This window comes from Microbispora bryophytorum (genome assembly GCF_043197435.1).
Classification (GTDB): domain Bacteria; phylum Actinomycetota; class Actinomycetes; order Streptosporangiales; family Streptosporangiaceae; genus Microbispora; species Microbispora bryophytorum.
The window spans coordinates 661,986-719,656 of record NZ_JBICTF010000003.1; the positions used below are offsets into that span (position 1 = coordinate 661,986).

Consider the following 57,671-nt stretch of genomic DNA (forward strand, 5'->3'; position numbering starts at 1 on the left):
GGAGGACCTCGGGCGAGGCGGGGGCGGCCGGTGCCTGGAGATCGCACGGCGTCAGACGGCGCAGCCGATACCACCCGCCGAGGTGGTTGACCACCGCGCGTACGGGATCGGGCCAGCCGGGCATGGCCGGGTCCACGGTGTGCACCTGGAGCGCCGGGAGCAGGTCGGTGAGGGGCAGGTGATCCCAACGGCCGACGGCGAGGCGGGCGAGCCGCTCGCAGAGCCAGTCAACGCCGGTCGCCCGTATCGCGCGGCCGATCCCGACGGATGCCCACCAGCCGCCGGGCAGGCGCGGGTCGGCCAGCATCTCGGCCACCTGCTGAGGACGGCTCCAGCGCAGGGCCGGGACCAGGTCGCTCAGGCAGATCGTTGACTCGGCGTCCATCGGTATGACCGCACCCTCCCGAGAGTGACGCATGTTGCTAATGGTGCAGCTTACGCCGCAAACCAGCAATTGGTGTCAATAGGGTAAAGTTCCCAGGGTCCGGCCGGGCGCCGACCTGCGCGACCGCCGCCATGCCCGCCTCACACCCCTTGCGGAGGGCTTCCTCGGGGGTGCTCCCGGCCATCGAGGCGACCAGGAACCCCGCGGCGAACGCGTCTCCCGCGCCCGTCGAGTCGACCACATCCACCGGGGGCGCGGCCGCTCTGGCGACTATACGGCCATCGCGGGCCAGCAGGGCACCGCCGGCCCCCAGCTTGACCACCGCCGTGCCGTAGTGGGCGCTGAGCGTGCGGGCCGAGGCCTCGGGATCCGCGGCGTCCGCGAGCAGCAGCGCCTCGTCCAGGTTGGGGATCACGACGCTCGCCGGGGCGGTCTCGCGGAGGAACCGCTCGGTGCCGAAGGCGCGCAGCGGCCCGCAGGAGGCCGGATCGACGCTGATGGGGATATCGCGCTCGGCGGCCTCGCGCATGGCGAGCCGCGCGAGCTCCAGCCCCGGCTCGGCGAACATCGTGTACGCCGACAGGTGCAGGTGCCCGACCCCGTCGAGCAGATCGGGTGTCCAGTCGCCGACTCCGATGTGACCGCTCGCCCCGCGGTTGGTGAGCATGGACCGCTCCCCGGTGGAGTCGACCATGGCGATCACGACGGCCGAGGGCCGTTCCGGGTCGATCCTCAGGTGCGGCCGGACCCCGGCCTTGGCCAGCTGGGCCACGTGCCACTCGCCGGTGTCGTACCCCGCCCGCGCGAGCAGGCGGGTGTCGGCGCCGAGCCGGGCGGCCCAGGAGGCGGTGTTCGCCCCCGAGCCGCCCGGGCGCAACGCGATGTCGGCGGGCGTGTCGGTGCCGGTGGCCGCGGGACCGTCGTGCAGCGCGACGACGTCGGTGACCACGTCGCCGATCACCAGCAGACCGCTCATCCGGCCGCCCAGGCGGCCGCGATCTCCCCGGCCAGGCGGGTGTTGCCGCGTACGGCCGCGAGGTTGGCCTCCAGCGACGCGCCACCCGTGCCCTCGACGAGGTATTCCAGCAGGAACGGGGTGATGGCCTGCCCGGTGACCCCGCGCTCCTCGGCGGCGCGAAGGCCCTCCGCGAGCACCCGGTCGTGCAGGTCGGGGTCGAGCTGGAGATTGGCCGGGAGCGGGTTCGCCACGATCAGCGCGGTGTCCAGCCCGCCTAGCGCGTCCTGCGCCCGCATGATGCCGGCGGCCTCCCGCGGCGTCTCGACGCGCCAGTCAACCGGCTCGCCGGAGCTGTGCAGGTAGAAGCCGGGGAACTCGTCGGTCCGGTAGCCGACGACGGTGACCTGCTTGGTCTCCAGCCGCTGGAGCGTCGCGGGCACGTCGAGGATCGACTTCACGCCGGCGCACACGACCGTGATCCTGGTGCGGCTGAGGGTGTCGATGTCGGCCGACTCGTCCTGCACCGTGGTCCAGCCGCGGTGGACGCCGCCGAGCCCCCCGGTGGCGAACACCCGCACGCCCGCGCGGGCGGCCAGGAACGAGGTGCCCGAGACGGTCGTGGCGCCGCTCAGCCCGAGCGCGGCGGCCGGGGCGAGGTCGCGGAAGCCGAGCTTGCGCAGGCCCTGCTCGGTCGCGATGCGCTCCAGCTCTTCCTTGTCCAGGCCCACCCGGGGGACGCCGTCCAGCACCGCCACCGTCGCCGGCACGGCCCCCGCCTGCCGGACGATGTCCTCCAGTTCGAGAGCGACCTGGAGGTTGCGGGGCTGGGGGAGCCCGTGGGAGATGATGGTGGACTCCAGGGCGACGACCGGACGGCCGGTGGCCAGCGCCTCGGCGACCTCATCGGAAACGCGCATGTCTCTCCTGTTTCCCGCTCACCGTCGGGGCGCTCACATCCGCCTGGGCGTGCCGAAGGTGCGCCATCAGCGCTTCCCTCGTCGCTCGGGGTCGCTTGGGGTCGCTCGTCCCATGCTCCCCGCTCGCTCCTCAGTCCAGCTCGGCGGCGCGCTCCTCCGGATCGCTCGACTACTTTCGTACCAGCGGAAGATTGTCCGCTTCGGCATATTCTGCCCGAGTCTTGCGGGGCATCTTGCGATAAGTTGCGGGCGTCCGCCCAGGCCCGCCCGCCGTCATTCCTCCCGTCACCCCTCCGAGACCCTCCCACGCCCGCCGCCGCGACCCGTGTCCGGCCCGCACACGACTGCGACACCGACGCTACGTACGACCCGGGAGAACGCGCCATGCCACGCTCGCACTACGACGTCGTCATCGCCGGCGCCGGGCACAACGGCCTCGTCGCCGCGGCCTACCTCGCCCGGGCGGGGCGCAGCGTGCTGGTCCTGGAACGCCTCGGCCACGTGGGCGGCCTCGCGGTGTCGGCTCACGCGTTCCCCGGCGTGGACGCGCGGCTGTCGCGCTACTCCTACCTGGTCAGCCTGCTGCCCACGAAGATCGTGAAGGATCTCGGGCTACGTCTCGACCTGCGCCGCCGCCGCTTCGCCTCCTACACCCCGGCCGGCGACACCGGCCTGCTCGTGGACAACGAGGACGCCGCGCGCACCGCCGCGTCCTTCGAGGCGGTGACCGGGGGACGGCACGACCTGGCGGCCTGGGAGCGGTTCTACGGGATGACCGCCCACGTGGCCCGGCAGGTCGCGCCGACGCTGCTCGAACCGCTGCGCGGCCGTACGGCCCTGCGCGAGGTCGTGGGGGACGACGAGGCGTGGCGCGACCTGTTCGAACGGCCGATCGGCGAGGTCGTGGACGAGCGGTTCGCCGACGACACGGTCCGCGGGGTCGTCCTCACCGACGCCCTGATCGGCACCTTCGCCGACACGGCCACGGACCTGCTGGCCAACCGGTGTTTCCTCTACCACGTGATCGGCGACGGCACGGGCGACTGGAACGTCCCGGTCGGAGGCATGGGCGCGGTGACGGCCGAGCTCGCCGAGGCCGCGCGGCGGCACGGCGCCGAGATCCGCACCGGCGCCGAGGTCCTGGCCGTCGACCCGGACACGGGAGAGGTCACGTTCGACGACGGCGCGCAGCACGCGGTGACCGCGGGGAAGGTGCTGGCCAACCTGCCGCCCGCCGTGCTCGCCCGGCTGCTCGGAGAGACGCCCGAGCGACCCGAGGGCGCCCAGCTCAAAATCAACATGGTGCTGTCGCGACTGCCCCGGCTGCGGGACCCCGCCGTGGACCCCGCCGAGGCGTTCAGCGGCACCTTCCACATCAACGAGAGCCGCGACCAGCTCGCCGCGGCGTACGCGCAGGCCGCCGCGGGGAAGGTGCCGGACCTGCCGCCCGCCGAGGTCTACTGCCACTCGCTCACCGACCCCTCGATCCTCGGCCCGCGGCTGCGGGAGGCGGGGGCGCACACGATGACGCTGTTCGGCCTGCACATGCCGGCGCGCCTTTTCACGGACCCGTCGGCAAAGCGGGAGGCGCTGGCCCGCACGCTCGCCTCGATCGATTCCGTGCTCGCCGAGCCCATCGAGGACTGCCTGCTGCGCGCGCCCTCGGGCGAGCCCTGCCTGGAGGCCAAGACCCCCCTCGACCTGGAGCGGGAGGCGGGCCTGCCCGGCGGCCACATCTTCCACCACGACCTGTCCTGGCCGTACGGCGAGGAGGGCGGTCACGGGGCGCGGCCTGCTCAGTGGGGCGTGGAGACGGCGCACGAGCGGGTGCTGCTGTGTGGCGCGGGCGCCCGGCGCGGCGGCGGCGTCAGCGGCATCCCCGGTCACAACGCCGCCATGGCCGTTCTCGGCCGCGCCTGAGGGCCACGCCTGGCCGCGCCTGGCCGCACCTGATGGGGCACGCCTGAGGGCATGTCCCTGCCGCGCGTGGCTCGACGAGAGCGTCAGAACTGGCAGAGCCGCGCCCTCATCGCTCTCGCACGCATCCTGAAACTTCACAGGTGTAGCCGGCATCAGCCGGGACGTCCGGCCGGGCCGCGCGGCGACGTACGGAGACGCGGTGGACCTCGACCTGTTCGATATGCGGCGCCGGGTGTGGGGGCAGCGCGTCGTCGAGAAGTGGCCGGTGCGCTACCGCGAGGCGCTGGAGCCGGGCCACGACTGGCGGAACCGAACTTCGCCCGTGCGGGGACGCGCCGAGTCTGATTTACCGATGTTGTCGGTCCCGGTGGTCCATCGCGGCTCCTTGGTCCGCCGCATCCCAGAGCCAAACCCGGTCGCAGCGGTCGATCAATGAGGGTGCCGTTTCTTGACGGCACCCCGTGTTCCAGCGGTCCATCGCCGCGGCGTACTGCTCGGGGGTCGGCCCGGCGACGGGATGGTCCAGGCCGGTGATCGCGGTGAGGGCCCGCTCGGCGGCCGGGCATGCAACCCGGGGACCGGTCCCGGCCGCCAGCAGCTCGGGCCGCGCCCAGCATCTGTTGATCCCAAGCACCCCGCCGGCGACCCCCTCCAAGTCGCCCCATAATGCCAGCGTGGAACTGCGAATCGATCCGGACAGGAACATCCGAACCGGCGTCTGCGACTGTTGCCAGACCCCCTACGATCGCGTAAACGGGTTCATCAACAACGACGACGGCGCCTATGCGATCTACTACGCATCCTGTTACCACCACAACGGAATCCACGAAGCCTGGATCGACGTCATCATCGACGACGCCTGGGCGCCGGACGAACCCGTCAGCCGCCCTGGCCCAAACCGCGTCACCTTCGGATGTCGCGTCGGTCCCGTCGAAGGGCAGCCCGCCCCAGCCTGCTCTCTGGTGAAAGGCGCCGCGGTCGCACCCGATGAACCGTTCTACGGCCGCAAGCTGACTCGCGAGGAAGCCCTCGCTCATCCCTGGCTATCCGACTATTGGGAGACCATCGATCACATCCTGGAGAACGACACCACAGTCCGCCGGCATCTCTACGGCTAGTGCGGTGACCGCAACGTTCACCGGGTCGGGTGATTACGCGACATGAGTAGCTAATCGTCCCCAGCAGCCCTGCAACGGGTGACCTCGGGGTCAAGAAGCACAAGGCCAGCCAATCGGCGAATGTCGGCGCGGATCGACCGCCGCAGCAACCATCTCAGCGCTGGCTCCAGCAACTTCTCGGAGGTCACGCGCGGGGTGACGCGCACGTGGAAGGTGAAGCGGCACTGGTCCTCGCCGAGCGGCTCGACCAACCTGCCGCCCTCGGCGTCGATCCCCGAGGTGGTGCGCCAGGCAAACGAACGACCCGGCTCAACCTGGATGACCTCGCCGCCGTTGCGATAGGTCCGGCCCACGAACCGCATCACCTCAGCAGTGGTCGTGCCCACCTGGACGATGCCTTCGGGGCGCGGCGCCATCGTCTTGACGCCCTTCCGCCAGTGTGGATCCTGGCCGTAGTCAGCGACGATCGCCCACACCAGCGCGGCCGAGCAGGCGATCTCCCTGTCCTCTCGAAGCTCGATCATCCGGCAATGCTAGAAGGCTGGTCGAGCTACAGCTGAACCCGGTGAACGTTTGCGGTCACCGCACCAGCTGTAGCCGAGGAGCCATAGATAAAGCCTTTGGTGGGGGCGCTCCGGCTCCGGGGTGATCGCCAAGGCCAGCGCATGATTTCTGGCCGTAGGCGGGCTTGATCCGCAACTCACACTCCCCATCGAGATCGGACCACAGCCACTGAAACGAGTCTGTGATCTCAAGCTCACGAGGGTCTGATGCTTCAAACAGCCCCCAGAGATCTTCAACCAACTGGGGCAGCGGTGTCCGGCCCGAGGCGTACAGGTCGAGGCGTTCGACCATGCGGCCGATCAGCGCTCGCTGGTAATCCTCCACGAGGTCACATTCTTGATCGTCATGCAATTAGCGCGCGATCAGCCAGGGTAACTACTCTTTGCGAGCCCTGGATAAAAACCACAACCGACTGCAGGGCGCCAGAATTGAAACATGGTACACGGAATATCGAGTTGGCGAAGGCAACTCTTTCTGGGTGTTCATTCATTGAGCCCTGAAATCTGACGAGAAGGAAGTTCCAAAAAAGGTGACGAGAGGCATCATGCCCGCTCTCGTCACCCTCCCTTCGGACTCCCACGCAACGGAAACCGGATAACTTATGAATCTTTTCCCGGCCGAAAACCAAAAACGTCTTCTGGTGGCGCACGGGCTCGACAGTTGGTTCGGCGCCCAATGGGTCAGCATCAAGGATGGTCGCGAGGTGGCCCAGCGTCTGCACTTTCCGGCGGAGACGATAGAGACCTGCGACTTCCAAACCGCTATGAGGTCATACGATCCTGTGGGCTCTGCGCAGCGGGTTTGGATCACGTCACATGCACCCGGCTGGTCCCATGTCCTTCTCCTCAGTGGCGGGCAGTCGTCGTCCGCGGAGGAGCTCAGCCGCCATGGCCAGCGCGTGTTTGAACTTTCATACGTCGGCGAAATCGAGGAACTTGATGAGCCGATCTACACCCACGACGGCGAGTACAGAAGCATCTTTGACGAGACCGAGTATGAGGCCTATCGGACGAACCTATCAAACGACAACACGATGCCGGTATCGGACCTGGAGCAATTTCTGATCATTATAGGAAGAATCACAGGGCGTTTCCTCGACCAGGACTGGGTTTCATCGCAGGGGCTCTTGTGTGTTATTCCATGATGCTGGCGTAATGACTAGTGAACGGATCCAAGTGGGGCGATTAGGCTGGTAAGAATCGGCCAGTCCAGGCCGGCGACCACTGTGCGCTCCCGCTGGGTGCCCGCCCGCATTGGCCACTTCGGTACTCATGCCACGCCCTTCGTCCTTGCATAGTGGCAAGTTGCGAAAGACCCGTCGGATTTCGTTTCGGCGGGGCTTTCCGGGGGCGAACCCCTGATCGCGGGTGTCCGTGATACTGAGTCAACCCACGGCGCTGCCGTACTGCCATGACCGCGCTGACAGGGACCCTGAGGCGTTCGATGTGCGTTGCGATGCCGTCGTTCGGTTGATTGCGATCGGCGGGGCCTGGCGCACTGACTCCACCAGGTCACGAATCGCAGCCGCCATCTCCTCGAAGCCGACGTCCCTGATGATGATCAGGTCGGAGCACCAGAAGTACCTTCCGCCAAGGGACTCTCCGGTGCGTGTCCTTATCCATGATCTTCTGGACCACATCCAAGGTCATGAAGGTCGCGTATCGCCGGGAGCCGTCGGGAAAGGTGATCGTAGCGTCCACCTGATCGGCCGTGTCCGGCTCATAGCCTTCCCAAGCGGAATGGTCATCTGGAACAGAGGGTCTGCGATCGTGTAGAAGGTCCCATCGAAATTGATCACCGCCCCGCCTCTCTCCGATCCTCTGGTAGACCGTAACAAGATCGAACTGACACGCGGGTGAAGCAAATGCCACCCGACCCCGGGCTCCTCCAGACCGATGCCCAGGGGGGCGCACAATCGAGCTGTGGTTCTCCAGGACTCCCCGCTTCTCAAGGCCGCCCGCCTGTTCCCCGCCAATGTCCGAGCCGAGGAAACCGGCATCGAGGTGGCCGACGTTCTGGAATACCTGAGCGCGGTCATCGGGGCTCCCCTCGGCGATGCTCTCCTGCGCGGCGATCGCCTGGCACAGCTCCGCCAGGTCGTCGGCGTCGACCGTTCGGTGCGCGCCCGCCTCCTCCACGGCCACAGGGAAGGGCCGCTCACGCGTCGCCCACAACCGCCCGGCGTCGCTCCGCATGATCCGCCACCCGGCGAACACCGGAGGGGCGACGGCGACAGCCCTATCGTGTGTCATGGGTCAGGACCACCATCCTGATCAAGGACCCGTCGGCGATGTAGGGCATCGCTGGCGGGTCCGCTTCATGCAGGCGGTAGTTCTGGCATCCCACCTGCATGACCGACTTGGACGATTCCAAGATTGGTACACAATGCGAGCATGCGGTGACACTGAGTGTGTCAGGTGTGGCGCTCTGCAGGACGGTCACCGAGCAGTTCGGGATCTCATAAGGACTGAGGCCGCCGAGGCTTACGTCAACTGCCGGAGACGAAGGCCAGAATGTCGTCTGCCGCATCCCGTAGGTCCGTGAAGTGCCGGTGCGCGCCATCGACCGCGACGGGCACGTTGACGTTCCACACGGTCATCCCGGCCCGGAGTCCGGCCTGTACGCCGGAAGGAGCGTCCTCTACGACAAGACACTGTGCAGGTACGGCGCCGACCCCTCGGCGGCCAGCAGATAGGGGGCAGGGGACGGCTTGCCGTGCTAGACCGCCGCCGCGTCCACAATCACCGCTGGTACGGGCAGCCGGGTGCGGGCGAAGCGTCCGCGAACCCGATGAGCGTAGTTGGAGGTCACCAGCGCCCATGAGCCCGGCGGCAGGCCGTCCAACAGCTCCGATGCGCCGTCGAAAGCCTTGTAGACGCCAGACCGCACGTCCTGGTCCTCCAGCTCGTGCAGCACGGCCAGGCATGCGTGCGGATCCCGGTCCGGCGCGACGACGGCGAAGGTCTCCATCGGGCGCGTCCGCAGCGCGACGCGGTAGACCTCCTCGGGATCCAAGCCGAACCGCATCGCCCACGCTGCCCAGACTCGCCGCTGGTTGTCCAGGGCATCGATCAGAGTGCCGTCAACGTCGAAGAAGACGTATCTCCTGGCCGTCGGAGTTCTCTGAATCGTCACATCACATCATGCCTTGGGTGACGAGTCGGCCGCCGAGGAGACCTGTCCGAGTGGGCAGGACCAGCTGTCGGCGGTCGAGGCAGTCCAGGGCCCGTTCCCAGGGGAAGAGGTGGAGGTGGCGGCTGCCGGTTCCCGGCTCGTGCGGCGGATGGACGTCCGGGCCGAAGAGCACGTCGGCTCCCCAGGACCGGAGCTTGTCGATGTGCTCCTGGAAGGTGGGGTGACGTGGTGTGTCACCGTAAGAGCGCTATCAGACAATCGCCGGCCGCTTCAGAAAGCGCGCTCGGTGTCGTACGGCGTGTCGGCGTGGGGGCGTGGACGCCGAGGTCCGGCGGGGCTGTTGCCGCCCGGACGTCCGCGATCGGCCCCGGATCCGCAGGTGACGACCACTAGGGTGGTGGGTTAACGCGACGGGAACGGCGGATGACCAGATCCCGCTCGCTCCATCAGCGCCGAGCCCGTCCAGGAGACGCGACAGGATGACCAGCCCGAAGGCCACCGTCGACGTGGTGGTGCTCACCATGAACGACCGGCCCGAGCCGTTCGAACGGGCGATGGAATCCCTCCTGGCGCAGCGGGACGTCGATCTGCGTGTGGTCATCGTCGGCAACGGCGTACAGCCTGATCACGTGCCCCCCGGGGTCCGTACGGTGGTCCTGCCCGTCAACGAGGGCATTCCCGCCGGGCGGAACGCCGGCTCTGACGCCCTCGCCGGGGCGGACGCCGGCGAGTTCGTCTTCTTCCTCGACAACGACGCGGTCCTGCCTGCCACCGACACCCTCGCCCGGCTCATCGCCGTCGCCCGCCGTCACCCGGGGGCGGCCTACATCCAGCCGCGCATCGCCGACCCCGGCACCGGGGTCACGCTGCGCCGGTGGGTGCCCCGCCTGCGCGCCGGGACGGCCACCCGGCCGGGCACCATCACCGTCATGGCCGAAGGCGTCGTCCTCATCCGCCGCGCCGACTACGAGGAGGCCGGGGGCTGGCCGGGCCACTTCTTCCTCTTCCACGAGGGCATCGACCTGAGCTGGCGGCTCTGGGACCTCGGACGCACCGGTTACTACGCGCCGGACGTCGTCATCCACCATCCCGCCACCGACCCCGCGAGGCACGCACCCTTCTACCGCCTCGTCGCGCGCAACCGCGTGTGGCTCGCCTACCGCCGGCTGCCCGCCCCGCTCATTCCCGTCTATCTGGCCGTCTGGATCGTGGTCAGCGTCGCCCGGATTCGCTCCCGGGCGAACCTCGCCGTCTGGTTCCGGGGGCTGCGTGAGGGCCTGAAGGGCGGGCACGGGCAGCGCCGTCCCATGTCCTGGGCCACCGTGGCGCGGCTCACCCGCGCGGGGCGCCCCCCGATCGTCTGACCGGCGGGCCCCGCCCTCGGGCCGTCACCCCGCCCCATGGGACGGAGTAGGACGAGCTGTCGAACTCCCCTGCGCTCCGCCCGGGGCCTGACCCGTTCGGCCCCCGGTCCTGGGCTGGGTCGTGGAGCTGCGGCCGTATGCCGCCGCGCAGGGTGAGGGCCGGGCAGGCCGACCCGTCCGTGACGGCGGCGGCGTGGACGTCGAGTCCCGCGACTGCCCTCGTGTAGACAATTTTGATGGAGTGAGCGATACGGTCTGTCCGAAACCAGGGATTTACTGAGTTCCGATAGATACCCTTTTGAAACCTTTGACTACTGACATCCACTCTCGTAGTGATTAGAGTCATTTTGCTGTCGATCTTCGGCGATGCGGCTTACGTCCGCTTCGCTGCCCCTCAAGGAGGGTTTGTGAGAGTGAAACCTCTCGTAGCGGCCGCTGCCGCCCTGTTAACCGCGGCGGCGCTGCAGATCCCCGGAGCCGGCCCGGCGTTCGCCGACCCGCCGCCCCCTCCGGGCCCGTCCGACAACTCCGCCCACGGCGGACCGATCCTGGATGACGTGCACAACGTCCCGACGACCGCCGTCAAGAGCAACGTCACGTTCGTGGACAACGTCAAAGGCGTGAGCGGCTATTCAGGGCTCAACTTCATCGGCTACGACAAGTACGGCTACGACTTCATGTTCGCCAACGGCACCGGCGGCCTCGCCGTCTGGTCGCTGAAGGATCCCGAGCACCCGGCGCTGGTCTCCACCGTCACGGCGGCCCAGCTCCGTCAGCCGGGGGACACCCAGGACAGGTTCTGGGAAGGCGAGAACATGACCGTCGACCCGAAGCGCAAGCTGGTCTTCCTCAGCAGGGACCCGCGGGGCTTCGGCGGCACCGTCTCGACCGGCCAGTCGGGCGTCTACATCGTCGACGTGAAGGACCCTTGGAAGCCGAAGGTCGTCGTCTTCCAGCCGGTCCCGGCCGGACACACGGCCACCTGCATCAACGACTGCTCCTACCTGTGGTCGGTCGGACCGGCCAACACCGGAACCCCGGGCCAGGACCCGTCCTGGAAGGGCGTGCCGATCCGGGTGACCGACATCCGTGACCCCAAGCACCCGAAGACCTTGGACCTGGCGCTCGACCTCGGCCGATTCGACGGCGTCACCGACTACGTGCACAGTGTCGACGTCGACAAGAACGGCGTCGCCTGGGTCTCCGGCGAGGGCGGCGTCCGCGGTTACTGGACCAAGGGCAACCACTACGACCCGGTGCGGAAGACCAAGCGGGTGGCGACGGCGTACGACCCGATCCCGTACGCGGGCGGCACGGCCGTGCCGACCAATCCGCAGGGCACCGACTTCTTCGACTACTTCGACCACAACGCGTACCACAACACCGAGAAGCTCGGCTCCTTCGACAAGGGCGAGCTGGTCTACGTGACCAACGAGAACATCACCACCTGCTCCAAGGCGGGCGAGTTCAAGATCGTCTCGCTGAAGGGCAGCTACGACGGCGAGGGCTGGAAGTCCACGCCGGAGAAGCCGGTCCGGCTCAACCTGGTCAGCCACTGGTCGCCGTGGGGCAAGGAGGGGTCGGCCACCAGCGGCAGCTGCTCCGCCCACTGGTTCACGGTGAACGGCAACATCGTGGCCATCGGCTGGTACGGCCAGGGCACCCGGTTCCTCGACGTGTCCGACCCGGCCAACCCGACCCAGGTCGGCTACTTCCGCGTGCCGTCGGGCACGGACGTGACCGGCGGCTCGGCGTCGGCCGCCTACTGGCACAACGGCCTGGTCTACGTCGCGGACTACAACCGGGGCGTCGACGTGCTGCGGTTCGACGGCAAGCTCGCGGGCGCGCCGGACGACAAGATCTGCTGGAACTCCTGCGACAAGTAACCGTCGGAGCCGGAGCCGGCCCGGGGCGGGAAGTCCCCGCTCGGGCCGGCTTCGCCGCTGATGGGAGGGAAGGTTGACGGTGCGACGCCGACATGTCACGCGGGGGACGACCGCCGCCGTGCCCGCCGCCGTGCCCTGTGCGATGCCGCCCCGGGCCCGGCTGGTCGCGCGGCTCGTGGCGATCGTGTTCCTGGCGGCCGGCGGCCTGGTCGTGGGCCTCTTCTCCGAAACGGCCCCGGCGTACGCGCACGCCTACCTCCAGGAGAGCTCGCCGGTCGACGGCCAGGTGCTGGCCTCGCCCCCGGCCGAGGTCCGGCTCCGCTTCGACGAGGCGGTGAGCCTGGGCGGGCGGTCCATCCAGTTGCTCGATCCCACGGGCAAGGAGCTGGCGATCGGCGCCGGGGAGTACGCGGACGGCAAGACCGACACGGCGCGGGCGAGCCTGCCCCGGGAGCTGGCGGAGGGGACCTACGTGGTGTCCTGGCGGATCACGTCCGTGGACTCGCATGTGGTGTCGGGCGCGTTCAGCTTCAGCGTCGGCCACCCGAGCGCGACGGCCGCCCCGGTGGAGCAGGACACCGACCCCGTGGTCCCCGTCGTCGCCGCGGTCGGCCGCGCCATGGCGTACCTCGGAGTGGCCCTCGCCCTCGGCGGCGGGATGTTCGTGGCCGCGCTCTGGCCCGCCGGCCGCGACGACCGGCGCGGCCGGCGGGTCGTCTGGTCGGGGTTCGCCGCGCTGGCCGCCGGCACCGCCGTGGTGCTGCTCGTCCAGGGGCCGTACGCCGACGGCAGGTCGCTGACCACGGTGTTCGACCCCGGCCTACTGGGCGCGACGCTGTCCACCCGGCTGGGCTACGCGCTGCTGGCCCGGCTGGTGCTCGTGGTCGTCCTCGGCGTGGTCTTCCTGATCGCGGTGGGCCGCCCCTCGCCCGCCGCCGGTCCCGAGCCGGCCGGTCCTATTTCGGCCGGTCCCGAGCCGGCCGGCGCCGCCCGGAGGATCGTGCTGCCCGCGGTCGCCGCCGCCGGCGCCGTCGCCATGACGCTGACCTGGACGCTAGCGGACCACGCGCAGAGCGGAACGCAGATCTGGCTGGCCGTCCCGGCGACCAGCCTGCACCTGCTCGCCATGGCGCTGTGGCTGGGCGGCCTGGTCGCACTTGCGGTCTGCGTGCTCGCCCCGGCCGCCAAGCGGGGCCCCGCGCTGCTTTCTCTGGAGCCCGCGCTCCCCAGGTTCTCTCAGCTCGCGCTGCTCTGCTTCGCGGTGATCGCGGGCACCGGCCTGTACCTGTCATGGCGGCAGGTGGGGACGTGGGGCGCACTCGGCGGAACCGACTTCGGGCGGCTGCTGCTCGGCAAGCTCGCCGTCGTGCTCGGCGTGCTGGCGCTCGCCTCCGGAGCGCGGCGGTTCGTACAGCGGCGCGACCGTGCCCGCCGTGCCGCTGCTGCCCCCGCTGCCCCTGCTGCCCCCCGGGACCCCGGCGCCGCGCTGCGCGGGCTGCGCCGCTCGGTCGCCGGTGAGGTCGTGCTCGGGCTCGTCGTCGTGTCCATCACCGCCGTCCTGGTCGGGACGGCCCCGGCCCGCACCAGCTACGCGCCGCCGGTGGACGCCACGGTCCCGTTCCCCGCCGCCGCGACCGCGTCCGGCCCGTACGGCGGACTGCGCGGCGGGTCGATCCAGGTGAAGATCGAACCGGCGAGACCGGGCGGCAACACGGCCGACATCTACCTGACCGGGCGGGACGGCACGCTGGTCCCGGTGCCCGAGATCTCCGGTGCGCTCGAATCGCGGGACCGCGCCGTACCGGCTCTGCCCGTCACGGTGACGGCAGCCGAACCCGGCCACTACGTCGCGGGCTCGATGTCCATCCCCTACCCCGGGGAGTGGGCGCTGCGGCTGGACATCCGCGTTTCCGACTTCGACGAGACACGCGTACGTGTCCCGTTCACCGCACATTGAAAGGCTGGTGACACATATGCGAGGCGCTGACCGCAAGGCCCCCGGGCCGCGGGCGGCCCTGGCCGCCGCCGGCGCGATCGCCGCCGGTGTCCTGACGGGGTGCTCCGGCGGGACGCCGGAGCCGGCGACCAAGCCGCCCTACACCGTCGAAACCATTCGCTCCGGCTTCGTCAGCGCCGCCGACCTGGGCAAGGGCGCGGCCGCGTTCGAGGACAACGATCACGCCTCGCACACCATCTACACACCCCCGAACAGCATTCCCACCTGCCCGTACGTCCAGCGTTCCGACGACGTCAAGGTTCCGGTGGAACCGGCGATCGAGCCGGTGGGCGGGAACCCGACCGGCCGGTTCATCGTCGCCCCGCCGAAGGTGGGGCCGCAGACCCTCCCGGTCGTCACCCAGGGCGCGGTGGTCTTCGAGAGCACCACGCTCGCCGGTAACGCGGTGGACGCCGTGACGGCCGAGTCGGCCAAGTGCCCGGCGACGTTCACCATCCTCGGCGGGCCGCCGTCCATCGTGGGCGACTACAAGACCAGCAGCCGGCCGCTGGAACTGAACGGGTGGCGGGGGTTCGCCCAGCACCTCGTGCACACCCCGCCGGCGGGCCTGGGCTCGGACACCTATGACGACCTGATCACGGTCGTGGTACAGAAGGCGAACGCGGTCCTCTACGTCGGCTACACCCAGATCAAGAAGGTGGGCGAGCGGTCCGACACCGAGGAGAAGGTCAAGGACCTGATGACGACGACGCTCGCCCGCCTTGGCTAGCACGTCCCGGCAGATCACGATGAACGAAGCGGTGGGAGTCCCGCCGATAGGAGGATCGTTGAGCGGCAGAGCACTTCCGACGGGTGTGGCGCCCGCCACGACTGGCGCCGGTCCCGCGCACCCGGTCACCCGCGGCGCGGCGGCCGTGCCGGCAGGCTTCAATGCGGCCGGAGCGGCGGACGGCGGGGCGTCCGGTGCGCCCCGGGGAGTGCGCACGTTGCGCCGCGCGGCACGCGGGCTGGTCGTCGCGGCGCTGGCGGCCTGCCTGGTCGCCGTCCTACCGGCGGCGGCGTTCGCGCACGTGAAGGTGACCGCGGACGCGGCCGTCCAGGGCGGCTACGCCGCGCTGACGTTCCGGATCCCCAACGAGCACGACGACGTGAGCACCACCAAGATCGAGGTTCGGCTCCCGAGCGACTTCCCGCTGGCCTCGGTCTCGGTGAAGCCGCACCCCGGCTGGTCGTACGAGATCGAGAAGACCACCCTGGCCACCCCGATCGAGTCGCACGGCGCGAAGATCGGTGAGGTCCCCTCCAAGATCACCTGGACCGCGTCGGGCGAGGACTCGGCGATCAAGCCGGGCGAGTACGACGAGTTCTCGGTGAGCGCCGGGCCGCTGCCGGAAACCGACCAGTTGGCGTTCAAGACGCTCCAGTACTACAGCGACGGCGAAGTGGTGCGTTGGATCCAGGAGCAGGGCACCGGCGATGAGGAGCCGGAGCGGCCCGCGCCGGTGCTCGAACTCACGGCCAAGGGGGCCGTCGCGTCGGCCCCGGCCACAGCCGCCCGAGCGGCGACCGCGGCCGGGACCGGGTCGGACGCGGGGGTCTCGTGGGCGATCGGACTGTCCGCGGCCTCGCTGGTGATCTGCCTGGGGTGCGCCGTGGCGCTGGCTCTGCGGTGGCGCCGGACGGGATAGGCGGACGGCCTGGCCGGCCCTCGCCCCCGGCACGCAGGAGCCGGTCGCAGGTCGAGGCCGCGGAGTGCGGCGGCACGGACGGAGGCACGGACGGTGGCGGGTCCTCGCGGCAGAAGCTGGACGGACGGCGTTCGGCCGCCTCCTCACCGGGTACGTGATGGGCCTTCCGACCGACGAGACGAGAGGACTCCCATGGACACCGAGGGCTTCATCGCCCTGCTCAACGAGGACCTGGAGAGTGAGTACCGCTCGATCGTGCAGTACGTGCAGCACACGGCGACGATCAAGGGCGCGGAGTATCTGTCGATCATCGAGGAGCTCAAGCAGCACCTCGGCCAGGAACTCACCCACGCGAGCACGCTCGCCGAGCAGATCGACTTCCTCGGCGGCGTGCCGAGCGTCCGCGTTCCCGAGGTGCCGGTGGCGACCGACGGCGCCGACGCCCTCCGGCTCGACCTGGAGCTGGAGCAGGAGCAGTTGCGCCGCTACCGCGAGCGCGTGGAACAGGCCCAGGAGCTCGGCTTGGGCGACGTGGCCGAGGCGCTGCGCCCGCTGCTGCAGCAGACCCAGGACCACGTCATGGACCTGCAGACCGCCCTGGGGAAGTGACGGACGGCCGCAGGCGGGTGAGGCGGCACGTCGCGGCCCGTCACGGACCGCGACCTGCCGCAACGGCTGGCCGGTCCTTCGTCATGGAGGAACGGGCACGCCCACCGCGCGAAGACGCTCACCGAGCGCCTTCGCCTGCGCGTCGAGGAGCGGGCTGGCCGCCACGCCTCTGCCCAGCAGCCCCCGGACGACGAAGTTCAGCGCGTGCAGGTTCGGCAGCGCGAACCGATCGATCGGGAGGTCGCCGACCTCTGGCAGCAGTTCCCTGAGCCGGTCCACGGTCAGGAACGCCGCGAGCCACGGATACCGCGCGGGGTCGCGTACCCAGACGCCGAGGTTGGCGTCGCCGCCCTTGTCGCCCGAGCGGGCGCCGGCGACCGTGCCGAGCGGCGCGATCCGCCCGGCCGCGAGATCCCCGGCGTACGGCGGGATCGCGGCGCCGGCCGCGTCGCCGGGCGGCGGCCCGCCCGCCTGCTCGCCCAGGATCGGACCGGACGGCGGCGCGTGCGGCACCTCGACGCGGACTCCGTCCACGGTCACCACCGGGAGCACGGCCCGCGCGTCGACCGACGAGGGCCAGTAGACCCCGTAGGGGGAGGCGTCGCCGGGCGGCGTCAGGCCGTAGAAGCCGGGGTAGCTCGCCAGGCCGGTCTCCACGACGGCGGAGGAGAACGCCCGCCCCGCCCTGCGCGGATCGGGGTCCATGACCGTGATCCGCAGCAGCGCGGTCCCGGCGTCGTCCCCGCCGTTCACCTCCGCATCGCCGCCACCCGCGCCGAGCGGGGTCAGTTCCACGTGGACCCGCTCGAACGAATCGCGGGGGACGCGGGCCCAGATCGCCTCCTGGGCGATCCTGGCCTTGGCCGCGATGCCGAGGCCGGTCAGCACGAGCGTCATCGTGTTGCGGTGGCCGCCGAGGTAGGTGACGGCGACCTTCAGCGTCTCCGGCGGGGGCTCGCCGCGCACGCCCGTGATCCTGACCCGGTCGGGGCCCTCCTGCTCCAGCCTGATGGTGTCGAACCGGGCGGTCACGTCCGGCCCGAGGTAGCGGGGCGAGGCGATCTCGTACAGCAGTTGCGCGGTCACGGTCCCGGTCGAGACCAGCCCGCCGGTGCCGGGGTGCTTGGTGATCACGCTCGACCCGTCGGCGTACAGCTCGGCGATGGGGAAGCCGCAGTGGGCGAGGTCGGGCACCTCCTCGAAGAAGGCGTAGTTGCCGCCGGTCGCCTGGCAGCCGCACTCGATCACATGCCCGGCGACGACGGAACCGGCCAGCGGGTCGAGGTCGCTCGGATCCCAGCCGAACCACCACATGCCGGGCCCGGTGACCAAGGCGGCGTCGGTGACCCGCCCGGTCACGACGACGTCCGCGCCGTGCTCCAGCGCCACGGCGATCGGCCGGCCGCCCAGGTAGGCGTTGGCGGTGAGCGGGGCCGCCCGCAGGGTCTCGCCGGTGTCCGCGTGGACCGGCGGTTCGGCGAGCGGCATGAGGTCGTCGCCGGTGACGTGGGCGACGGACGCGCGCAGCCCGAGCCGGTCGGCCAAGGCCGAGACCGCCTCCGCGCACCCGGCCGGGTCGAGGCCGCCCGCGTTGGCGACGACCTTGATGCCCCGGTCGAGGCAGGTGCCGAGGACCTGCTCCATCTGCGTGAGGAACGTACGCGCGTAGCCGGGACGGCCCTTGAGCCGGTTGCCGGCGAGGATCGACATGGTGAGCTCGGCCAGCCAGTCGCCCGTCAGCACGTCGATGGGCCCGCCCTCGACCATCTCCTCGGCGGCCGACAGCCGGTCACCGTAGAAGCCGCCGCAGTTCGCGACCCGCATCGGTCCCGGCCGTCCGGCCCCCGCCGTCATCGCCCGGCGTTCCTGCGAACGGTGTCCGCCGCCGGGGCCTCAGCGGGAACCCAGGCGGCGGGCCGTTTCTCCGCGAAGGCCCGGATGCCCTCCTGCCCCTCCTCCGAGGTGAAGCGCTCGGCCGACAGCGCGGCCATCGCGCGGAACGCCTCCTCGACCGGCAGCAGCGGCACCTCCCGCACGAGCCGCTTGGTGATCGACAGCGCCTCGGGGCCGCCGCGCAGCAGCATGCCGGTGTAGTGCGCCACGGTCGCGTCGAGGTCCTCCTCAGGGACGGCCCGGGTCAGCAGGCCGATCTCCATGGCGCGTTCGGCGGTGAAGACCTCGCCGGTGAGGAAATACTCGGCCGCGGCCCGGGGCTCCAGGCGGCGCAGGCAGGTGACCGCGATCATGGCGGGGACCACCCCGAGCCGCACCTCGGTGAAGGCGAACGACGCGGTCGCCGGGGCGACGGCGAAGTCGCAGGCCGCGACCAGCCCGAGGCCGCCCGCCCGCGCCGTGCCGTTCAGCCGGCACACGACCGGCTTCGGGCTCTCCCAGATCCGCAGCATGATGTCGGGGAACGACGCGGTGACCGGCGCGCCTCCGCCGCGCTGCTCCTTCAGGTCGGCGCCCGCGCAGAACACCGGTCCCGTGCCGGTCAGCACGACGACCCGTACGGCGGGCTCGTCCAGCGCCCACGACAGGGCGTCGTCGAGCTGCCCCAGCAGCCGGGACGACAGGGCGTTGCGGTTGTGCGGCGAGTCGAGCGTGATCGTGGCCACGCCGCCCGCCTGCTCCCGGCGTACCAGCACCTCCTGGGGCTCGCTCACGGCTGCGTCGCCTCCCCGCCCGGATTCGCGCCGATCTCCCTGCCGATCTCTGGACCGAGTTCCGGGCCGATCTCCGCGCTGAACGCTGCGCCGGTCTCCGGGCTGATCGCTGCGCTCGTCTCCGGGGTTGTTGCCGGGTTTGTCTCCGGGGTTGTTGCCGGGGTTGTTGCCGGGTTTGTCTCCGGGCTTGTTTCCGGGCTTGTTTCCGGGCGGCCGTCCGCGCCGGGGTGGTCGCCGCGATCCGGGTCCGAAGCCGCACCGGTCGCCGGGCCGGCTGCGGCACCCGGCTCCGGCGCGGGCCCTGTCGCGGGCTCTGTCACGGGCTCCGGCGTGGGCTCTGTCGTGGGCGCCGTTCCGGTGGCGTCCGCGTGCGGGCCGCCGTCCGGTTCCCCCGGCGGCGACGGCTCGATGACGGCGAGTGGCACGCCCGCCTCGACCTGCGCGCCCGGCGTCACGTGCAGCGCGGCCACCGTGCCCGAGGCGGGGGACACGATCAGGTGCTCCATCTTCATCGCCTCCAGCACGACCACCGGCTGCCCGGCCTCGACCACGTCACCGGGCTTGACCTCGACACGCAGGACCGTACCCGGCATCGGGGCGGGAAGTGCTCCCGGCGTCACGCGGGCGGCAGGCTCGGGCAGCCGCTCGACCGGGGTGAGCCGCACCGGACCGAGCGGGGAATCGACATGCACCGCGCCGGGGCGAACGCCGGGGTAGGCGGCCACTTCGAAGGCGTGCCGCAGGCCCGCCGTCTCCAGCACCACCCGGCCGGGGTCCACCGCCACGAGCGTGACGTCGTCGAAGCCCTCGGCCCGCATCCCGTCTCTGGTCAGCCGGTAGGCGATCTCCAGGCGCCCGCCGTCCTCGGCGTGGAACACCGCGCGCTGCGGCTGGGACGGGACGTTGCGCCAGCCGCTCGGCAGCCCGCCGAGCACGCCGTCGCGCCGGGCGGCCGCGCGGTTGGCCGCCGCCCCGGCGAGCGCCGCCGCGAGCGCGGACAGCCGTACGGCCTCGGGACCGGCGAGTGGGGCCGGTGCGGGATGCCGGTCGAGGAAGCCGGTGTCGAGCGCCCCGGACAGGAAGTCAGGGTGACGCAGCACTCCCACGAGCAGGTCGCGGTTGGTCGTCAGCCCGTGGATGCGCGCCCGCGCGAGCGCGTCCGCCAGCCGACGGGCCGCCTCCGCCCGGTCCCGGCCGTATGAGACGACCTTGGCGAGCATCGGGTCGTAGTGGACGCCGATCTCCGAGCCGGAGAGCACTCCCGAGTCGAGCCGCAGCCGTGCCCCGAGCCCGAACTCGCCGTCCACGCCGGGGATCTCGAAACTGTGCAGCACGCCGCTCTGCGGGCGGCCCGTGGAGTCCTCCGCGTACAGGCGGGCCTCGATCGCGTGACCGACCGGGCTCGGCGGCAGCGCGGCGAGATGGGCGCCCTCGGCCACCTCGATCTGCAGCCGGACCAGGTCGACCCCGTAGACGCACTCGGTGACCGGGTGCTCCACCTGGAGGCGGGTGTTCATCTCCAGGAAGAAGAAGCCCTCGTCCGACAGCAGGAACTCGACGGTGCCCGCGCCCTGGTAGCCGATCGCGCGGGCGGTCCGGATCGCCGCCTCGCTCAGCTCGCGCCGCAGCTCGGGGGTGACCGCGGGGGAGGGGGCCTCCTCGATCACCTTCTGGTGGCGGCGCTGGATCGAGCACTCGCGCTCGCCGAGCGCCCAGACCGTGCCGTGGGCGTCGGCGAGGATCTGCACCTCGATGTGGCGGGCGCCCTCCAGCAGGGGCTCGGCGAACAGCGTGCCGTCGCCGAAGGCCGACAGCGCCTCCCGCCGGGCCGACTCGACGGCCCCGGCCAGATCGGCCGGATCGCGCACCACCCGCATGCCGCGCCCGCCGCCGCCCGCCGACGCCTTGACCAGCACGGGGGCCGTCACCTCCACCGGGCCGTCCGGGGACAGCGGGATGGTCGGCAGGACCGGCACGCCGGCCTCCGCCATCAGCGCCTTGGCCTCGATCTTCCTGCCCATCGCGGCGACGGCCTCGGGGGAGGGGCCGATCCAGGTCAGCCCGGCGTCCAGCACGGCGCGGGCGAAGCCGGCGTTCTCCGACAGGAAGCCGTACCCGGGGTGGACCGCGTCGGCTCCCGACCTGCGGGCCGCCTCGACGATCCGCTCCGGGTCGAGGTACGCCAGGGGGGCGCCCAGCCGTACGGCCTGGTCGGCCTCGGCGGTGTGCGGGGCGGACGCGTCGGCGTCGGTGAAGACGGCGACGGTCTGGATTCCCAGCTCCCGGCAGGTGCGGAAGACCCGGCGGGCGATCTCCCCGCGGTTCGCGACCAGCAGCCGCCCGATCATGACCCCTCATCCCCGTCGATCTGCGTGAAAACGGTGCCGGTGAGCACGGTGCCGGTGAAACCGGTGCTGATGAAAACGCTGCCGATGAGCATGCCCGGTCACATCCGGAAGACGCCGTAGCCGGCCCGGCCCGCGTCCGGCGCTCCCGCCACCGCCGACAGGCACAGCCCGAGCACCGTACGGGTGTCGCGGGGGTCGATGACCCCGTCGTCGTACAACCGCCCGGACAGGAAGAACGCCGCCGACTCCGACTCGATCTGCGCCTCGACCGCCGCGCGCATCGCCGCGTCGGCCTCCTCGTCGTAGACCTGCCCCCGCGCCTGCGCGGCGGCCCGGCCCACGATCGACATGACCCCCGCGAGCTGGGCCGGCCCCATGACGGCCGACTTCGCGCTCGGCCAGCTGAACAGGAAGCGTGGGTCGTAGGCCCGCCCGCACATCCCGTAGTTGCCCGCGCCGTAGGAGGCGCCCATGACGATCGTGATGTGCGGCACGGTCGAGTTGGCCACCGCGTTGATCATCAGCGCGCCGTGCTTGATGATGCCGCTCTGCTCGTACTCCCTGCCGACCATGTACCCCGTGGTGTTCTGCAGGAAGACCAGCGGAGTACGCGACTGGTTGGCGAGCTGGATGAACTGGGCGGCCTTCTGGGACTCCGCGCCGAACAGCACGCCGCTGGCGTTGGCGAGGACCCCGACCGGGTGGCCGTGGACGCTCGCCCACCCGGTGACCAGGCTCGGCCCGTAGAGCGGCTTGAACTCGTCGAAGTCGCTGCCGTCCACCACCCGGGCCAGGACCTCGCGGGGGTCGAAGGGGACCTTCAGGTCCTCCGGCACGATCCCCAGCAGTTCGTCCTCGTCGTGCAGCGGGGCCGCGTAGCCGGAGGCGGGAACGTTCCCGCTCGTGCGCCGGTTGAGCCGCCGCACGATGCGGCGGCCGATCCGCAGCGCGTCGTACTCGTCGACGGCGAGGTGGTCGGTCAGCCCGGAGGCCCGCGCGTGCATCTCCGCGCCGCCCAGCGACTCGTCGTCGGACTCCTCGCCGGTCGCCATCTTCACCAGGGGCGGGCCGCCGAGGAACACCTTGGCCCGCTCCCGCACCATGACGACGTGGTCGCTCAGGCCCGGCACGTACGCGCCGCCCGCGGTGGCGTTGCCGAAGACCAGCGCGATGGTCGGGATCCCCTCGGCCGACAGCCGGGTCAGGTCGCGGAAGACCTGGCCGCCGGGGATGAAGATGTCCTTCTGCGACGGCAGGTCCGCGCCGCCCGACTCCACCAGGTTCACGTACGGCATGCGGTTGCGCAGCGCGATCTCGGCGGCGCGCAGCGTCTTGCGCAGCGTCCAGGGGTTGGACGCGCCGCCGCGCACGGTCGGGTCGCTGGCCGTGACGACGCACTGGACGCCCTCGATCACCCCGATGCCGGTCACGACGCTCGCGCCGACGGGATACTCGGTGCCCCAGGCCGCCAGCGGGGACAGCTCCAGGAACGGCGAGTCGGGGTCGACGAGCAGTTCGATCCGCTCGCGGGGGAGCAGCTTGCCCCGCTCCCGGTGCCGCTCGACGTACTTGGGCCCGCCTCCGGCGACGGCCTTGGCCTGCTCGGCATCGAGCTCGGCGAGCTTCGCCAGCATGGCCTCGCGCCGCGTCCCGTACTCGCCGCTGGAGGCGTCCAGCCGGCTCACGAGCACGGTCATGGCGCCACCGAACCGAGTTCTGTCACGTGATGATCCTCCGTGGTGAGCCGCCGTCACGTCAACGAGCCGGGGCCGGACTCCGGACCGGTTTCCGCCCTGTCCGAATCCGCCCCAACTCAATCAACCCCAACTCAATCAGCCCCGACTGAACCGGCCCCGACCTGAGCCGGCCCCGACGCCTCGCGGATCAGCCACAGTGCGACCACGCGCTGCTCCAGGAGGCGGTGCCGTAGCCGCCGCCCCAGATGACGCACTTGCCCTTGGCCGCCAGCCGGAGCGGACCGGCGTAGGTCGTGTAGCTGCCGGAGTCGGTCGAAGACGATCCGCCCTGGACCTTCAGCACCGCACTCATCTTGATCTTCCCGGCCACGACGTACTTCGACATCGTGATCACGCAGTTGTAGCCGTTGGACGCGTTGTAGAGCAGGTACGTCGTCGCCTGTCCGTAGGAGTGCGAGTCGACGACGGAGTAGCCGCCGCCGCACACTCCCGCGGCGGTGTACGGGTTGGGCTTGGGCGCCGCGGTCTTCGTCGGGGTGGCCTTCGCCGTCGAGCTGGGCTTGGGCGCCGCGGTGGTCTTCGCCGGAGCAGGTGTGGTCTTCGCGGGCGCCGGCGTGGTCTGCGTCGGCGTGGTGACCTTGTGGGTGGGCTTGACCTGGGTCGACGCGTGGGAGGGCGAGGGTTGCGCCCGGCGGGTGCGCGCGGGGGAGGCCGACGGCTTCGGCCCCACGTTCGGCCGGTGGGCCGAGGGACCCGGCGAGGGCTTCCTGTCTTTCGGCCGCGCGGGGGTGGTGACCAGCTCGGACGGCTGCGGGATGGGCATCTCGGCGTCCTGGGACGGCGTCACCATGGGCGAGGTCACCGACGGCGACTCGGCGGGGCCGAGGGCGTCCTCCGAGGAGATCTGCTGGGCGGACACCCACGTCGGCACGAGGAAGGCCGCCGCCGCGAGGAGCGACACCCCGATCCCGGCCGCCGTCCACGTCAGCACCGGCCGCGGCGGCCGCGACCCGTCGGGGCCGGAGCGGCGCCGTGCGCGCGGTGTAGACGGCGTGGACGGTGTGGACGGCGTGGGCGCTCCGGCGCCCTGCGGCCCCGGGCCCGGCGCATGCGGCCCGGGTGCGGATGCCGGTGCGGGGCCCTGCGGTCCCGGCATGGGGGCATGCGGAGCGGCGCCGTACGGCCCCGGTCCGGGGACGTGCGGTCCGGGCACGTGCGGTCCGGGCGGATGCGGGCCCGGCACCTGCGGCCCGGGTGCGGCGGCGGGCCGTACGGGCACGGTGGGCTGCCCGGTGAGCCGCGCGCCCACCTCCTCGGCCGAGGGGCGCAGCGCGGGGTCCTTCGACAGGCACGCGGCGACGATGTCCCGCAGGGGCGCCGCGAGGTCGCCCAGATCGGGCGGCGAGTTCAGGATCCGGGTGATCACCGAGGGGATCGTGTCCGCTCCGAAGGCGGGCCTGCCGGTGGCGGCGAACACCATCGTGACGCCCCAGGCGAACATGTCGGCGGGCGCGCCCGCCGTGCCGCCGGAGAGCACCTCGGGGGCGAGGTAGGCGGGCGTGCCGATGGACGCGCCGGTCGCGGTGGACTGCGGCGAGTCGGGCGCCCTGGCAACCCCGAAGTCGATGACGACGGGGCCCTCGGGGCCCATCAGGACGTTGGCCGGCTTGAAGTCGCGGTGGGTGATGCCCGCCCGGTGGATGGCGGCCAGCGCCGTCGTCGTGCTGATGGCGAGCCGTTCGAGCGCGGCGCCCCGGCGCGGCCCCTCCCGGTCGACGAGCTGCCGCAGCGAAGGACCGGACACGAACTCGCTGACGATGAACGGCTGGTTGCCGGCGAGATCGGCGTACAGGACGGGGGCCGTGCAGAAGGGCGCGACCCGCTGCGCCAGCGCGACCTCGCGCAGGAACCGCTCCCGCGCCTCCGGATCGGCCGTCAGCCGGGTGTGCAGCAACTTGATCGCGACCTGCTCGCCCGCCGGGCCGCGCCCGAGGAAGACGACGCCCTGGCCGCCCTCTCCGAGCCGGTCGACGAGCGTGAACGGGCCCAGGCGGTCGGGATCCCCAGCCTCTAACGCCACCATCGCCCCCGATTACACCGCAACCTTACAAATAATGGGACCAAACGCTACCAGTGGTCAGATGGCCTTACCGGGGTTGAGGATGTTCAGAGGGTCGAACACCTGCTTGATGCCCTGGTGCAACTCAGCCGCCACCGGGCCGGTCTCCAGGCCGAGCCAGCGCTTCTTCAACAGGCCCACGCCGTGTTCGCCGGTGAGGGTCCCGCCGAGGGCGAGCGCGGCGCGGAAGACCTCGTCGGCCGCGGCCCAGACCTCCTCCGGCGGCTCGGCGAGGCCGCGGTCGAACACGAACACCGGGTGCACGTTGCCGTCCCCAGCGTGGGCGACCGTCGCGATCATCACGCCGTGCCGGGCCGCCACCTCCTCGATCGTGGTGATCATGTCGGGGAGCACCGAGCGGGGCACGCACACGTCCTCCACCAGGCACTGACCCAGCCGCTCCTTGGCCTGGTAGGCCAGGCGCCGGATGCCGATGAGCTCGGCGGCCTCCTCCGGAGTGGACGACACCGCGACGAACGACGCGGCCCCGCACAGCGCCGCCATCGCGTCCGCCGGGCCCTCCGCCTGGGCGATGAGCATCGCCTTGGTGGAGGGCTCCAGCCCGATGTTCTTCCAGTCGTCGATGGCCTGCAGGGTCGTGCGGTCCATCAGTTCGAGCATCGACGGCTGGCAGCCCGCGGCGACGATCGCCGACACGGCCGCCGCGGCGTCGCGCAGCGAGGTGAACTCGGCGGCGACGGTGGACACCTCGCGCGGCGCCCGCCGCAGCCGCACCGTCGCGGCGGTGATCACGCCGAGCGTGCCCTCGGAACCGACGAACAGACCGGTCAGGTCGTAGCCGGTCACGCCCTTCATCGTCCGGCGGCCGGTGTTCAGCACCCGCCCGTCCGCCAGCACGACCTCAAGGCCCAGCGCCGAGTCGCGGGTCACGCCGTACTTCACGCACCGCAGGCCGCCCGCGTTGGTCGCCAGGTTGCCGCCGATGGTCGAGATCTCGTACGACGAGGGGTCGGGGGCGTACATCAGGCCGTGCTCGCGGGCCGCCCGGTCGAGGTCGGCGGTGATGACGCCGGGCTCCACGACCGCGATCTCGTCCTGCGGCGACAGCTCGCGGATCGCGGTCATCCGCGCGAGGGACAGGACGACGCAGCCGTCGACGGCCGTCGCCCCGCCGGCGAGCCCGGTGCCCGCGCCGCGCGGGACCACCGGCACGCGGTGCTCGCTCGCCCATTGCAACGTGGCCACGACGTCGTCGCGCGAGTCCGCCAGGACCACGCCGAGCGGCCTGCCCGGCGGCACGAACGTGCGGTCCCTGGCGTACGAGTCGACGACGTCGGGATCGGTGAGGACGCGCCCGCCCGGCAGTGCCGCGGCGAGCGCGGAGGTCAGCTCGGTCACGTCTGGACTTTACGGCACGGTTCGGTATCGGGTCTCATCCGGAATTATTAACGGTTTTCGGTACAGATCACATTTTGACAACCATACCGAGTGCCTCTTTACCCTCCCTTTACCCGCTCGTTTAAGGTCCCGCATGCGTGCTCATCCCGGCGCGCTGTGCATGGGTGTCCGGGGAACCCGGACGGGAAGGGATCTCGTTGTCCAGAAGAATCCGGCGTCTCGCCGCGATCGTGCCCGCGCTCGGGCTGGCGGCAGGAGGTCTGGCCGCGGCAGGTGCGGCCGCGGCGCCCACGGCGGGCTACCAGCCCTCCGCCAAGGACCACTACATCAACTACGCGCCGCCGCGCGTGCAGGGCGACTTCACCACCATCGAGGAGAAGGTCCCGGCGCAGGGCGCCAAGCGCACCGCGGCTCTGGCCAAGGCCGTCGACCACAAGTTCGCGAGCGGCAACCCGGTCGCGGCACGGGTGCTGGCCAAGCACGAGAAGCAGGCGATCAAGACCGGGAAGAACCCCTTCGACTTCATCTACAAGAAGGCGAAGACGACCCGCACCGCCAAGCTCCTCACGCTGCTGGTCGAGTTCAACGACCAGGCCAACGACGACTTCTCCGGCTGGTCCCACCCCAGGACGATCGACGACGTCGACGACTGCATCACCGAGCCGCCGGGCACCAAGCTGAACGGCCCGCTGCACAACAAGATCCCCAACCCCGCGACCGCGGCGGGCGGGGGCAAGGACAACAACTCGATGTGGGTGGCCGACTTCAACACCGCCCACTACAACAACATGCTCTACAGCTCGAAGGGGATCACGACCCGGGTCCGCCCGGACATGAAGGACCCCCGGGACGGCAAGAAGGGCATCGACCTGTCCGGCCTCACCATGAAGAACATGTATGAGGAGATGTCGAAGGGCGCCTACACCGTCACCGGTCAGGCCGTCGGCTGGCTCAAGGTGCCGCACTCCGAGGCGTGGTACGGCGCGGGCAAGTGCCACACCTACCCGCAGGACATGACCGGCCACCCCGACAACCCGCGCGGTCCCGCGCAGTTCGCGGTCGACGCGGTCGACGCGCTCGTGCAGTCGAACCCGAACTTCCCGTGGGCGGACTACGACGTCGAGGACACCTCCGACGCCGACGGCGACGGCAACTACGACGAGCCCGACGGCGTCGTCGACCACCTCGTGCTCATCCACGCGGGCGAGGACAAGTCGGGCGGCGGTGGCGCTGAGGGCACGTTCTCCCTGTGGGCCCACTCCAGCGACGTGACCGGCGGCTACACGGTCCCGGGCACGAACATCAAGATCTCGAACTACATCCTCCAGCCCGAGGACTCCGGCGTGGGCGTGTTCGCCCACGAGTACGGCCACGACCTCGGCCTGCCGGACCTGTACGACACCACCGGCGCCGGCGACTCCGACGTCGACTTCTGGGACCTGATGTCGAGCGGCTCGCACGCCGGGCCGATCATCCAGTCCATGCCCACGCACATGGGGCTGTGGGACAAGTGGGTGCTCGGCTGGGCCAACCCGAAGGTCATCGAGCCGGGCGGCAAGAACCAGCTCGTGGCGGTCGGCCAGGCCTCGCGTACGCCGAAGGGCACCGAGGACGGCGTCCGGATCAACCTGCCGGACAAGCTGAACGTCATGTCCACCCCGCACAGCGGGTCGAACCTGTGGTGGTCCAACAGCGACCAGGACTGGGCCGACAACAAGCTGAGCAGGACCGTCGACGTCCCGGCCGGGCCGGACGCGAAGTTCTGGTGGTGGAGCGACTGGGGCATCGAGGCCGACTGGGACTACGGCTTCTTCGAGATCTCCACCGACGGCGGCGCCACCTGGACCGAGCAGAAGGTCTACAACGAGGACGGCAGCCTCGTCACCACCGGCGACGACTACACCGACCCGAACAGCCGCCTGAAGGACTACGGCAACAAGAAGTACGGCCTCACCGGTGAGAGCGGCGGCTGGCAGCACCTGTACGTCGACCTCGCGCCGTTCGCGGGCACGTCCGTCCAGATCCGCCTGCGCTACGCCACGGACGCGGCGTCCATGCAGCGCGGCTGGTTCAACGACGACTTCTCGCTGAACGACGGCGCCACCGCGGTCTGGACCGACGACGTCGAGAGCGGCGCCGACGGCTGGACGGCCACCAAGGGCACGTTCACCGACACCAGCGGCGCCGGCTGGGTCATCCACTCCGGGCAGGAGCAGGCGGCGCAGTACTACCTGGCCGAGTGGCGCAACTTCGACGGCTTCGACAACGGCCTGCAGTACGCCTACGACACGACCTGGCTGCGCGACGGCGCGTGGAAGGTCGAGAAGGTCAAGTACAACGCCCCGGGCCTGCTCGTCTGGTACCGCGACGCCTCGGTGTCCAACAACGACGTGTCGGGCCGCACGTTCGACCTGCCGTCGGTGGGCCCGAAGGGTGAGCTCCTCGTCGTGGACTCGCACTTCGACCCGCTGCGCCGTACGGGCGAGGCGGCGGAGAAGGACCCGAGCCTCCTGAAGAACCTGCCGTCCCGTCCGCAGTCGTCCAACGCGGCGTTCAACTTCGTCGGCACCTACCCGTTCAAGGAGTGCGTCGAGGGCGAGCCGTTCAAGGAGTACTGCACCTCGTTCGGCAAGCAGGCGGCGGTGAAGTCGTTCACGGACGCCAAGGGCTGGTACCCCGGCCTGGAGATCCACGACGACGGCAGCCTGTACTACCGCCAGCGTGACTCCTCGGCCGTCGTCCCGTCCAAGAACAACCAGCCGTACTCGACCCGGATCGTCCACGCGGACGGCACCCCGGCGACGGAGCTCTACGGCACCGACATCGGCGGCCCGATCCTCGGCACCGGCAACCCCGGAGACGAGGGCAAGCAGCTCGGCGTGCAGATCAAGCTGATCAGCCCGCTGCCGGCCAACCTGGGTGCGATCGTCCAGGTCACCCCGGCCAAGAAGTAGCCGCCACCGGGGTGTGAAGCCCCGTGGCGCCGTGCCCGGCCGCCGTCCGCTCCGGACGGCAGCCGGGCACACTCGTGCCCGGGGCCGCGCGCCCGGCCGCGGTGGCCCCTAGCATGTGAGCGTGCGGAGCAAGGCGGAGCATACGGAGGCCATCCACCGGGAGCGGAAGGCCGCCGTCGTCGTGAACACCAAGTCCCGGCGGGGCCGTCGCCACTACGCCGAGGTGCTGGCGCTGCTGAAGGAGCGGGACTTCCGGCTCACGGGCGTCCACCCCGTGACCGACCCCTCGCGGCTGCGCGACATCCTGACCCGCGCGCTCGACTCGGGCCCCGACCTGCTCGTCGTCGGCGGCGGCGACGGCACGCTGAGCAGCTCGGTCAGGCACGTGGCGGGCCGCGACGTCGCCCTCGGCGTGCTGCCGCTGGGCACCACCAACAACTTCGCCCGCAGCCTGGGGCTGCCGCTCGACCTGGCCGGGGCGATCGGCGTGTTCACCGAGGGCAAGGTGGCCGACATCGACCTCGGCATCTGCGGCGACCGTCCCTTCGCCAACCTCGCGAGCTTCGGCGTCTCGGTCGAGGTGGCGGGCACCGTCAAGCCGTGGCTCAAGCGGATGCTCGGCCGGGCGGCCTACCCGCTGACCGCGATGACGGTCCTGCCGAGGCACCGGCCGTTCCGCGCCTACATCACGGTGGACGGCAAGCGCCACGAGCTGCTGACCCACCAGCTCAACATCGCCAACGGCCGTTTCCACGGAGGCTGGCAGATCGCCAGGGACGTCAGCATCGACAACCGCAGGCTGGTGGCCTACCAGCTCGGCTCCGGCAAGCGGCTGCGCCTGCTCGGGGAGACCCTCGTGCGGGCGACCACCGGCAAGTGGACCAGCCTCGCGGGCGGCCCCTTCGTGACCGGCCAGGAGATGCTGCTGGAGACCGACCCGCCGATGGCGGCCGACATCGACGGCGAGGTGCGGCTGCGCACCCCGCTCGTGCTCAGGACCATCCCGAACGGCGTCCGGGTGATGGTTCCGCAGAGCTTCGAGGACACCTGATCCCTACTCGTTCTCCTCGGCCGCGAAAGCCCGGTACGCGGGCCGCAGCAGGTCGAGGAGCGGGATGTGCCTGGCCTTGACCGGCGGCGGGTCCAGCGCGCGCAACAGGAGATCGGAAGGCGAGCCGGGGCTGGCCGCCGGGCCGGGGCGGGCCGGGGAGGCGCCGGACCCGTAGAAGTCGCCGACGCGCTCGGCGAACGGGACGTCGGTCACGTCGAGAAGCCCTGGTTTCTCCACGTGCTCCCCTCCGCCGGTCTGGCGGAGCGCGTCGAGCAGCGCGTCCTTGGCCATTCCCCGCCAGGCCAGCACCAGGAACGGGTCCTCGTCGAACGCCTCGGCCAGCAGGTACAGCACGGCCGACAGGTGCTTGCAGGGGAAGCCCCAGTCGGGGCAGGAGCACTCCATGTCCAGGCCGCGCTCGCCGGGAAACAGCGGCAGCCCGCACGCGTCGAAGACCTGCTCGATCTCCGGCGGCATCTCCCCGGCGAGCAGTTTGGCCCGGTGGAGGGCCTGCGCGGCCAGCGCCTCGGCCAGCCCCGCCCACTCCCGCGCGCCGTACGCCGTGATCCGCACGTGCACGTCGTACGGCTTGGGGCGCGAGCCCTGCACCCGGGCCTTCGCCAGGCCGGGACCGAGGTCGAGGTCGAGCACCTGGCCCCGCCGCGCGTAGGCGCGCCCCCGGGTCAGCCTGCCCGCGTCGCAGACGCGCTCCAGGATGTCGATGAACCGCCGCGACCACCATTGCTCGCCGATGGAGCCCCGCTTCGAGCGTGCCTTGATGCCGCCCTCGACCCTGATGGGCCGCGCGGCCTCGAACCAGCCGTCCCGCCCGACCGGCATTCAGCTCACCGCCTCGGGGGACAGGCGGAACAGCTCGCGCAGCTCCGCCGTGGACAGCCCGGCGATCCAGTCCTCGCCCGTCCCGACGACGCTCTCGGCCAGGGCCTTCTTGCGCTCGATCATCTCGTCGATCCGCTCCTCCAGGGTCCCCGCGCAGATGAACTTCCTGACCTGCACGTTGCGGGTCTGACCGATGCGGAACGCCCGGTCGGTGGCCTGGTTCTCCACGGCCGGGTTCCACCATCGGTCCACGTGCACGACGTGGCAGGCGGCGGTGAGGTTGAGCCCGGTGCCGGCGGCCTTGAGCGACAGCAGGAAGATCATCGGCTCGTCCTCGGCCTGGAAGCGCTCCACGAGCGCGTCACGCGTCTTCTTCGGCAGCCCGCCGTGCAGCCACAGCACCGGGCGGTCGAGACGCGCCGCCAGGTAGGGCTGCAGCATCGAGCCGAACTCGGCGTACTGCGTGAAGACCAGCGCCTTGTCGCCCTCGCTGAGGATCTCCTCGGCCAGCTCCTCCAGCCGGGCCAGCTTTCCCGACCGGCCGGCCAGCCGCGAGCCGTCCTTGAGCAGGTGGGCGGGGTGGTTGCAGACCTGCTTGAGCCTGGTCATCGCGGCCAGGACGTTCCCGCGCCGCTCGATGCCCTCGCTGCCGGCGATCCTGTCCATCATGTCCTCGACCACCGCCTGGTAGAGGCTCGCCTGCTCGGGGGTGAGCGTGCACCAGACCTTCATCTCCATCTTGTCCGGCAGGTCGGAGATGATCGTTTTGTCGGTCTTGAGGCGCCGGAGCACGAACGGGCCGGTGGCCCGCTTGAGCGCGGTCGTGGCGGTCTCGTCGCCCCGCCGTTCGATCGGCTCCTGGTAGCGGCCGCGGAAGGCCTTCGCCGATCCGAGCAGGCCGGGGTTGCAGAACTCCATGATCGACCACAGCTCGGCCAGATGGTTCTCGACCGGGGTGCCGGTCAGCGCCAGCCTCGTCCGCGCCGGGAGCGAGCGCACGGCCTGGGCCTGCCGGGCGGCGGCGTTCTTGATGGCCTGGGCCTCGTCGCAGACGATCCGGGCCCAGCCGAACCGGGTCAGGGCGTCCCGGTCGCGCAACGCCGTGCCGTACGTCGTGAGGACGAGGTCGGCCACACCGACCCGCTCGGCCAGTTCCTCGTCGCGCAGCCGGCCGGTGCCGTGATGGAGGTAGACGTCCAGCGAGGGAGCGAAGCGGGCGGCCTCCTTCTGCCAGTTGCTGAGCAGCGACATCGGGCACACCAGCAGCGTCGCCCCGACCTGCTCTTCCTGCTCACGCTCATTAACCAGCAACGAAAGGGTTTGGGCTGTGTTGTGGCAAAGGATGCTCCCGGCGACGAAGTTGTGGTGCTCTGCCACCTCGAAGTCATAGACGTATCCCTCGTAATCGATTTCCTCCACCGAGACGACCCGCGCGTAGAAGACCTCACGTTCCGCGCGCATGACGAGCTCATCACGGGTGGCGCGCAATGCATCCCGATCCAAGGCGCGATACGCGGCAGCGACCTCCCCGGTCCATCGATTCTGCGGTTGCTTCAGATGTTCGCGTTCCGCTGCCCCGGACAACATTCGGTCCATCGCCTGAACCGCCATGGCCGCGCTCTTCGAGGAAAGCTCCTGGGTCTCCGTGAAGTAGACGGTACCGACACCGAAATGACGCATGGGAAGGCTGGTGGACGCCCGAGCGAGCAACAGAAGATCGCTGCCGGGCACGCCCTCCACATTCGAGTTGGCCGGCTTCGCGCAGACGCCGTCCAATTTCGCTTGCTTCACCGGGTCGGAGAACCCGATGAGATCTCGGAACAGCCGAAGCCCGGGGCCGCCGATCATGCCGATTTGATACGGCCGCCTGATTCCAGTGCCGTTGGTGGCCGCCTTCATCTTCTCAGTCGTCCGCAGCCAGATCCCGAAACGGCGGAGCATGATGCTCAGTTGGGACATGAGCCAGCGCGAGGCGGACGCGATTTCGATCATCCGCATTCCCGCGACGACACTGCCTTCGGCCGTGAAGAACTCCCTCAGGAAAAGCCGGACCGTGTCATCGTCAGCGGCCATGATGAAGTCAGGAATGCGCTTCGCGGCGGACAGGTAGCCCCATTTGTAGCCTCGGGCGGAAAGGAACGCGGCATAGTCGACGCTGCACAGGCGCAACTCGTGAACATTCCTTGCAGGTCGTACAGTCGGTTTGTTCACGATCAGCCCGAAGCGGGTGCCGATCCGGAGGACTCGCTCATGGAGTGCGTCGAGAACGGCACGGTTTTTCTGGGTGATTCGCAGATCCGCCTTGCGATTCTCGTGGCCCTCGCTTATCTGCCACGCCAGGAGAACGGTGAGGTCAGGATCGACCGGCTCTCCCTCCCAACGGATGCGACGGGGTACGCAGATTCGGTCGCCGGACTGGATGTCACGGGTCCAGCCGTTGACACCGAGCAGACGGTGCCGCCTGGTGATCGTGATCTCGCTGCCATCGTCCAGACGGACTCGGCGAAGCCGTTCCCGCACATGCTGGCGGTATAGACGAGTGAATGGGGCCTGCACCATCCGACCTTTGGCGTCGATCGCATTGGTGAAAAGCGGAGACAACGGGATGGCCCACTCACCGCCATCCTCAGAGAGGGTATCGGTGGCGTAGTTCTGCCAGATATCGGCCGCAGGGGTAAGCACGCCATTCACGAAAACCGGTGAATCCGGCATTAGGCACTTACCGAGTCCCATGTCGTCCGCGAGGATGGCGCCGAGTCCGAGCTGGGACATGAAGTCGAGCCAGGCGAGGCCGCGTTCCTGGTAGGGCCGCAGCGTGCCGTGGAAGGCGGCGGGGGTCGCGACGGGTTCGAGCCGGCGGTCGGCCTCGCCGGACAGCAGGTCGCCGAGCAGGCCGTCGGCGTCCACCGCGACCAGCGGAAGGTCGTCGTCCCCGCCGTGGACCACCTCCTGGATGACCTCACCGACCGTCATCCGGCCCGAACGCTCCACCGCCTTCAGCGCGGCATCCAGTTGCCGGGCGTCCAGCTCGACCCACTGCCCCCGCAGCCGGATCAGCGGCACCTTGAGCCGGGCCAGCTCCGCCAGCTCCTCCTCGCTGATCGCCTCCTCGCCGAGGGCCAGCTCGGCCCGGAAATCCACCAGTTGCTCCAGCCCGAACCCCTGGTCGGCGGCGGCGCCGGGCCCGGAGCGGGACCGCGCGGTGAGCTTCAGGCCGAGCCTGGTGCGGCCGGCCCAGGCGGGCAGCCGCACGCCGAACCCGGCCGACTGGAGGAGCGGCGCGGCATGGCGGAGGAAGTGGAAGGCGTTCTCGACGTCCAGGTCGACATGGGCCGGCCGGGCCTGCCGGAGCGCATCGTTGATCTTGGGGTAGAGACGGGCGGCCCGGCCCAGCCCGGTCAGCAGGACCTCGTCGGGCCGGCCGGGCAGGCCGGGCATGGTCTCGCCCGCCCAGAGCAGGGGAGCGGGCAGATAGAGGCTCGGGTCCTCGGCCGACTGGAGGGCGAACTCCAGACGCCACGCACCGCCGTCCGCTTGGGCCGCGGCATACTCGCCGGCGATGTCCGGGCTCGCGCCGGTCCCCGGGTCAGACGGCTCGACCTGGCGAGGCTCGACCAGACGGAAGGACACCTTGACCGGGCCGTCGAGCTGGTGGGCCGCCCGGAACCAGTCCCGCAGCGGCCGGGCCAGCGCCTCCGCCTCCTCCTGGCGCACGCCGGGAAGGGCCGCCGCGTCCCCGGTGAGCGCCACCGTCCACCGGTCGGCCAGCGGGCTGCGCCGCCCGGGACGGTGCCCGCCCAGCAGGCGCTCGGGCAGGGCCTGCCGTACGGCGGCGTCGGTCAGGGCCGCGATCGCCTCGATCAGCACGTGGGCGGAGGGCCGCTCCTCGGTCACGGCCCGGCAGACCGGCGGCATGGCGGCGGCGAGCTCCCGGAAGCGGGCGGCGTCGGGACCGGTCAGGACCGGCCGCCACCGGGCCGCGTAGCCGTCGGCCTCGGAGACGAACTGGGGCAGCACCCGGCCGCGCCGCACCAGGTCACGGACGTGGGCCGCGACCACGGAGAGAAAACGCAGGGAGGGCCCGGCGAGGATGTCGGCGAGGTGGTCCTCCGGTTCGGGCGACTGCGCCGAAGGGCGGCCCGCCTCGTCGAGCGTGGTCAGCAGGCGCAGCGCCGCGCCCGCGTCGAGCAGCAGGGCGAACACCCGCCACGGCCTGATCCCGGCCCGGCGCGCGACGACCCGCAGCCCGGTCTCCGGTGAGGGCAGGGGGCCGGACGCCGAACCCGGCAGGAGCAGCACCACCTCGCCCGACACGGCCTTTCCGGCGGCCTCGGCGGCGGTCTCCCCCCAGCCCGGCAGCGCGGCGGCGAGGGCGTCCGCCGGGGCGGCGAAGGGATGCGGGCGAACCTCGGCCCGGGATGCGCTCGGTGCGGCGCCGGCCGCGTCCTCGGCCCAGAGCACGAGGCGGCCGGCGTCCCAGGCCGCGTGGATCACGAGCATTCCGTCTCCCCCTGCCACTCCGGAACGCTAGCAGCGGTTCCGGCGCCCTCGTGCCGTGTGTCGTCGGCGGGCGGGAGCCGTACGGCGGTGTAGCGCCGCAGGTCGTCCTCGTTGAGCGGAGCCCCGGGAAGGGGTGATGCCCTGTCGGCGCGCAGGCCGTCCAGCACGAGCGCCACCACGCGTTGCATGGCCTGCTCGTCGTGCATGCCCGGCGGCGTGTACACGTTCAGTGTCATCAGCAGGGCGATGTCGCCGATGCCGAGGTCGGCGCGCAGCGCGCCGTCCGCCCGGGCCCGTTCGATCATGCGCAGGACGCCGGCGATCACCCGCTGCCGGATCTCGTGCAGGTCCGGGCCGGCGCGCAGCCGCTGGTGCAGGTGCGGTTCGAGCTTCGCCGGCAGCACGCCCAGCCGCAGGGCCACCGAGCCGCGCAGGAAACGGCACAACGCGTGCCAGGCGTCCGGCTCCTCGCGCCAGGCCGTCTCCGCCAGGTCCGCAAGCCGGCGCAGGCTCTCCACGCCGACCGCCCGGAGGAGCGCGTCCCTGTCGGGGAAGCGGCGGTAGAGCGTGCCGACGCCCACGCCGGCCCGGCGGGCGACGTCCTCCAACGGCACGTCGACGCCCTGCTCCAGGAACAACTCCTGGGCCGCGGCGACGATCAGATCCCGGTTGCGGCGCGCGTCGGCGCGCAGTCCCTTCTCCACTGCCACCTCACCAACCGGATCTGGACGATTTTCCTCCGGTTAGGATACCGTCGCATATCCGGAGGAAATTCTTCCGGTTAGGGGGTGCGTCATGAGCACGGTGCTCATCTCAGGGGCAGGGATAGCGGGGCCGACCCTGGCCTACTGGCTGGCCAGGCACGGATTCCGGGTCACGGTCGTGGAACGCGGGGGAGAGCCCCGGTCCAGCGGCAACCCGGTGGACGTCAGGGGACCGGCGGTCACGGTGGCGGAACGGATGGGTGTCCTGCCCCGGCTGCGCCGGGCCGCCACCGGCACGACCGGGGTCAGCTTCGTCGACGCGGCGGGCAGGCGGGTCGGCCGCATGGACATGCGCGCCGTGCAGCGGCCGGACGAGGTCGAGGTGCCGCGTGGCGACCTCGCGTCGATCCTTCACGAGGCGAGTCGCGGCCACGTCGATTTCCGCTTCGACGACTCCATCACCACGCTCACCCAGGACGGGCACGGGGTGGACGTCACCTTCGAGCACGCCGCCCCCCGCCGCTTCGACCTGGTGATCGGAGCCGACGGCCTGCACTCGGTGACGCGGCGCCTGACGTTCGGCCAGGAGACGGGGGGGCCGCAGAGCGACCTCGTGCGCCACATGGGCCTGTACGTCGCGACGACGCCGCTCGGCGGCGGGGCCGCCGAGGCCGGGCGGGACATCCTCATGCACAACGTCCCCGGCAGGGCGGTCGCCGTCCATCCCACGTCCCCGGGCGCGTTCTTCCTCTACCGGAGCCCGGCGATGCCGGGGTTCGACCACCGCGACACCGAACAGCACAAGCGGATGCTGACCGAGGCCTTCGCGGGCGTGTCCTGGCGGGCGCCGGAACTGCTCGAACGGGTGAGCGTCACCGACGACCTCTACTTCGACTCCGTCAGCCAGGTGCGCCTGCCCCGCTGGTGGAAGGGACGCGTCGCGCTCCTCGGCGACGCCGCCTCCTGCATGTCGCTGTTCGGCGACGGGTCCACCCTGGCGATGGCGGGGGCGTTCACCCTCGCCGAGGCGCTGGCCGGCACCGCCGATCCCGGGGCGGCCTTCCGCCGGTACGAGGCGACGCACCGGCGCCTGGCCGACCCCAAGCAGCGGAACGCCGGGCAGGCGTCGGCACTCCTGGTCCCCGCGACGCGAGGCGGCATCCTCGCCAGGAACCTGGCAACCCGCCTGTGGCCCGCCGTGGCCGCCGCCACGCGGCTCAAGCACGCGCTCGCCCGGTGAGACGCCGCGCATGGTGTCGGGGGCCATGCCGTGCGTCCCGCGCTTCGCCGTGTCACGTGCTGATGTCCTCGGCCCTCTGTTCGAGGGGGTGCTGTGAAACAAATGTTGCATATGAGCAATACTTGGGCGCTGGGGGGGCAGGGGGGGTCTTTCTGAGCGGAGGTCCCTCCGTGACTAGAGAGGTGTGCAATGACCGCGACCGCTACCGAGCGCCGCACTGCCGAGGGGCTCATCCACCCTTGGCCGGATGACCGCTACGAGGTCAGGTGTGACAGGGAGAGCCCGTTCACCGGTAGCCGTGACCGATACCACTATGCCAAGAACGCCGTGGAGTCGGCGAAGGCGCTGGAGCGAGCGGGGCTCGCCCGCCGCGTTGTGGTCGTCAGGCTGGCGGACGAGACCGTCATCTACGACCGTGTCGGCGACGTGAACCTGCCTCCCGAGTCGTGGTGATCCGGCATGTCACGGTGTGACACGTTCTGTTGCGTCCGATTGGGATAACGGAAGACGACGATCCCCCGGGAGTGTGTCCCGGGGGATCGTCGGTGTCCGGTGTGGGCCGCTGACTGCCGCGGTGGGCGTCAGGCGGGCGTGCAGGTGACGCTGGGAGCTCTGCCGCCGCCGCCCCCGCTGGTCATGAGGCCGAAGGTGGTCGAGCCGCCCATCGGGATGTCGCCGTTGTAGCTCTCGTTGCCGAACGCGTAGAAGCCCGGCAGGCCGATCACCGGGAGCGGCACGGCTCCTCCGACCTGGGTGACGACGGTGCCGTCGGTGTAACGCAACGACACGCGCCAGCCCTTGATCGCCGACGACCCGCTGTTGAGCACGGTCACCTGGGCGAGCGCGCCGTGGCTCTGCGAACCACCCCACACAGTGGTGATCGTGTAGGTCGCCGTGCAGCCGAGCGAGTCCGCAGCGGCCGGAGCGGCCGTGATCCCCGCGGCCGCCACGACCAGGGCAGCCGTGGCGATCGTCCGTCTGATCATGATCTCTCCCCTTCTCGGCGCTGACGTGGATACCCGCCTTCCCCAGGGAGGGGTCCGTCTGGGGAAGGCGGGCGGACGGGGGCGAGCCCGGGAAAGCGGACTACGCGGCGGTGCAGGTGACGGACGACGGGACGGTGCCCGAGCCGGTGCCGGTGAAGCCGAAGCTCGTGGTGGCGCCGGCGCTCAGGTTGCCGTTCCAGGACAGGTTCTGCACCGTCACGTTCGACCCGCTCTGGCTGACCGTGCCGCTCCACAGCTGGGAGATGGTCTGGCCGTTCGGGAACGACCAGGCCACCCTCCAGCCGGAGACGGCCGAGGCGCCGGAGTTGCGTACGGTGACGTCCGCCTGGAAGCCGCCCTGCCACGCGTTGGTGATCGTGTACGTCGCGGTGCACGCCTTGCCGGTCACCGGGGACGGCGACGGGGACGGCGACGGGGAGACGGACGGGCTGGGGGACGGCGACGGGGACGGGGACGGGGAAGGCGACGGGGAAGGCGACGCCGAGGGGCTGGCCGACGGGGACGCCGACGGAGACGGAGACGGAGACGGGGACGGGGACGGGGAGACCGAGGGGCTGGGCGACGGGGACGGTTCGGCGCCCGGCGCGTTGCCCCAGATCTTGGTGGACCCCGAGTAGAGCGTCATGTTCTGCACCGTCACCGGCGTGGACGGCGTGGTGGAGATCCCGGTGTACGACCAGTCGTTCGACGGGTCCCACGAACCCGAGCTGGCGATGCGGAACTGCACCTCACGCCGCGACTCCGACTGCCCCTGCGGCGCGATGACCTGGCCGGAGCAGTCGATGGTGACGTAGTAGACCTTGCCGGAGAACTGCGTCGGGCCGGTCGGCGGCTTGCACTGGTTGTAGTTGGCCGTCAGCGTGATCTGGCTCGGCGTGGTGGTGCCGTCGAGGGTGAAGTAGTAGCGGAACGACCCGTCGGTCAGCGCGCGGGCGGGCCAGGCCGAGTGGTTGTAGACCATCGTCTTGATCTCGGTGAAGTTCTGGCCGGTGGCGTTGAGCGCCGCCTGGAGGTAGATCTCCGGGCCGTCGGGGGTCTCCGCGACCGGGAAGTTCGCCAGCGGCGTCCCGCCGTACTCCTTGTACAGCCGCACCAGCGCGCTGGTGAAGCCGGCGTTGTAGTCGGTGGCGACCTCGTTCATCGTGTAGTCGGCCCGGCTGTCGGTGTAGGAGTCGTCGGCCGACTTGGGGCCGCCGACCAGCGCGCCGTACAGGATGTGCCGGCTCTGCTCCGGCTCGCCGTTCAGGTTGTTCGTCCAGGTGCCGTGCGCGGTGCGGTGGTGCGGGTTGCGCGGCGGGTTGGTCCCGAAGCCGATCTCGTACGACGACTTGCGCGGGTTGTCGCCGAGCGCGTAGTTGATCTGCCGCACGCCGAAGTCGTGGTAGCGGGCCTTGCGGGTGGTGTCGGTCAGCCAGTCGCTGTAGTCGAGCGCGACGAACGCGGTGTTGGCGGCGTAGCGGAGCGAGCCCCACGAGTCGAGCACGGCCTGGCCGCCGGGGGAGTAGTTCACCCTCTGCCCGTTGACGCCGACCGTCCACCAGTCGAGCCACCGGTTCGCGTCGTCGGCGTACTGCTGCTTGCCGGTCAGCTTGGCCAGCAGCACGTAGGAGCCGTACGACTTGTCGTCCCAGGCGATCGTCCACTTGTACGACTTGGTGCTCGACTGCGGCTCGGTGCCCAGGTTGGCGTAGTACGACTCGGCCTTGGCGAGGTAGGAGGAGTCCTGGGTGGCGCGGTAGAGCCAGATGGCGCCCCACACCAGCTCGTCGTTGTAGCCGCTCCAGGACTTGTAGAAGTTGGCCGCGTCGGTGATGCAGTCGCTGTACTTGCCCCGCACGGTGTCGGCGAAGGAGTACAGCTGCTTGGCGTGGGTCAGGAGCTTGTCGGCGTACGACGCGTCGGTGGGCCGGAAGACGATCGAGGAGGCCGCCATCGCGGCCGCCGTCTCACCGGCCAGGTCGGCTCCGCCGCACGAGGAGTCGATCTTGTACGAGGGCCTGTTCATCGGCAGCACCTCGGCCGCCCCCCACCAGGCGTGGTCGGGGTTGCCGCTGCCGACCTGGCCGTACAGGACGTTGGCGGAGGGGTGCGCCTTGATGAAGTAGTCGTTGACGAAGCGCAGGCTGTTCAGCAGGTAGGTGAGCTGCCCGGACGAGGTGTAGGCGTCGCGGTAGTCCACCGCGCCCCACGCGAGCATGGTCGTGCTGAACGCCATCGGCAGGCCGAACTTGACGTGGTCGCCGGCGTCGTACCAGCCGCCGGTCAGATCCAGGCCGACGTCCTTGCCGTCGTTGAGCGCCGAGTCGCCGCGCCAGGTGACGCGGTTGGTGGACGGCAGCTTGCCGGACTGCTGGGCCTCGTAGAAGAAGAGCGACTTCTGTAACGCCTCGCCGTAGTTGAACGACGGGGCCGCGGATGCCGACATGGGAACCGCGGCCGGGACGACCGCGGTGGAGATGATCAGCGCCGCCAGTGCCGGGAACGTACGCCGCATGAAGATGTGCCTCACATGGGTGGGGGGGTCGAGGGTGCGGCGACGGGTCAGGCGCCGCCGCACCCCGGCTTACTCGGTCGTGTCCGCAGGGACACTTCCCTGGGGGTGCGGTGAAGGGTCAGGCGACACCGCACCCCGGCTTACGGGGCGTGCTCAGCCGTTGGGGAAGAGCAGGCCGTACTGTCCGAGCGCGGTGGCCACGTCGGTCTGCGCCCAGAAGCGGTGGTAGTGGAAGACCGGAGCCGATCCACCGTTCAGGTAGGACTGGACCTTCGACCAGTCCGGGTCGTTCTTGTACCAGGACCGGATGGAGATGAAGGTCGAGTTGCTGTTGATCGTGTCGCCGTTCGGCATCTTGCCGGTCCAGCCGGACGGGACGTAGATCGGGTCGTCGAGGCGGTTGTAGTCCGTCTTGGTCTCGGCGACCGACACGCCCTTGGAGTCCTGGTTGTTCTTCCAGATGCCGTCCAGCAGCGCCTTGGCCGTGCTCTTGGCCTGGGCGTTGCCCGACTTGGCCGCGTAGAACATCAGCGTCTTGGCGTAGGAGCCGGCCACGCCGATGTCGTCGGTGTAGTCGGCGATGGTCACGTGCAGGCCGGTGTTGGCCGACGGCATCCCGGTGCCGCTGAAGCTGGCGTCGGGCTGGCCGGTCCAGTGCAGCGTCGACGGGATCTGGAAGGTGCCGTCGGAGTTCACCGTGGTGCCGGACAGGGCCCAGGAGACCCACTTGTCGAGCACCGTCTTGGCGTCGGCGTTGCCCGTGGCGTAGTAGTACTCCGCCACGCGCTCCATCGACCACGCCTGGAAGCCGAACCACTGGTTCGACGGCGGGTCGTGGTAAACCGGCTCCCAGTCATAGGCCATGCCGAAGAACTTCGGCAGGCTCGACGGCGGAGCGGCGTAGTGGCCCTCCCAGCTGTTGGTCGCGCCACCGGCGATGGCGCCCTCGGCCGACTGCAGCCACTTGTAGAACTGGATCTGCCGGGTGAGGCTGGTCGACCAGTCGCTGACGGCGGTGGAGCCCTTCGGCTTCAGCGCGTTGACGTTCGACAGCGCCCAGGCCGCCATCGGGTTCTGGTAGCCGCCGTGGTTGTGGCTGGAGCCGATGCGCCAGGCCCAGCCGGCCGACGTGTCGGTCGCGCCGCCCCAGGCGTAGTACCAGGACAGCAGGTAGTTCGACGCGTTCTTGCCGGTGCCCGCCGCGCAGGAGGTGCTGGTGCAGCCCGGCTGCTTGAAGTACTTGTCGTACATCGCGTAGCGCAGGTAGTCGCCCATCTTGGCGGCGTTGGACACCGAGGTGGAGATCTGCGACTGCTTGCCCTGCTCGGTCGCCCAGGTCAGCGCCCAGTAGGCGGCCTGGACGGCGCGGGCGTCGGCGTCCGGCGCGTTGGTGTACTTCCACTGCTTCGCGTACGACGCGTCACCCGTGAACAGGTCGAGGAACCCGTTCGGGCCGCCGAACGCGAAGGTGTCGCACGACGGCTGCGGGATGGTCTCGAAGACCGACTCCTCGGGCCCGCGCTGGTAGGTGTTGATGTAGGCCGGCTTGGTGGTGCCGTCGCCGCAGCGGCCGAAGCCGTAGGTGTTGTCGACGTCCAGCAGCCAGTGCATGCCGTAGATGTCGGAGGTGCCGTACGCGCTCTTCAGCTCACCGGCGATCGGGTCGGTGCCGACGCTGACGCCGCTGTCGAGCCTTGACGGGTACTGGTTGATGGCGTTCCACTCACCGGCGTACGTCGCCGGCTTGCTGGCGTCGTACTTGTCGTTGGTGGGCTGGTCGTTGTGCGACGGGATGATGTACTTCTCCATCGTCGTCCACGCGGTGTTGAACTTCGACCAGTCCCCGCTGATCTTGCCGTACATCGCCTCCAGCCACAGGTAGTAGCTGAACGCCTCGGACGTCGTCTCGTGGCCCTGGTCGGGAGCCTCCACGAGCAGCGTCTCGACCGAGTGGTACGGCACGCCCTGGGGCGAGAAGTACCCGTTGGCCGGGTCGTGGATCTTGTTGTACATCGTCATGAAGTTGTTGATGTACTCGTTGGTCCCCGGCGAGGGGCTCGCCGACGGCGACGGCGACGCGGACGGCGACGCCGAGGGAGAGGCGGAGGGCGAGGCCGACGGCGACGCGGACGGGCTGGCCGACGGGCTGGCCGACGGGCTCGGGGAGGGGCTGGGCGATCGGCTAGGCGAGGGGCTCGGTGAGGGACTGACGGTCGCCCCACAGGTCACGCCGTTGATGGAGAACGAGGAGGGCTTGTTGTTGCTGCCGGACCACGTTCCCTGGAACCCGACGTTGGTCGTCGCGCCGGTGCCGAGGTTCCCGTTCCAGGACATGCTCGTGCCCGTGACGGTGGAGCCGCTCTGGCTCCAGTTCGCGGACCAGCCGTTCGACAGGCTCTGCCCGTTCGGGAAGTTGAACCTGAGCGTCCAGTTGTTGATCGGGTCGCCGAGGTTCTTGATGTCCAGGCTGACCGTGAAACCGCCTGATCCGGAACCCCAGGAGTTGAGCGCGTACTGGACGTCGCAGGAGACGGCGGCGGACGCAGGAGTCTGCGCCAGTCCGACGAGGAGGCCGCCCGACACGGAGGCGGCCGCCAGCAGGGCGAGTCGTCTCCGCGATCGTGGGAGCGCTCCCGTACTCAGAGCTCTCGTTCGCATTTGAGGAGGGTCTCCAAAGGGGATTGGGGGTGGGAGCATCGGATGGAGAAATGCCAGGTAGTGGATTTCGCGACCGATGCGGGCAAGGGTGGATCTGGACCGATACGATGGGAGCGCTCCCACCTCAGGATTGTGGATTGGGCCCCCGGTATGTCAATGACGGGTTGCCGACGCCTCACGCGGTGACTCTCCCGGCCGGTGAGCCGGGGCCCCTTGCTGGCCTTTTGCCCGCCTCTGGCGGACGTGGCGCTGATACATGACTGAAACTTTCACGTGTAACAGCCTGGCCGTTCACCCCGCCGGGGCCCGTGGTTAGGGCTCTCGGCTGCGGGTAGGCGCTTCCCAACCCTGGAAGGGAGGCAGGCCATGACCATCCAGAAGGAGTCGCCGTCCACAGGCGAACTCGTCCGCCGTCTGTCCGAGGACGTCTCCCGGCTGATCCGCGACGAACTGCGGCTGGCGCGGCTGGAGATGACTCGTAAGGGCAAACGCGCAGGCATGGGCGCGGGCCTGCTCGGCGCCGCGGGACTCATCGCGTTCTACGGCGGAGGAGCCCTCGTGGCCACCGCGATCCTGGCGCTCGCGCTCGTGCTGCCGGCCTGGGCCAGTGCCCTGATCATCGGCGCCGCGCTGCTGGCGCTCGCCGGACTGCTCGCCCTGGTGGGCAAGGAGCAGGTGTCCCGTGCGGCGCCGCCCACTCCCGACGAGGCGATGCGCAGCCTCAAAGCAGACATCGACGTCATGAAGGAGAGTGCGCGCAGATGACCGAGACCGACCCCGGAGCGGCCCGGCCGAACGCCGGTGCCGTGGGTGTGCACAGACAGGACGTGTCCGATCCGGTCACCGAGCCGGAGTCGCTGAACGCCGTACGGCAGTCGCGGCCCGGCCCCGAGCCAGTCGCCGCGGCCCGGGACACCGAGACCAGAGGCGGACACGAGAAGAAGGGGCACGACGAGATCGCCGAGGTCCGCCAGGAGATCGAGCGGACCCGCGACCACCTCGGTGACACGATCGAGGCCCTTGCCGCCAAGGCCGACGTGAAGGCGCGGGCGCAGGAACGCGTGCACGCGACCACCGCGGCCGCACGGGCCAGGGTGGCCGGTGTCACCGGGCGGGTGCGCGAGGCCGCGCCGCAGCCGCTGCGCGGAGCCGCGGGCAGGGTCGGCGAGCAGGCGAAGAGCCGTCCCGGCCTGATCGCCGCCGCCGGAGCCGCGGGCACCGCGCTGCTGCTGCTGCGCCGGTTCACCCGGGGCCAGGGCCGTACGACGAGGCCCGGAGCGTCGAGCGTGTTCCAGCGGAAGCCGGCGGTCTCCGGCGCGGGGGGCATGTCGAGGACGCGCGGCACCGGTGGGGCCCGCATGGGCAGGGGGATGCTCGGCATGTCCGGCAGGATCGGCAGGACGCGCGGCGGATCTCGGATGTCCGGCTTCCGGATGTCCGGCGTCAAGAGCGGTCTCGGCGCCAAGAGCAGGTTCGGCGGCATCGGCCCGCTCGGCGGCAAGGGCGGCGCCTTCGGCCGCAGGGGTGTGTCCGGTGGGAAGGGTCTGTTCGGCCGCAAGGGTGTGTCCGGCGGGAAGGGTCTGTTCGGCGGCAAGAGAACGCTCGGCCGCGAGAGCATGTTCGGCGGGACGGGCATCCGCGGCCTGTTCGGCCGGTCCCGCATGTCCGGCGGTCGCCGGATGCCGCTGCGGTCACGCCGCGCGCTCATGCGGAGGCTCGCGCACCGATGACCGAGCCCTAGCCCGGCCCGAGCCCGGGCCCGAGGACAAGCCCGATGACCGAGCCCTAGCCCGGCCCGAGCCCGGGCCCGAGGACAAGCCCGATGACCGAGCCCGGGCTCGAGGACGAGTGGGGGCCGCTGCGAGTCCGCCGCGGAGCCGTACGCCGGCCCCCGTGATCCCCCGTGATCCCCCGTGATCCCCCGGAAACCCCCGAGCCCGAGGCGGGCCTGAGCGAGGCTCCCGCGACCCGGCGTGAAGACCCCGCCCGGAGCTGATCCAGAATAGTATTCTGGTGTGACGGTCCATGAAGCCCACCTCGGGCGCTACTACGAGGACTTCGTGGTCGGCGACGTCTACCAGCACCCGCTCGGCCGGACGATCAGCGAGGCCGACAACACCTGGTTCACGCTGCTGACGATGAACACCAACCAGAACCACTTCAACGCGCACTTCGCCGCCCGGGCTCCGGTCGGGAAGATCATCGTGAACTCTGGGCTCTCGGTGGCGATCGTGCTCGGGCTGTCGGTCATCGACGTCAGCCAGACGGCCATGATGAACCTCGGCTGGGACGAGATCCGGCTGACCCATCCGGTCTTCGTCGGCGACACGCTGTACGCCGAGTCGATCGTGGTGGACAGGCGCGAGTCGCGGTCCCGGCCGTACGCGGGCATCGTCACCTGCCGCACCCGGGGCCTCAACCAGGACGGGGACGAGGTGATGTCCTGGCGGCGCGCGGTGATGGTCTACAAGCGGGACGCGCCACACGACAAGGGGTACTTCCCGCGTGCCAAGACCGGGCCGATGGAGGCGTAGTGGACTTCGAGCTGAACGAGGAGCAGCGGCTGTTCCGGCAGACGCTGCGGGAGTTCGTGGACAAGGAGATCGTCCCCGTCGCGCCGGAGTGGGAGCGCAGCGGCCGCTATCCGGAGGAGATCGTCCGGCGGTTCGCGCAGCTGGGGCTGTTCGGCATCACGGTCCCGGAAGAGTACGGCGGGCTCGACCTCGACCGGGTGTCGTTCGCCCTCGTCTTCGAGGAGATCGCCCGGGGCTGGATGGGCGTAGCCGGGATCCTCGGCTCCCACTCCCTGTCCACCTGGATGATCGCCGCATACGGCACCGACGAGCAGCGCCGCCACTACCTGCCGGACCTGGCCACCGGCGCCCGCCGCACCGGGATCGCGCTGACCGAGCCGGGCGCGGGCACCGACCTGCAGGGCATCGTCACCCGGGCGGTCCGCGACGGCGACCACTACGTCGTCACCGGGACCAAGACGTGGATCACCAACGCGCGGCACGCCGACCCGCTGCCCGTCCTGGTGAAGACCTCGATCGAGACGCCCGCCCACCGCGGGATGTCGGTGCTGCTGGTGGACGCCGCCAGTGAGGGCCTGACCGTCAGCCGCGACCTGCCCAAGCTGGGCTACAAGGGCACCGAGACGTGCGAGGTCGTCCTCGACGGCGTGCGCGTGCCGGCGTCGCGGCTGCTCGGCGGCTCCGAGGGGCGCGGCATGCAGCAGGTGCTGTCGGCGCTCGAACTCGGCCGCCTCAACATCGCCGCCCGGGCCGTCGGCGTCGCCCAGTGCGCCTACGAGGCGGCCCTGGGCTACGCCCGGGAACGGCACGCGTTCGGGCAGCCGATCGCCGGCTTCCAGGCGATCCAGCTCAAGCTGGCCGACATGGCGACCGATATCCAGGCGGCCAGGCTCATGACGTACTGGGCCGCCGTGCGGTCGGAGGCGGGGCCGGTGCGCAGCGAGGCCGCGATGGCGAAGTACTTCGCCTCGGAGACGGCGCTCAGGACGACGATGGAGGCGATGCGGATCCACGGCGGGTACGGCTACTCGCAGGAGTTCGTGGTCGAGCGTCTCTACCGGGACGCGCCGCTCATGGCGATCGGGGAGGGCACCAACGACGTGCAGCGGCTGATCATCGCCAAGGCCCTCGTCGAGGGCGACGCCACGCTCGGCTGGTGACCGTGGACGGCTGCGTGTTCTGCGAGATCGCGGCGGGGGAGCGGCCCGCCCGCGTGGTGCTGGACGACGAGGTGGCGGCGGCCTTCCTCGACACCCGGCCGGTGTTCAAGGGGCACGTGCTCGTCGTGCCGCGCGATCACGTCGAGACCCTGCCCGACCTCCCGGCGGAGGAGGTCGGGCCGTTCTTCGCCCGGGTCCAGGCCGTCGCGCGGGCGGTCGAGGCCGGCACCGGCGCGGCCGGCACGTTCGTCGCGGTGAACAACCGGATCAGCCAGAGCGTGCCCCACCTGCACGTCCACGTCGTGCCGCGCAACCGCAAGGACGGCCTGCGCGGCTTCTTCTGGCCCCGGGTCAGATACGACGGCGACGCCGAGATCGAAAACTACGCCGCCCGCATCCGCGCCGCGTTGAACGAACCTCCGCTGTGAATCTACAACGTAAAGGCACCCGCATGGACTTCCTCCGCACTCCCGACGAGCGCTTCGCCGACCTGCCCGGCTTCCCCTTCGAACCCCGCTACGCCGAGGTGACCGGTGGCGCCCGCATGGCGTACGTCGAGGCGGGCCCGGCGGACGGCCCGCCGGTGCTGCTGCTGCACGGGGAGCCGAGCTGGTCGTTCCTCTACCGGCACGTGATGGCCGTGCTGGCCGAGGCGGGCTGCCGTGCCGTCGCCCCTGATCTGGTGGGTTTCGGCCGGTCGGACAAGCCGTCCCGTCCGGAGGACCACACGTACGCCCGGCACGTGGAGTGGGTGCGATCGCTCGCCTTCGACGCGCTCGGCCTGCGCGGCGCGACGCTGGTCGGCCAGGACTGGGGCGGCCTGATCGGGCTGCGGCTCGTCGCCGAGCATCCGGACCGCTTCGCCCGGGTCGTCGCCGCCAACACCGGCCTGCCGACCGGCGACTTCCCGATGCCCGAGGTGTGGCACCGCTTCCGGGCGGCCGTCGAGGAGGCGCCCGTGCTCGACATCGCCCGGTTCATCCAGTCGGGATGCGTCACCGAGCTGCCCGAGCCCGTACGGCGGGCCTACGACGCGCCGTTCCCCTCGGAGGAGTTCAAGGCGGGGCCGCGGGCGATGCCGGGCCTGGTGCCGATCACCCCCGGCGACCCGGCCACTCCCGCCAACCGCGCCGCCTGGCAGACCCTCGTCTCCCTCGACCTGCCGTTCCTCGTCGCGTTCTCCGACCGCGACCCCATCACCGGCGGGATGGCGCCGATCCTGAAGAAGTCCATGCGCGGCGCGGCCGGGCTCGACCACCCCGTCATCGCGGGCGCCGGCCACTTCCTGCAGGAGGACGCCGGTCGCGAGCTCGGCGAGGCCGTCGCCGCCTTCGTCCACACGACACCCGCCAGGTAGACGAGGATCTGCCGGCACTTCTTGTATGCCTCTCCCGGGACCGGGAGCATCACCATCGGCGAAAGCCGCGAACCTTCCCCGCCGGGCCACGTCCGCGTAGCTCTGTCAAGCGCAAGACAGGCAGAGAGCACCGCGTAGGCGGATGCTGCGAGGTCAAGCCGCCCAGCCACGCAGCACGGCGGGGACCGTCGAGCGGAACGTGGTCTCGGCCGTGGCGGCGTCGAGGGCCCCGGCCAGTTCGAGAGTCACCAACCCGTGCAAAGTCACCCATAGTGACAGCGCGATGGAGGTCGCGTCGCCTGAGAGCGCGGACACCGACAGAGCGCGGTCTATCGCCTCGATGAGCGGCCTGACGGGATCTGCGGCGCCCACTTCGCCGGACGGGTCGAAGCTCTGCACGCCGCCGAACAACACCGTGTAGAGGTGGCGGTGCTCGCGCCCCCATCGCCGGTACGCGACCGCCAGCGCATAGAGGTCGGCGAGGGGGTCATCGGAGGCCGCCACCGCCGACAGTTCCCGGAACAGCCCGGCGACCGCCCTGTTGCGCACTTCGGCGATCAGCCCGTCCTTGCCGTCGAACAGTGAGTAGACCGCGGCGGTCGCGGTCCCGGCGGCAGCGGCCAAGGCGCGGATGGTGATCGACTCCCGTGGACGGGTCGCGAACATCTCGGTCGCGGACTCGACGAGGCGGTCCTTCACCGTGTCGTCGTTCGTTCTCGGCCTGCCCACGACGACCAGTCTAGCCGAGGTGGTAGTTTTCCAAACATCGTTCTGAAACAACGTTTGGAAACTGTCGATGCCTGTCACCGTTCCCGTCCGCCTCATCGGCCGCCTGATCCTCGCCGTGCTCGCCGTCGTGGGGCTGGCCGGGCTGTTCCTCGCCCTCATCGTTCTGACGGACGGCGCGCGCGCCGGGCTTGCCGCCTGGCTGACCGCCTTCGGCGCCGGAGTCATCGCCGCACTGTGGCGAGGCCGCGGCCGTACCTGGCCGGGTCGCCTGTGGCCCTTCGCGCCGGTGATCGTCGCCGCTGCGCTCACGGCGTCGGTCTGCGTCCCCACTGCCCCCACGACCCGGCAGTATCCGCCCGACCTGCCATTCGTCGCGACGAGGCACTGGAGCCTGAGCACGGGAAGCCGGGTCGCGGTCTACCACTATCCCCCCGCCGCCGGCGCCCTCCGGCACCCCACGCCGCTCGTGTACCTCCACGGAGGGCCCGTCCGCAACATCGCCGTGCTCGACCACCGATTCCTTCGACTCCTGGCCGGACAGGGCTACGACGTGTACGCCTACGAGCAGCCCGGCGGCGGACGCAGCGACCTACTGCCCATGGAGCAGTACACGATCTCCAGGTCCGTACGCGACCTCGCCGCCTTCATCGATCGCCTGAACAGGGGCCCGGTCGACGTTCTCGGATTCTCCGCAGGCGCGGTCGTGCTCACCCGGGCCCTGGCCACCCCGGACGTCGCCATCCACGTGCACCGGGCGATCATCGCCGAGCCCGGCCCCATGGACGGCCCCACCGCGCTGATCAGCGGGCAACAGGGACGACCGTCCGCGCGCGGTCTCGCACCGGCCCCGACCGGACCGCGGGCGACGAGCGTCCCCCGGTACGCCGTCGCGCTCGGCCTCATCCAACTCGGGCTCCTCCCGCCCGACACCAGCCTGATCACGCAGGCCGAAGGCGTCAACGCCTTCAAGGCCGCCGACCTCGGCAGCGACACCGCCTCCGCCTACTGCGCGCAGGACGCCGGCCGCATCCCTGCCGAGGACACCGCGGAGAACTTCTCCTTCAGCGCCGCCGCGAGCCTCCGCATCATGCAGACGATCAAGGACTCACCCTCCATCGCCTCCGACCTGAAACGCTCCCGCACCCCCGCGATGCTGATGATCGCCGAATGCTCGTCACAGATACGCCAATGGGAGACCACCGTCCTCGCCGCCGACCCCAGCATCGAGCGAACGCAATACATGCCCGGCGTCGGACACCACATGTGGAACGGCCTCGACGACAACAACGAGCGGGCCGCCGCCGTCATCACAGCGTTCCTCCAGACAGAGCCGTCGCCCCTGCGGAACTACCCGACCCGCGCTGATATCCCCGCCTTCCTCCGCGACCACAGGTGAGGTCCACAGCGGGCCGACCTGTACCTCGGGGCCGCCACTGATCGTGAAGCAACGCCGGGTTGCCGGCTTCCGGAGGGTAGGCTGCGGCGGCGTGGAACCGGTCGTCACCGCGCTCGTCGTCGCCGTCCTCGTCGCCGTGCCGGCGGTCGTGCTGTGGCGGGTGCTGCGCGGCAGGCGCGACCTCGGCAGCAGCCCCGCCGAGCGGGCGACGTTCGAGACGCTGCACACCGCGTCGCTGGCCGCGCCGCCGCTGCGCGCCGGGCTGACCCAGGCCGGGGCGCTGAAGGCGTCGCGGCACCTGCGCGAGCTGCTCGGCTCCCCGGCCATCGCCGTCACCAACGGCGAGGAGCTGCTCGTCTACGACGGCGTGGGCGACCACCACGCGGCCGAGGCGTTCGAGCACGCGGCGGAGACGCTGAAGGACGGCCGCACCCAGGTGCTCGCGCTCGACTGCGCCCGGCCCGAGTGCCCGGTCAGACACGCCGTCGTCGTCCCGCTCACCACCGACGACCGCGTCGTCGGCTCGCTCGCGGCGTACGGCGACCACGCCTCGGCGGGGCTCGTGCGGGCGGCGCAGGAGGTCGCGCGGTGGGTCGACTCCCAGCTGGAGCTGGCCGAGCTCGACCGCTCCCGGACCATGCTGATGGAGGCGGAGGTCCGGGCGCTGCGGGCGCAGATCTCGCCCCACTTCATCTACAACTCGCTGACCACCATCGCGTCGTTCGTCCGCACGGACCCCGAGCGGGCCAGGGAACTGCTGCTGGAGTTCGCCGACTTCACCCGATACTCCTTCCGGCGGCACGGCGACTTCACCACGCTCGCCGAGGAACTACGGTCGATCGACCGCTACCTCACGCTCGAACGGGCCAGGTTCGGCGACCAGCTCCAGGTCACGCTGCGCATCGCGCCGGAGGTGCTGCCCGTGGCCGTGCCGTTCCTGTGCCTGCAGCCGCTGGTGGAGAACGCCGTACGGCACGGCCTGGAGGCCAAGCCGGGCGTGGGCCGCATCACGATCGTCGCCGAGGACGCGGGCGCGGAGTGCGGCATCACCGTCGAGGACGACGGCGTCGGCATGGACCCCGAACGGCTGCGCCGGGTGCTCGCCGGGGAGGACCGCTCGGGCGCGGGCGGGATCGGCGTGGCCAACGTGGACGAGCGGCTGCGCCAGGTCTACGGCGACGAGTACGGCCTGGTGGTGGAGACCGGCGAGGGCGCCGGCACCAAGGTCACCGTGCGGATCCCCAAATACCACCCCGGGGTCTCCCTCCACTGACACCGTCTCGTGACAACGCGAGGCGTTGACTTACCGACGGTGTGGTCATCACTCTCTAGGGGATCGGTCGGTGAAAGGGGTGATCGTGAGCGGTCTGCGGGTCCTGGCGGTGGACGACGAGCAGCCCGCGCTGGAGGACGTCGCCTACCTGCTGCGCGCGGATCCCCGCATCGGCGACGTGCTCACCGCCCGCGACGGGGCCGCGGCGCTCCGCCTGCTCGACCGCGCCATCGCGGACGGCAGGCCGGTGGACGCGGTCTTCCTCGACATCCGCATGCGCGGGCTCGACGGAGTGGTGCTGGGCCGGCTGCTGACCCAGTTCACCCGCCCACCGAAGATCGTTTTCGTGACGGCGTACGAGGACCACGCCGTGGACGCCTTCGAGCTGAAGGCCGAGGACTACCTGCTCAAGCCCGTACGGCCGGAGCGGCTTTCGGAGGCGATCCGCCGGGTGTGCGGCAGCCGGGGCGAGCCGGGGGAGGGGCCGCAGGCGGACACGATCCCGGTCGAGCTGGGCGGCGTCACCCGGTTCGTGGCGAGCACGGAGGTGCGGTACGTCGAGGCGCAGGGCGACTACGCGCGGCTGCACACGGCGACCGGCAGCCATCTGGTCCGCATCCCGCTGGCGACGCTGGAGGAACGCTGGGCGTCGGCCGGGTTCCTGCGCGTGCACCGCAGCCACCTCGTCGCGGTCAAGCACATCGACGAGCTGCACATCGACTCGGGCAAGTGCGTGGTGCGGGTGGGGGAGACCGAGATCCCGGTGAGCCGCCGCCACACCCGGGAGCTGCGCGACCTGCTGGTCCGCCGGGCCCGCAGAGGCCAGACCCGGTGAGCGGACGGTGAGGGCGCGATGACCGGCAAGCCCCGCAGGGCGGCGGCGACCGGCCCGCGCGGCCAGGGCGAGGGGGCGGCGCCGACCGGCAAGCCCCGCAGGGTGGTGGTGACCAGCCCGCGCACGGCGGCGGCGCGCAGGCCGCGGCACCCGCTCACCCGGGAGATCGACGAGCAGACCCGCCTGGGCGAGGTCTACATGGGCTCCCTGGTGCGGACCCAGTTCCGCCTGGCGCTGTTCGTGTGCAGCCTGCTCGCCTGCGTCGTGGGAGGGCTGCCGCTGCTGTTTTTGCTGGCCCCGGAGCTGCGCGCGGCCGAGCTGTTCGGCCTGCCGCTGCCGTGGGTCGTGCTCGCGGGGCTGATCTACCCGGCGCTCGTCGTCGGGGCCTGGCTGTACGTGCGGCAGGCCGAGCGTAACGAGCGCGACTTCGCCGACCTCGTGGAGCGCCGGTGAGGACGGTGCTTCGGTGAGGACGGTGCGCCGGTGAGGACGGTGCTCCAGTGAGAACGGTGCTCCAGGAGGACGGTCCGGGGATGAGGACGGTGCGCCGGTGAGTCAGATCGCCGCGGTCGTCCTGGTGATGCTAGCGACCGTCCTCGTCGGCGCGTTCGGCATCCGGGTGTCCCGCACCACGTCGGACTTCTACGTCGCCTCCCGCACGGTCTCGCCCCTGTGGAACGCCTCGGCCATCGGCGGGGAGTACCTGTCGGCCGCCTCCTTCCTCGGCATCGCGGGGCTGATCCTCACCTTCGGCGCGGACATGCTGTGGCTGCCGGTCGGCTGGACCGGCGGCTACCTCGTGCTGCTGGTGCTGGTGTCGGCGCCGCTCCGGCGGTCGGGGGCCTACACGCTGCCCGACTTCGCCGAGGCGCGGCTGGAGTCGATGGCGGTGCGGCGGCTGTCCAGCGTGCTCGTCGTGCTGATCGGCTGGCTCTACCTCATGCCGCAGTTCCAGAGCGCCGGGCTGGTCTTCCGTACGATCACCGGGGCTCCGCCGTGGACGGGCAGCCTGCTGGTGGCCGTGGTGGTCGCCATCAACGTGCTGTCGGGCGGCATGCGGTCGATCACGTTCGTCCAGGCCTTCCAGTACTGGCTGAAGCTGACCGCGCTGGCGGTGCCGCTGGCGTTCATGCTGGTGGCCTGGTGGTCGGACGGAAGGCCCGGGCTCACCCTGGGGGATGAGTGGGTGCTGCCGCTCCACGGCCGCGATCACCCCCTCTACGAGACGTACTCGCTGATCCTGGCGACGTTCCTCGGGACGATGGGGCTGCCCCACGTGCTCGTCCGCTTCTACACCAACCCGGACGGGCGGGCCGCCCGCCGCACCACGCTCGTCGTGCTGACGCTGCTCGGCGCCTTCTACCTGATGCCCGCGGTCTACGGCTACCTCGGCCACGTCTACGGCATGCCGGAGAGCGACACCGTGGTCATCGCGCTGCCGGGGCGGCTGGTCGGGGGTCCGGTAGGCGAGTTCCTGACCGCGCTGGTGACCGCGGGAGCGTTCGCGGCCTTCCTGTCCACCTCGTCGGGGCTGACGGTGTCGGTCGCCGGGGTGATCGCGCAGGACATCCTGCGCGGCGGAGTGCGCGCCTTCCGCGTCGCGACCGTGCTCGCGGTGCTTGCGCCGTTCGCGCTGGCGGGCGTGGCCCGGTCGCTGCCGGTGGCGACCGTGGTGGGGCTGGCGTTCGCCGTCGCCGCCTCGTCGTTCTGCCCGCTGCTCGTGCTCGGCATCTGGTGGCGCAGGCTGACGACGGCGGGGGCGATGGCCGGGCTGCTCGCCGGCGGAGGGCTGGCCTGCGCGGCGGTCGTGATCACGATCATCGGAGGCCCGCACACCGGATGGGCGGGGTCGCTGCTGGCGGAGCCGGCGGCCTGGACGGTGCCCGTGTCGTTCACGGTCATGGTGGTGGTGTCACTGCTGACGCCGTCGCGGGTGCCGCGCGGCGTGGCGCGCACGATGGTCCGCCTGCACACGCCGGAGACGCTGAACGTCGACCGGGGCGACTGGCGCCCGCGTTTCATGTAGCCGGGCGTTCCGCTGCGGCCTGTTCGTGTGTCCGGGCGTTCCGTTCCGGCCTGTTCGTGCACCCGGTGTTCGTATAGCCGGGTGTTCCGCTGCGCCTGACCTTTTCCGTAGCCGGGCGTTCCGCTGCGGCCCGGCGATTCAGCGATGCGGTGTGTGACCGCTCGGCGCGTGCAACCGACCATTCGTCGCACGAATGCGCCATGTGAACGAGCGGGCGGTACGGCTGGGCGACTCGGCGGCCCCCGGGACTCGTCGGCGGACACGGCGCGCTCCTACGTTGAAGTGATCCAGATCACTGTTGAAGGAGATCTTGTGACCGTCCAGCACGACCCATCGGTCTACGAACGTATACAAGCGGGTGAGCAGTTCCAGGAGCTGCGCCGTCGCTACCGGTCCTGGGCCTTCCCCATGACCATCGCCTTCCTGGTGTGGTACCTGCTCTACGTGGTGCTGTCGGGCTTCGCCCGGGACTTCATGGGCACCAAGTTGTTCGGCAACATCAACGTCGCCCTCGTCTTCGGCGTGCTGCAGTTCGTGTCGACGTTCCTGATCGCCTGGGCCTACTCGCGGCACGCGGCGGCCAAGCTCGACCCGATCGCCGACGAGCTGCGCGACGAGACCAAGAGCGCCGACGAGGTCGGGGAGGGCGCCAAGTGAGTCACGAGACGCTGTCCACGATCCTGTTCCTGGTATTCGTCGCCCTCACGCTGGCGATCACGTTCTGGGCCAGCCGCAACACCAAGAGCGCGGCGGACTTCTACGCCGGCGGCCGGTCGTTCAGCGGCCTGCAGAACGGCCTGGCGATCGGCGGCGACTACATGTCGGCCGCGTCGTTCCTCGGCATCGCCGGCATCATCGCGCTCTCGGGCTACGACGGGTTCCTCTACTCGATCGGCTTCCTCGTCGCCTGGCTGGTGGCTCTGCTGCTCGTCGCCGAGCTCATGCGCAACTCCGGCAAGTACACGATGGCCGACGTGCTGGCGTTCCGGATGTCGCCGCGCCCTGTCCGTACGGCGGCGGGCGTGTCCACGATCGTCGTCAGCATCTTCTACCTGCTCGCGCAGATGGTCGGCGCGGGCGCGCTCGTCGGCCTGCTGCTCGGCGTCCACTCCGACGCCGGCAAGATCTGGACGATCATCGCGGTCGGCCTGCTGATGATCATCTATGTCGTGTTCGGCGGCATGAAGGGCACCACCTGGGTGCAGATCGTCAAGGCCGTCATGCTGATGGTCGGCGCCGCGCTGATCACCCTGTTCGTGCTCGCGAAGTTCGGCTTCAACCTGTCCGGGCTGCTCGGCGACGCCGCCGCCCAGAGCGGCAAGGGCGACGCCTTCCTCAACGCGGGCCTCAAGTACGGAACCGCCGCCCAGGGGACCTGGGGCAAGATCGACCTGATCAGCCTCGGCCTGGCCCTGGTTCTCGGCACGGCGGGCCTGCCGCACGTCCTCATCCGCTTCTACACGGTGCCCACCGCCAGGGACGCCCGCAAGTCGGTGCTGTGGGGCATCGGCATCATCGGCGTGTTCTACCTGCTGACGCTGGTGCTCGGCTTCGGCGCCGCCGCCCTGGTGGGCTCGAAGACGATCGCCGCGGCCGACAAGGCAGGCAACACGGCGGCCCCGCTGCTCGCCCAGAAGGTGGGCCAGGACCTCTTCGGCGACGTCGGCGGCACCGTCCTGCTGGCGGTCATCGCGGCGGTCGCGTTCGCCACGATCCTCGCGGTGGTCGCGGGCCTGACCCTCGCGTCCTCCTCCAGCTTCGCCCACGACCTGTACGCGCACGTGTTCAGGCGGGGCACCGCCACCGAGCGCCAGGAGGTCGTGGTCGCCCGCGTCGCCGCGTTCGTGATCGGCGCGGTCGCGATCGCGCTGAGCATCTTCGCCCAGTCGCTCAACGTGGCGTTCCTCGTGTCGCTGGCCTTCGCGGTGGCCGCGTCGGGCAACCTGCCGGCGATCCTCTACAGCCTCTTCTGGAAGAGGTTCAACACGGCGGGCGCGGTCTCGGCCATCTACGGCGGCCTGGTCTCCGCCCTGGTGCTGGTGATCTTCTCTCCGGTCGTCTCCGGCGCGCCGACGGCGATGATCCCCGACGCCGACTTCCACCTGATCCCGCTGTCGAACCCGGGCATCTTCTCGATCCCGATCGGCTTCCTGTGCGGCTACCTCGGCACGATCCTGAGCAAGGAGTACAACGCGTCGAAGTACGCCGAGATCGAGGTCCGCT

General features: G+C 70.7%; 47 protein-coding genes and 1 pseudogene (2 of these 48 cut by a window edge). 27 read left to right on the forward strand and 21 right to left on the reverse strand.

Annotation, left to right across the window (positions count from 1 at the left end; all coding sequences use genetic code 11):
• The 3 genes in view from ACGFIB_RS12300 to ACGFIB_RS12310 are tightly spaced (at most 37 nt apart) and all read right to left on the reverse strand, a layout consistent with a single transcriptional unit that may run on beyond the window.
• Nucleotides 1-385, reverse strand: partial view of a hypothetical protein gene (locus ACGFIB_RS12300; protein ID WP_393371056.1) — the 5' end (the start) only. Its footprint begins 1,898 nt before the window's first position; 385 of the gene's 2,283 nt are visible here — the first part of the coding sequence; it begins with the start codon at nt 383-385; its stop codon lies beyond the left edge, outside the window.
• A 37-nt stretch (nt 386-422) separates the two neighbouring features.
• Entirely contained in the window at nt 423-1,361 is a 939-nt protein-coding gene (locus tag ACGFIB_RS12305) for a carbohydrate kinase family protein (RefSeq protein ID WP_393371059.1), read from the reverse strand.
• Nucleotides 1,358-2,260, reverse strand: a complete 903-nt coding sequence (locus ACGFIB_RS12310; RefSeq protein ID WP_357256684.1) for a pseudouridine-5'-phosphate glycosidase — start codon at nt 2,258-2,260, stop codon at nt 1,358-1,360. Before ACGFIB_RS12310 ends, ACGFIB_RS12305 begins: the two co-directional genes overlap by 4 nt.
• A gap of 384 nt (nt 2,261-2,644) precedes the next feature.
• On the opposite strand from ACGFIB_RS12310, the gene ACGFIB_RS12315 reads away from it, so the two are divergent.
• The 3 genes from ACGFIB_RS12315 (at nt 2,645) to ACGFIB_RS12325 (ending at nt 5,298) form a co-directional block, all read left to right on the forward strand.
• Nucleotides 2,645-4,180, forward strand: coding sequence for a phytoene desaturase family protein (locus tag ACGFIB_RS12315; protein ID WP_357256682.1), 1,536 nt, complete (start codon nt 2,645-2,647; stop codon nt 4,178-4,180).
• Nucleotides 4,181-4,379: 199 nt separating this feature from the next.
• On the forward strand, nt 4,380-4,616 hold the full coding sequence (locus ACGFIB_RS12320; RefSeq protein WP_393371063.1) for a hypothetical protein: 237 nt from the start codon (nt 4,380-4,382) through the stop codon (nt 4,614-4,616).
• 238 nt (nt 4,617-4,854) lie between these two features.
• Nucleotides 4,855-5,298: a hypothetical protein gene (locus ACGFIB_RS12325; protein WP_393371066.1), complete on the forward strand. Its 444-nt coding sequence runs from the start codon at nt 4,855-4,857 to the stop codon at nt 5,296-5,298.
• Between the two features lie 50 nt (nt 5,299-5,348).
• Here the strand turns inward: ACGFIB_RS12325 and ACGFIB_RS12330 are convergent, their stop codons facing one another.
• Together ACGFIB_RS12330 and ACGFIB_RS12335 are read right to left on the reverse strand one after the other, a co-directional pair.
• Entirely contained in the window at nt 5,349-5,822 is a 474-nt protein-coding gene (locus tag ACGFIB_RS12330; protein ID WP_393371069.1) for an SRPBCC family protein, read from the reverse strand.
• Nucleotides 5,823-5,877: 55 nt separating this feature from the next.
• Nucleotides 5,878-6,186, reverse strand: a complete 309-nt coding sequence (locus ACGFIB_RS12335) for a hypothetical protein (protein ID WP_393371072.1) — start codon at nt 6,184-6,186, stop codon at nt 5,878-5,880.
• A gap of 277 nt (nt 6,187-6,463) precedes the next feature.
• Here ACGFIB_RS12335 and ACGFIB_RS12340 point away from each other — a divergent pair, with 277 nt between their 5' ends.
• A complete protein-coding gene (locus ACGFIB_RS12340; RefSeq protein WP_393371075.1) occupies nt 6,464-7,006 on the forward strand; it encodes a hypothetical protein in 543 nt (180 codons plus the stop codon).
• A 367-nt stretch (nt 7,007-7,373) separates the two neighbouring features.
• Here the strand turns inward: ACGFIB_RS12340 and ACGFIB_RS12345 are convergent, their stop codons facing one another.
• Nucleotides 7,374-8,057, reverse strand: coding sequence for a hypothetical protein (locus ACGFIB_RS12345; protein WP_393371078.1), 684 nt, complete (start codon nt 8,055-8,057; stop codon nt 7,374-7,376).
• A 523-nt stretch (nt 8,058-8,580) separates the two neighbouring features.
• Nucleotides 8,581-8,997 carry an HAD family hydrolase gene (locus ACGFIB_RS12350; RefSeq protein ID WP_393371081.1) on the reverse strand — a complete coding sequence of 139 codons (417 nt, stop codon included), beginning with the start codon at nt 8,995-8,997 and terminating at the stop codon, nt 8,581-8,583.
• 479 nt (nt 8,998-9,476) lie between these two features.
• Between ACGFIB_RS12350 and ACGFIB_RS12355 the strand changes: the two genes are divergently transcribed.
• The 6 genes from ACGFIB_RS12355 (at nt 9,477) to ACGFIB_RS12380 (ending at nt 16,501) form a co-directional block, all read left to right on the forward strand.
• Complete coding sequence (locus tag ACGFIB_RS12355; RefSeq protein ID WP_142570264.1) at nt 9,477-10,361, forward strand: glycosyltransferase family 2 protein; 885 nt, start codon at nt 9,477-9,479, stop codon at nt 10,359-10,361.
• A gap of 413 nt (nt 10,362-10,774) precedes the next feature.
• Nucleotides 10,775-12,247, forward strand: a complete 1,473-nt coding sequence (locus ACGFIB_RS12360; protein WP_393371084.1) for an LVIVD repeat-containing protein — start codon at nt 10,775-10,777, stop codon at nt 12,245-12,247.
• Nucleotides 12,248-12,326: 79 nt separating this feature from the next.
• Nucleotides 12,327-14,204, forward strand: coding sequence for a copper resistance CopC/CopD family protein (locus ACGFIB_RS12365; protein WP_393371086.1), 1,878 nt, complete (start codon nt 12,327-12,329; stop codon nt 14,202-14,204).
• A 16-nt stretch (nt 14,205-14,220) separates the two neighbouring features.
• Entirely contained in the window at nt 14,221-14,973 is a 753-nt protein-coding gene (locus ACGFIB_RS12370; RefSeq protein ID WP_393371089.1) for a hypothetical protein, read from the forward strand.
• Between the two features lie 58 nt (nt 14,974-15,031).
• Nucleotides 15,032-15,892 carry a YcnI family copper-binding membrane protein gene (locus tag ACGFIB_RS12375; protein WP_393371092.1) on the forward strand — a complete coding sequence of 287 codons (861 nt, stop codon included), beginning with the start codon at nt 15,032-15,034 and terminating at the stop codon, nt 15,890-15,892.
• Between the two features lie 192 nt (nt 15,893-16,084).
• A complete protein-coding gene (locus tag ACGFIB_RS12380) occupies nt 16,085-16,501 on the forward strand; it encodes a ferritin-like domain-containing protein (RefSeq protein ID WP_142570278.1) in 417 nt (138 codons plus the stop codon).
• Nucleotides 16,502-16,582: 81 nt separating this feature from the next.
• Here the strand turns inward: ACGFIB_RS12380 and ACGFIB_RS12385 are convergent, their stop codons facing one another.
• The 6 genes from ACGFIB_RS12385 to ACGFIB_RS12410 form a co-directional block, all read right to left on the reverse strand.
• Nucleotides 16,583-18,355 (reverse strand): acyclic terpene utilization AtuA family protein, encoded by a 1,773-nt coding sequence (locus ACGFIB_RS12385; RefSeq protein WP_393371096.1) that lies wholly within the window; start codon nt 18,353-18,355, stop codon nt 16,583-16,585.
• Nucleotides 18,352-19,167 carry an enoyl-CoA hydratase-related protein gene (locus ACGFIB_RS12390; protein ID WP_393371099.1) on the reverse strand — a complete coding sequence of 272 codons (816 nt, stop codon included), beginning with the start codon at nt 19,165-19,167 and terminating at the stop codon, nt 18,352-18,354. Before ACGFIB_RS12390 ends, ACGFIB_RS12385 begins: the two co-directional genes overlap by 4 nt.
• Nucleotides 19,164-21,515 (reverse strand): ATP-binding protein, encoded by a 2,352-nt coding sequence (locus ACGFIB_RS12395; RefSeq protein WP_457852312.1) that lies wholly within the window; start codon nt 21,513-21,515, stop codon nt 19,164-19,166. Before ACGFIB_RS12395 ends, ACGFIB_RS12390 begins: the two co-directional genes overlap by 4 nt.
• Nucleotides 21,516-21,613: 98 nt before the next feature.
• Nucleotides 21,614-23,212: an acyl-CoA carboxylase subunit beta gene (locus tag ACGFIB_RS12400; RefSeq protein WP_393371102.1), complete on the reverse strand. Its 1,599-nt coding sequence runs from the start codon at nt 23,210-23,212 to the stop codon at nt 21,614-21,616.
• Between the two features lie 187 nt (nt 23,213-23,399).
• The gene (locus ACGFIB_RS12405) at nt 23,400-25,295 is read right to left on the reverse strand and encodes a serine/threonine-protein kinase (RefSeq protein WP_393371105.1); all 1,896 of its coding nucleotides are present in this window, start codon (nt 25,293-25,295) and stop codon (nt 23,400-23,402) included.
• 54 nt (nt 25,296-25,349) lie between these two features.
• Nucleotides 25,350-26,690, reverse strand: a complete 1,341-nt coding sequence (locus ACGFIB_RS12410) for an FAD-binding oxidoreductase (protein ID WP_393371109.1) — start codon at nt 26,688-26,690, stop codon at nt 25,350-25,352.
• Between the two features lie 197 nt (nt 26,691-26,887).
• On the opposite strand from ACGFIB_RS12410, the gene ACGFIB_RS12415 reads away from it, so the two are divergent.
• Both ACGFIB_RS12415 and ACGFIB_RS12420 read left to right on the forward strand, forming a co-directional pair.
• Complete coding sequence (locus ACGFIB_RS12415; RefSeq protein WP_393371112.1) at nt 26,888-29,644, forward strand: immune inhibitor A domain-containing protein; 2,757 nt, start codon at nt 26,888-26,890, stop codon at nt 29,642-29,644.
• 121 nt (nt 29,645-29,765) lie between these two features.
• Nucleotides 29,766-30,695 (forward strand): diacylglycerol/lipid kinase family protein, encoded by a 930-nt coding sequence (locus ACGFIB_RS12420; RefSeq protein WP_142570288.1) that lies wholly within the window; start codon nt 29,766-29,768, stop codon nt 30,693-30,695.
• A 3-nt stretch (nt 30,696-30,698) separates the two neighbouring features.
• On the opposite strand, the gene ACGFIB_RS12425 is transcribed toward ACGFIB_RS12420, so the two are convergent.
• From ACGFIB_RS12425 to ACGFIB_RS12440, 4 genes and pseudogenes are all read right to left on the reverse strand, one after another.
• Nucleotides 30,699-31,535 (reverse strand): SWIM zinc finger family protein, encoded by an 837-nt coding sequence (locus ACGFIB_RS12425; RefSeq protein ID WP_393371115.1) that lies wholly within the window; start codon nt 31,533-31,535, stop codon nt 30,699-30,701.
• Nucleotides 31,536-34,508: an SNF2-related protein gene (locus ACGFIB_RS12430; RefSeq protein ID WP_393371470.1), complete on the reverse strand. Its 2,973-nt coding sequence runs from the start codon at nt 34,506-34,508 to the stop codon at nt 31,536-31,538.
• A pseudogene (locus ACGFIB_RS12435) lies at nt 34,497-36,035 on the reverse strand (SNF2 helicase-associated domain-containing protein); the annotation flags it as partial. The gene ACGFIB_RS12430 and the pseudogene ACGFIB_RS12435, both read right to left, overlap by 12 nt.
• Nucleotides 36,026-36,745, reverse strand: a complete 720-nt coding sequence (locus tag ACGFIB_RS12440; RefSeq protein WP_393371118.1) for a TetR/AcrR family transcriptional regulator — start codon at nt 36,743-36,745, stop codon at nt 36,026-36,028. The gene ACGFIB_RS12440 and the pseudogene ACGFIB_RS12435, both read right to left, overlap by 10 nt.
• An 85-nt stretch (nt 36,746-36,830) precedes the next feature.
• Between ACGFIB_RS12440 and ACGFIB_RS12445 the strand changes: the two genes are divergently transcribed.
• Nucleotides 36,831-37,979 carry an FAD-dependent monooxygenase gene (locus ACGFIB_RS12445; protein ID WP_357256651.1) on the forward strand — a complete coding sequence of 383 codons (1,149 nt, stop codon included), beginning with the start codon at nt 36,831-36,833 and terminating at the stop codon, nt 37,977-37,979.
• 189 nt (nt 37,980-38,168) lie between these two features.
• Entirely contained in the window at nt 38,169-38,432 is a 264-nt protein-coding gene (locus ACGFIB_RS12450; protein WP_142570298.1) for a hypothetical protein, read from the forward strand.
• A 128-nt stretch (nt 38,433-38,560) separates the two neighbouring features.
• Here ACGFIB_RS12450 and ACGFIB_RS12455 read toward each other — a convergent pair whose 3' ends face one another.
• The 3 genes from ACGFIB_RS12455 to ACGFIB_RS12465 form a co-directional block, all read right to left on the reverse strand.
• Nucleotides 38,561-38,965, reverse strand: coding sequence for a cellulose binding domain-containing protein (locus ACGFIB_RS12455; RefSeq protein WP_357244182.1), 405 nt, complete (start codon nt 38,963-38,965; stop codon nt 38,561-38,563).
• A gap of 100 nt (nt 38,966-39,065) precedes the next feature.
• On the reverse strand, nt 39,066-41,480 hold the full coding sequence (locus ACGFIB_RS12460; protein WP_393371121.1) for a glycoside hydrolase family 9 protein: 2,415 nt from the start codon (nt 41,478-41,480) through the stop codon (nt 39,066-39,068).
• Nucleotides 41,481-41,633: 153 nt separating this feature from the next.
• A complete protein-coding gene (locus ACGFIB_RS12465; protein WP_409348764.1) occupies nt 41,634-44,063 on the reverse strand; it encodes a glycoside hydrolase family 48 protein in 2,430 nt (809 codons plus the stop codon).
• Between the two features lie 441 nt (nt 44,064-44,504).
• Between ACGFIB_RS12465 and ACGFIB_RS12470 the strand changes: the two genes are divergently transcribed.
• From ACGFIB_RS12470 to ACGFIB_RS12495, 6 genes are all read left to right on the forward strand, one after another.
• Nucleotides 44,505-44,903 carry a phage holin family protein gene (locus tag ACGFIB_RS12470; protein WP_142570306.1) on the forward strand — a complete coding sequence of 133 codons (399 nt, stop codon included), beginning with the start codon at nt 44,505-44,507 and terminating at the stop codon, nt 44,901-44,903.
• Nucleotides 44,900-45,868: a DUF3618 domain-containing protein gene (locus tag ACGFIB_RS12475; protein ID WP_393371128.1), complete on the forward strand. Its 969-nt coding sequence runs from the start codon at nt 44,900-44,902 to the stop codon at nt 45,866-45,868. The genes ACGFIB_RS12470 and ACGFIB_RS12475 overlap by 4 nt, the downstream gene beginning before the upstream one ends.
• Before the next feature lie 285 nt (nt 45,869-46,153).
• Nucleotides 46,154-46,672, forward strand: coding sequence for a MaoC family dehydratase (locus ACGFIB_RS12480; protein ID WP_191052201.1), 519 nt, complete (start codon nt 46,154-46,156; stop codon nt 46,670-46,672).
• A complete protein-coding gene (locus ACGFIB_RS12485; protein ID WP_357244173.1) occupies nt 46,672-47,832 on the forward strand; it encodes an acyl-CoA dehydrogenase family protein in 1,161 nt (386 codons plus the stop codon). The genes ACGFIB_RS12480 and ACGFIB_RS12485 overlap by 1 nt, the downstream gene beginning before the upstream one ends.
• Nucleotides 47,829-48,260: an HIT family protein gene (locus tag ACGFIB_RS12490; RefSeq protein WP_393371132.1), complete on the forward strand. Its 432-nt coding sequence runs from the start codon at nt 47,829-47,831 to the stop codon at nt 48,258-48,260. The genes ACGFIB_RS12485 and ACGFIB_RS12490 overlap by 4 nt, the downstream gene beginning before the upstream one ends.
• A gap of 23 nt (nt 48,261-48,283) precedes the next feature.
• On the forward strand, nt 48,284-49,189 hold the full coding sequence (locus ACGFIB_RS12495; RefSeq protein ID WP_393371135.1) for a haloalkane dehalogenase: 906 nt from the start codon (nt 48,284-48,286) through the stop codon (nt 49,187-49,189).
• Nucleotides 49,190-49,342: 153 nt separating this feature from the next.
• On the opposite strand, the gene ACGFIB_RS12500 is transcribed toward ACGFIB_RS12495, so the two are convergent.
• A complete protein-coding gene (locus ACGFIB_RS12500; protein WP_142570316.1) occupies nt 49,343-49,918 on the reverse strand; it encodes a TetR-like C-terminal domain-containing protein in 576 nt (191 codons plus the stop codon).
• Nucleotides 49,919-49,985: 67 nt separating this feature from the next.
• Between ACGFIB_RS12500 and ACGFIB_RS12505 the strand changes: the two genes are divergently transcribed.
• From ACGFIB_RS12505 to ACGFIB_RS12535, 7 genes are all read left to right on the forward strand, one after another.
• Complete coding sequence (locus tag ACGFIB_RS12505; RefSeq protein ID WP_393371139.1) at nt 49,986-51,314, forward strand: alpha/beta hydrolase; 1,329 nt, start codon at nt 49,986-49,988, stop codon at nt 51,312-51,314.
• Between the two features lie 91 nt (nt 51,315-51,405).
• Nucleotides 51,406-52,587, forward strand: a complete 1,182-nt coding sequence (locus ACGFIB_RS12510; RefSeq protein WP_142570320.1) for a sensor histidine kinase — start codon at nt 51,406-51,408, stop codon at nt 52,585-52,587.
• 85 nt (nt 52,588-52,672) lie between these two features.
• The gene (locus tag ACGFIB_RS12515) at nt 52,673-53,422 is read left to right on the forward strand and encodes a LytR/AlgR family response regulator transcription factor (RefSeq protein WP_142570630.1); all 750 of its coding nucleotides are present in this window, start codon (nt 52,673-52,675) and stop codon (nt 53,420-53,422) included.
• 18 nt (nt 53,423-53,440) lie between these two features.
• Nucleotides 53,441-53,875 (forward strand): DUF485 domain-containing protein, encoded by a 435-nt coding sequence (locus ACGFIB_RS12520; protein ID WP_223853266.1) that lies wholly within the window; start codon nt 53,441-53,443, stop codon nt 53,873-53,875.
• Nucleotides 53,876-53,972: 97 nt separating this feature from the next.
• Nucleotides 53,973-55,448 (forward strand): sodium/solute symporter, encoded by a 1,476-nt coding sequence (locus tag ACGFIB_RS12525; protein WP_357244156.1) that lies wholly within the window; start codon nt 53,973-53,975, stop codon nt 55,446-55,448.
• Between the two features lie 312 nt (nt 55,449-55,760).
• On the forward strand, nt 55,761-56,105 hold the full coding sequence (locus ACGFIB_RS12530) for a DUF485 domain-containing protein (protein WP_142570322.1): 345 nt from the start codon (nt 55,761-55,763) through the stop codon (nt 56,103-56,105).
• On the forward strand, nt 56,102-57,671 hold the 5' portion of the coding sequence (locus tag ACGFIB_RS12535) for a solute symporter family protein (RefSeq protein WP_142570325.1). It continues 41 nt past the right edge of the window; only the first 1,570 of its 1,611 coding nucleotides appear in the window; it begins with the start codon at nt 56,102-56,104; its stop codon lies beyond the right edge, outside the window. Before ACGFIB_RS12530 ends, ACGFIB_RS12535 begins: the two co-directional genes overlap by 4 nt.

Coding starts and splice junctions, on each gene's coding strand:
- ACGFIB_RS12505 (WP_393371139.1), top strand. CDS start 49,986: ATGCCTGTCACCGTTCCCGTCCGCCTCATCGGCCGCCTGATCCTCGCC.
- ACGFIB_RS12445 (WP_357256651.1), top strand. CDS start 36,831: ATGAGCACGGTGCTCATCTCAGGGGCAGGGATAGCGGGGCCGACCCTG.
- ACGFIB_RS12355 (WP_142570264.1), top strand. CDS start 9,477: ATGACCAGCCCGAAGGCCACCGTCGACGTGGTGGTGCTCACCATGAAC.
- ACGFIB_RS12310 (WP_357256684.1), bottom strand. CDS start 2,260: ATGCGCGTTTCCGATGAGGTCGCCGAGGCGCTGGCCACCGGCCGTCCG.
- ACGFIB_RS12405 (WP_393371105.1), bottom strand. CDS start 25,295: ATGGTGGCGTTAGAGGCTGGGGATCCCGACCGCCTGGGCCCGTTCACG.
- ACGFIB_RS12430 (WP_393371470.1), bottom strand. CDS start 34,508: ATGACGGTCGGTGAGGTCATCCAGGAGGTGGTCCACGGCGGGGACGAC.
- ACGFIB_RS12460 (WP_393371121.1), bottom strand. CDS start 41,480: ATGCGGCGTACGTTCCCGGCACTGGCGGCGCTGATCATCTCCACCGCG.
- ACGFIB_RS12470 (WP_142570306.1), top strand. CDS start 44,505: ATGACCATCCAGAAGGAGTCGCCGTCCACAGGCGAACTCGTCCGCCGT.
- ACGFIB_RS12395 (WP_457852312.1), bottom strand. CDS start 21,515: ATGATCGGGCGGCTGCTGGTCGCGAACCGCGGGGAGATCGCCCGCCGG.
- ACGFIB_RS12520 (WP_223853266.1), top strand. CDS start 53,441: ATGACCGGCAAGCCCCGCAGGGCGGCGGCGACCGGCCCGCGCGGCCAG.
- ACGFIB_RS12345 (WP_393371078.1), bottom strand. CDS start 8,057: ATGCGGAGCGACGCCGGGCGGTTGTGGGCGACGCGTGAGCGGCCCTTC.
- ACGFIB_RS12380 (WP_142570278.1), top strand. CDS start 16,085: ATGGACACCGAGGGCTTCATCGCCCTGCTCAACGAGGACCTGGAGAGT.
- ACGFIB_RS12305 (WP_393371059.1), bottom strand. CDS start 1,361: ATGAGCGGTCTGCTGGTGATCGGCGACGTGGTCACCGACGTCGTCGCG.
- ACGFIB_RS12315 (WP_357256682.1), top strand. CDS start 2,645: ATGCCACGCTCGCACTACGACGTCGTCATCGCCGGCGCCGGGCACAAC.
- ACGFIB_RS12385 (WP_393371096.1), bottom strand. CDS start 18,355: ATGACGGCGGGGGCCGGACGGCCGGGACCGATGCGGGTCGCGAACTGC.
- ACGFIB_RS12425 (WP_393371115.1), bottom strand. CDS start 31,535: ATGCCGGTCGGGCGGGACGGCTGGTTCGAGGCCGCGCGGCCCATCAGG.
- ACGFIB_RS12330 (WP_393371069.1), bottom strand. CDS start 5,822: ATGATCGAGCTTCGAGAGGACAGGGAGATCGCCTGCTCGGCCGCGCTG.
- ACGFIB_RS12340 (WP_393371075.1), top strand. CDS start 6,464: ATGAATCTTTTCCCGGCCGAAAACCAAAAACGTCTTCTGGTGGCGCAC.
- ACGFIB_RS12450 (WP_142570298.1), top strand. CDS start 38,169: ATGACCGCGACCGCTACCGAGCGCCGCACTGCCGAGGGGCTCATCCAC.
- ACGFIB_RS12455 (WP_357244182.1), bottom strand. CDS start 38,965: ATGATCAGACGGACGATCGCCACGGCTGCCCTGGTCGTGGCGGCCGCG.
- ACGFIB_RS12400 (WP_393371102.1), bottom strand. CDS start 23,212: ATGACCGTGCTCGTGAGCCGGCTGGACGCCTCCAGCGGCGAGTACGGG.
- ACGFIB_RS12475 (WP_393371128.1), top strand. CDS start 44,900: ATGACCGAGACCGACCCCGGAGCGGCCCGGCCGAACGCCGGTGCCGTG.
- ACGFIB_RS12495 (WP_393371135.1), top strand. CDS start 48,284: ATGGACTTCCTCCGCACTCCCGACGAGCGCTTCGCCGACCTGCCCGGC.
- ACGFIB_RS12370 (WP_393371089.1), top strand. CDS start 14,221: ATGCGAGGCGCTGACCGCAAGGCCCCCGGGCCGCGGGCGGCCCTGGCC.